The following is a 57,237-nucleotide window of genomic DNA, read 5'->3' as shown; positions in this document are numbered from 1 at the left end:
GCAGCGCACGCACCGGCAAATAGTCAACGCTGGGCACTGCCGCACCCAGGGGAAACACGCCCTCGCGACGGGACTCCACCAGCACCTGCTGAATAATGCTGCTGCGCGTGACCAGTCCTGGACGTTCGACCCGGGCAATATCCGGGGTCGGCGCGGTCAGAGCCGGGGTCTGGTGCACGTAGTAACCCGATTGGGGACGCGCGCGGATCAGTCCCTGATCTTCCAGATTGGCGTAGGCCTGGAGCACCGTGGCGTGGCTGACATTGAGCTGCGAGCTCATCTTGCGCACCGACGGTACGCGCTCCCCCGGCTGGTAGACACCACGGCGAATATCCTCAGCCAGTTGCTGAGCGATACGTTGATAGAGCAAGAGATTGGTCATGGCGCAGCACTCGATTTCACGGCGTTTTATTCTTGTGTGAAACAATACCGGCACAGTTTAGAAGTGTACTGGGACAGTTTCTACAATAGTCGAGGACACAGGCCAGTGAAAAGTAGAACTGTCGGGTTTTTGCGACACCCTCAGACATAAAAAAACCCAACGCTTGCGAGGCGTCGGGCTTTTCAGGGGCAAAGGGATCAGTGTTTCAGCGAGCAGCGCCGAGCTGGCCCTTGTCGTCGGAGAAGACGATTTCCACCCGACGGTTCTGCGCCCGGCCCCGCTCGGAGGCATTGGCTTCCACTGGGTACTCGTCACCATAGCCCTGGACATGGACACGCTTTTCGTCGATTCCCAGGTCCACCAGCACATCGGCCACCGCCTGGGCACGATCGCGAGACAGCTGCAGGTTGCTCTGACGCTCCCCGGTGTTATCGGTGTAGCCCTCGATGCGTACCACGCGCTTAGGGTTCAGCTGGAGGAACTGCACCACCTTGAGCACCGTGCGGTTCGCCGAACTCTTCAACTCAGCTTCACCGGTGTCGAACAGCACGTCTCCCAGCGTCATCACCAGACCACGATCGGTCTGGGTGGTGGCCAGGCTGATGATCTGCTCTTCGAGCCATTTGCCCTGCTGCTGCACGCTCAGCAACTTGGCCTCACGCAGGGCCAGTTGCAGACGTTGACGCTCCAGCTCGAGCTTGGCCGCACGCTCCTGATTCAGCGCCTGTTCGGTGTGCTCACGGGCGATTTCGCTGTAACGACGGCTCAGGTAGGCATAGTGCTCCACGTCGCCGCCGCTGCCCCAGTAGGTCGACAGACGATCGGCGCGAGCCAGGGACTCACCCGCACGTATCACGTCCTTGGGCGCGATACGCAGCACATTGGAGTCTTCCTTGACCTTCTGGAAGTCGTTGCCGGCTTGCTGCAAGGCTTCCTCACTGTGCTGGCCGGCGCAGCCATAGAGACCGGCGCAGGCCAACAGCACAGCGCCGCCGAAGATACGGATAGAGAGGCTCATTGGGCGTCTCCCAACTGCTTGCGCAGGCGCGTAATGCGGGTATTGAGCACATTCACCTGCTCCTGGCTTTTCTGAGTCAGGACCTTGGCTTCTGCCAGACGCGCATCCAGCTCGGCCTGCTCGGCGCGCATCCGCGCCTTCTTGTACGACTCATCCTGCATATTGCCCTGGGCACGGGCGAACTTGTCTTCGGCCAGTTTCAACTCAGGCATGTCCTCGGCCGAAGCCCCCACGGCCTTGGCTTGTTCCAGGGCCTGGGCAGTAAGGCGCATCTGCTCGTTGGGCGCCGGATCGGTTGCACAACCCGCCAAGGCCAACAGGGCCAGGGCAGCGAAAAGAGGTCGAATAGTCACACGTGATTCCTACGGTTTTGGGCTGCTGACGGGTTGCTGCAACTGGGCCTTCCAGCGCTCCAGATTGCGCTGCAGCAAGGCCTCCGTCAGACCGGACGCGGGCAATTCTGTCATCTTTTTTGCCAACTGTCCGCGCAACCATGGATCATTGCAGGCGGAGTTGTGGGACAAGGCCAGGAACAGCCCCGGTTTGTCGACAGGCTGGGGAAAGGACACCAGATCCGCCGCCATCCCCAAGGACTGGGCCATGGCCATGCCCGCGTAACGCGGCGCCAGAACATAGTCCACTTCCCCCAGGAGCAAGGTCTGGAAGACTTGGGTCAGATTCGGCAAACGCTTGAGTTGCAGATGCTCCTTGGCCATGGCCTGAAAGGGCTGGGTCAGCCTGGCCTTTTCCGATACCGCGCCGGGATGACCGACAAGATCCAACGGCTGGGCATAACTCAGGGTGGAGTCCTTGCGGGTCCACACCAGGTAGTCGTTCTGCACCAGGGCCGGGTGGATGTAGTCCAGGGACTCCAGTTCGTTCAAGGTCAGGGGCGCGTCGGCTAGCAGATCCATGCGCCCACTGCGCACTTCATCCAGGGCCTCGGAACGTTTGCCGGCGTACAGCAACTCGATCTTGAGTCCCAACTCTCCCGCCACTTGCTGTAACAGATCGGCGCTGGCCCCTATCAGGTGCTTGGGGTTCTGCGGATCGCGCCACAGGTAGGGCGGTGCGTCCGGGCTGCCGGTGACCACCAGGCGTTCGCACTTGCCCGCAGCCATCGACAGCGATGGCAACAACGCCAGACCCAACAGCGCTGACCAGCCACTCATGCGGCGCAGATCCATGGCGAAATTCTCCCCAACAAAAAACAGACAAAAAAAAGCCCGGCCAAAGGGCCGGGCTCTTTATAAGTGAAGCCGCCGGATTAGACCAGCTTCTCCAACTCAGGTACGGCTTCGAACAAGTCCGCCACCAGACCGTAGTCGGCCACCTGGAAGATCGGAGCTTCTTCGTCCTTGTTGATCGCAACGATCACCTTGGAATCCTTCATGCCTGCCAGGTGCTGGATCGCGCCGGAGATACCGACGGCGATGTACAGCTGTGGCGCGACGATCTTGCCGGTCTGGCCGACCTGCATGTCGTTGGGCACGAAGCCTGCGTCCACGGCTGCGCGGGAGGCGCCGACCGCTGCGCCAAGCTTGTCGGCCAGGGCGTACAGGTGCTTGAAGTTGTCACCGTTCTGCATGCCACGGCCGCCGGAAACGACGATCTTGGCAGCGGTCAGTTCAGGACGATCGGACTTGGCCAGCTCTTCGCCAACGAAGCTCGACTTGCCGGCATCGTGAGCGGCGCCAACGGCTTCAACCGCAGCCGAACCACCTTCAGCAGCAACGGCGTCGAAGCCGGTAGCCCGCACGGTGATGACCTTCACGGCAGCCGAGGACTGCACGGTAGCGATGGCGTTACCGGCATAGATCGGGCGCTTGAAGGTGTCAGCGCTTTCTACCGAGATGATCTCGGAGATCTGGTCAACATCCAGCTGAGCGGCAACCCGCGGCAGGATGTTCTTACCGTTGGAGGTAGCGGCAGCCAGGATGTGGCTGTAGCCAGCACCCAGCTCGGCCACCAGCGGCGCAACGTTTTCCGGCAGTTGGTGAGCGTAGGCGGCATTGTCTGCCACCAGCACTTTGGCCACGCCAGCGATTTTTGCAGCGGCTTCAGCCACAGCGCCAACGCCCTGGCCGGCGACCAGTACATGGACGTCACCACCGATTTTGGCGGCGGCGGCAACGGTGTTCAGGGTGGCCGGAGCCAGCGCCTTGTTATCGTGTTCGGCGATTACCAAGATAGTCATGATCAGATTACCTTCGCTTCGTTTTTCAGTTTCTCGACCAGTTCAGCCACCGACTTGACCTTGATACCTGCGCTGCGTGCAGCCGGCGCTTCGACTTTCAGGGTCTTGTTGGTGGAGGCGGTGGAAACGCCCAAAGCATCAGGAGTCAGCGTTTCAAGCGGCTTCTTCTTGGCTTTCATGATGTTTGGCAGAGACGCATAGCGCGGCTCGTTCAGACGCAGGTCGGTGGTGACGATGGCTGGCAGGTTCAGCGCAACGGTCTGCAGGCCGCCGTCGATTTCGCGAGTGACGTTGACCTTGTCGCCGGACACTTCGACCTTGGAGGCGAAGGTGCCTTGAGCGTAACCGCTCAGGGCCGCCAGCATCTGGCCGGTCTGGTTGTTGTCGCTATCGATGGCCTGTTTGCCCAGGATCACCAGCTGTGGCTGTTCCTTGTCGACCACAGCCTTGAGCAGCTTGGCCACAGCCAGGGAGTTCAACTCTTCAGCGGACTCGACGAGGATTGCGCGATCGGCACCCAGTGCCAGGGCGGTACGCAGTTGCTCTTGAGCAGTAGCAGGACCGATGGAGACGACGACGATTTCAGTCGCTACACCTTTCTCTTTCAGGCGTACGGCTTCTTCCACTGCGATTTCGCAGAAAGGGTTCATCGACATCTTGACGTTGGCGAGGTCGACGCCGGAGTTGTCCGCTTTGACGCGAACCTTGACGTTATAGTCGACCACTCGTTTGACAGCTACAAGAACCTTCATGGATTCCTCGTTACTCTCCGGTGAAAAGAAAGTCGCCTAGGCGAGAACCTGGCGGTTGATGCTCATCGGCACAAGGGCACCTCCAAAAACGCTGGCGCATATCAGGTTGACCTTGCTCACGGGGTGATGACCGTTCGTCAGTGGTGACCGACGAGTCATTCATTATCGCGGCGTGTAAACTGCGCACTTTCAAGCTGCGCGGTGCGTCACCTTTATTGCCTTTGCCCTGTCTTTAGAGGTGCTCTTGAAACCAACAGTCAGCCTACGGCGAGCGCAAAACCGACCGTATCTTGACCGGAACGCCTTTTCCGGTCAATACGGCAAAATAGCCGTTTATAAGCCGCGCTTCTTTGATTTATCTGGGCTGCGGCAAATTCAAACAAACGTTTGTATTGGACGCTGAGAGTGGTGTAGATATAATGCGCCGCCCAGAGAGAAAGGTCGGCCATCCTCCCCTTCTCCCCCCATTTGTAATGGGAGAAAGCGCGGATGCAACGCCAAACCTCCAATTAGAAAAAACCGTTGAGCCTTGAGTAGGAGATAGCCTAGTGGAACGCGAATACATGGAATTCGACGTGGTCATCGTCGGTGCCGGCCCCGCAGGCTTGTCCGCCGCTTGCCGCCTTAAGCAGAAGGCCGCTGAAGCCGGTAAGGAAATCAGCGTCTGCGTGGTTGAAAAAGGCTCCGAAGTCGGTGCTCACATCCTTTCCGGTGCCGTGTTCGAGCCTCGGGCCCTGAATGAACTGTTCCCGGACTGGAAGGAACTGGGCGCCCCGCTCAACACCCCGGTCACCCGTGACGACATTTATGTCCTGCGTAGCGGCGACACTTCCACCAAGGTTCCAGACTTCTTTGTGCCCAAGACCATGCACAACGAAGGCAACTACATCATTTCCCTGGGCAACCTGTGCCGCTGGCTGGCCCAGCAGGCCGAGAACCTGGGCGTGGAAATCTACCCGGGCTTCGCCGCCCAGGAAGCCCTGATCGACGAAAACGGCGTGGTCCGCGGGATCATCACCGGTGACCTGGGTGTCGACCGTGAAGGACAGCCGAAAGATGGCCTCTACACCCCAGGCATGGAACTGCGCGGCAAGTACACCCTGTTCGCCGAAGGCTGCCGCGGCCATATCGGCAAGCAACTGATCAAGCGCTTCAACCTGGACACCGACGCCGACGCCCAGCACTACGGCATCGGCCTCAAGGAAATCTGGGAAATCGATCCGGCCAAGCACCAACCGGGCCTGGTGGTCCACACCGCCGGCTGGCCGCTGGACATCATGAGCAACGAGAACACCGGCGGTTCCTTCCTCTATCACCTGGAAAACAACCAGGTCGTGGTGGGCCTGATCGTCGACCTGTCCTATGCCAACACCTACCTGTCGCCGTTCGACGAATTCCAGCGCCTCAAGCATCACCCGGTGCTCAAGCAGTACCTGGAAGGCGGCAAACGCATCAGCTACGGCGCCCGTGCACTGGCCAAGGGCGGTATCAATTCGCTGCCGAAGATGGTCTTCAAGGGCGGCGCGCTGATCGGCTGCGACCTGGGCACCATGAACGTGGCCAAGATCAAGGGCAGCCACACCGCCATGAAGTCCGGCATGCTCGCCGCCGATGCCGTGGCCGACTCGCTGTTCGCCGGTTCCGAAGGGGCTGACGAGCTGAAGAGCTACGTCGACTCCTTCAAATCCAGCTGGCTGTATGAAGAGCTGTTCGCCAGCCGCAACTTCGGCCCGGCCATGCACAAGTTCGGTCCGATCATCGGCGCCGGCTTCAACTGGATGGATCAGAACATCTTCGGCGGCAAGCTGCCCTTCACCCTGCATGACACCAAGCCGGACTACGCCAGCCTGAAGCTGGCCAAGGACTGCGCGAAGATCGACTACCCCAAACCCGACGGCAAACTCAGCTTCGACAAACTGAGCTCGGTGTTCATCTCCGGTACCAACCATGAAGAAGAGCAGCCTTGCCACCTCAAGCTGACCGACCCGAGCATCCCTCTGGGCCGCAACCTGCCGCTGTACGACGAGCCTGCTCAGCGTTACTGCCCGGCCGGCGTGTATGAAGTGATCACCCAGGAAGACGGCGAGAAGCGCTTCCAGATCAACGCCCAGAACTGCGTGCACTGCAAGACCTGCGATATCAAGGACCCGGCCCAGAACATCACCTGGGTCACTCCGGAAGGTGCCGGCGGCCCGACTTACCCGAACATGTAAGTCGCCGCGGTACACAAGAGGCCCCCTTTATGGGGGCCTTTTTCATGCCCGGGATTTGCTGGCACAGTCTCCGGTAGAAACCGACTTGTCGGCGAAGAACCCCTCAAGCCTTGTAGCGGCCCAAAGGCGTCGTCGCTGGCAAGCCAGCGCCTACGAACAGCATCTACAGAGCAACGGCCCGCTCATCCCCGGGATTACGCTCAAAGTAGCGCTTGTACTCGCGACTGAATTGCGAGGTGCTCTGGTAACCCACCCGATGCGCTACCTGGGCCACACCCAGCCCTTCTCCCACCAGCAACTGCTGGGCCTTGAGCAACCGCAGGCGCTTGAGGTACTGCACTGGCGACAGCAGGGTGCTGCGCTTGAAATGCTCGTGGAAGGTCGACGTGCTCATGTTGGCGCAGCGGGCCAGCGTCTCGACGTTCAACGGCTCGGTGTAATGCTCGTGCAGATGATTGAGCGAAGCCGCGACCCGCGCGAACTGCCCCTGCTGCTCCACCAGTGCCCGCAGCGCATCGGCCTGAGGCCCGCGCAGGGCAGCAAAGAGCAGCTCGCGCACCCTGGACGCCCCCATGACCTTGCACTCCAGAGGATCGTGCAGGCAACGCAGCAGGCGCTCCACGCAACCACGCATGACGTCGTCGAGCACCGCCGAGGTCATCGATTCCAGGGTTTGCGCCGAAGCCGCCCGGCCTTCGGCGATCCCCATGGCCAGCACCAGCTCGCTCAGGACTGCCCGGTCGATGGCAATGGAAATCCCCAGCAGCGGTGCATCGGGCAAGGCGAAGGTTTCGCACTCGAAGGGCACCGACAAGGCCTGGATCAGGTAGTGCCCGGCGCCGTATTCCAGGGTCCGCGTGCCCAGGTAGGCCAGTTTGCTGCCCTGGACAATGATCATCAGGCTCGGTTCATAGATCTGTGGACCTCGCGCCACATCACAGCTGGCCCGCAGCACCTGGACCCCAGGCAAGGCGGTGGCAACAAAACCATCTCGGCTGGCAAGGGGCTGGATCAGCGAAACCAGGGTGGCATTGGCGTCAAGGTGACGGGTCAGCAGCATGCAGAAAACTTCACGAAAAAAGGGATGAAAACATCATCGCAGGTCTGCTGGCCAATGCCGCGCAAAAACCGCCAATACCGGAGGAATAGGCATGACATGCCGAGGAATCGCCATGGCCGCCCTCAGGCTCGACGCCGAGAATGCACCGCCTCACTTGTCAGCGCTTTTGCGAGGTTCTTCATGTACACCGCCATCGGTTATGCCGCTCAATCGGCCACCACTCCCCTCGCCCCCATGAGCTTCCAGCGCCGCAGCCCACGCGCGGACGACGTCGCCATCGAGATCCTCTACTGTGGCGTCTGCCACTCCGACATCCACCAGGCCCGCAACGAATGGGGCATCGCCGTGTACCCGCTGATGCCGGGCCACGAGATCGTCGGCAAGGTCACCGCCGTCGGCGCCAACGTCAGCAAGCACAAGGTCGGCGACTTGGTGGGCGTCGGCTGCATGGTGGACTCCTGTCGCCATTGCGAAGCCTGTGCTGCGAACCTGGAACAGTACTGCCTGGAAGGTCCGACCATGACCTACGCCACCCCGGATCGGGTCGATGGCAGCAACACCATGGGCGGCTACTCCGACAGCATCGTGGTCAGCGAGCACTTTGTCGTGCGCATCCCGGAGAAACTCGACCTGGCCAGCGCAGCACCGATTCTCTGTGCCGGCATCACCACCTACTCGCCCCTCAAGCACTATGGCGTCAAGGCTGGCGACAAGGTGGGGATTCTCGGCATGGGCGGCCTGGGCCACATGGGCATCAAGTTCGCCAAGGCCCTGGGGGCCGAAGTGACCCTGTTCACCCGCTCGGCGAGCAAGGCCGAAGAAGCCCGCCGCCAAGGCGCGGACCATGTGATCGTATCCACCGATGCGGCACAGATGCAGTCGGTAGCCGGGCATTTCGACTTCCTCCTGGACACCATCCCAGTGCCCCACGACCTCAATCCCTACCTCGACACCCTGCGCTTTGACGGCGTGCACATCCTGGTGGGCCTGATCGAGCCGGTGGACCCGGCACTGCACGCCGGCAAGCTGGTGATGAGCCGTCGCGTACTGGCCGGATCGCTGATCGGCGGCATTGCCGAGACCCAGGAGGTGCTGGATTTCTGCGCCGAGCACGGCATCACCTGCGACATCGAGATGCTGGATATTCGCCAGATCAACCAGGCCTATGAGCGCATGATCAAAGGGGATGTGAAGTATCGCTTCGTGATCGACATGGCGACCTTGAAGCTCTGAATCTCGATGCCATGACGGCCCGGCTTGTCACTAGGAGGCGCTCCACGCAATACGCCTTCGCCGACAAGCCGGCTCCGGCACGGGCCAGCTGGCGCCAGCCCATGGGGGCTGTCGTCAGCCCCGGGCGAACGCCCGCAACACTTCGCCGTCCATGCGGTACTTGACCCACTCCTCCTGAGGCTGGGCGCCCAGGGACTTGTAGAACTGGATCGCCGGTTCATTCCACTCCAGCACACTCCATTCGAAGCGTCCGCAATCGTTGTCACAGGCGATCTGTGCCAGATGCCGCAACAGTTGCTTGCCCGCCCCGCCACCGCGTTGTTCCGGGGTGATGTAGAGATCCTCCAGGTACAGACAGTTGCTGCCCAGCCAGGTGGAATAACTGAAGAAAAACACCGCAAAGCCAATTGGCACGCCGTCACGCAGACAGATCAGGCCGTGGGCCGTAGCCCCCTCACTGAACAAGCTGCGCTCGATATCGGCGACGCCGGCAATCACTTCGTGACGAGCCCGCTCGTAGTCGGCGAGCTCAGTGATGAAAGCAAGAATCTGTGGGGCATCGCTGGGCAGTGCAGGACGGATTACGACGGTCATCGACGGTTCTCTAGGCGGAATCAGGTGGCCATATTAGAACGACAGCCGAAATACATGCACGGCCATTTACGCGCAAAGCTGATTCCGCGGCTCGCGGCTTACTCCGCTGTCGACTAACCCTGAGGCCTGCAGGATCAGAACAAACAGCGCAGAAGGCCATGCTAGAAAGCCCTCCACGACTACAAGCATAAGAGAGGAGTTTTCATGTCCGTGCGGGCTATGCAGGAATCCAGGGGGCCGGGGCCATTGTTCGGGTTGTTCTGTCTGGGCAGCTATCTGTTGTCACTGTCTTACGGATCGACCTTTCTCCTGTCCTTGCTGATCAGCAGCCGCGGCGGCAATGAGCACGACGCCGGCAGCGTGATTTCGGCAGCGATGCTCAGCACCTTCGTCGCGGTGATCGGTTCCGGGCACCTATCGGACTGGCTTGGCGCCGCACGTTCGGTGGCGCTGTTCGGCTGCCTGCTGGCCCTAGCCAGCCTGGGCTTTGCCCTGACCCCCGGGTTCGGCCACGCCCTGCTGCTCTTCGGCCTGACCCTGGGCCTGGGCTGGGGAGTGTTCTACACCCTGGGGCCAATCATAGTGGCGATGCTGGTGGAGCCCACGCAACGGGCCCGTTACTTCGCCCTGCTGTCGGGCAGCATGATGACCGGCATAGGTTCCGGGCCGCTGCTGGGTCGCCTGGCCAGCGCCCTGGGCTATCCCGTGACCAGCGCTTTTTTCATTGCAGCGGCGGCCAGCCTGGTGGGGGTGCTGATCTTTTGGCGGCTGGGCGCCCGCTTGAGTCGCGAACCCAATCATCTGGGGGCTTCGGCGGCCCGGATCACCAGGAGCGGTGCGGCACGCGTACTGTCTTCCAGGGCCCTGTGGCCAATCCTGATGGTGGGCCTGGGTGGCTGTGTGTTCGGCGGGCTGTCGAGTTTCCAGACCAGCTACGGTGTATCCCGAGGCGTGGACTACTCGCTGTTCTTCCTCGGGTTCATGAGCGCCGCCATCGCCAGCCGGATGCTGATCGCCGGCATCGTGGTCAAGCGTGACCCCTATCGCGCATCCTGCCTGCTATCGGGGCTGATGGTGGTGTCGATCCTGCTGTTCCTGTTTGTCGTCGACAGCAGCACCAGCTACCTGCTGGCCGCAGTGATACTAGGCGTTGGCTATGGCCTGACGTATTCAGTGATCAACGGCCTGGCCGCCAACGAAGCACCTGCCGGCAGCACCTCGCAGGCACTGCTGTTGTTCAGCCTGTCCTATTTTGTCGGGGTATTCGGCTTTCCCTGGCTGGCCGGGCGGATCATCGTCGAGGCCGGCATGCAGGCGCTGCTGTTCACCGTACTGGCAATTGCTCTGCTGAACTGGCTGATCAGCCTCGGCCGCCTGGGCTGGCGCCGAGCGTTCCAACTGCGTATCGCCCACAACCCTTAGCGCCGTTCGTCGATCATCCGGCACCAACCCCACGCCAGGGCAGACCAATATCAGGTAACGACTCTAACAATGGAGGCGACACCATGATCAAGGTCCAACTCTCAGCCCTGGCCCTGGCCGGACTGTTGTCCAGCGCCGCCCTGGCGGGCACCACAGGCCCCACCAATCCGGTAGAAGGCCCGCAATCCCCTGCCCCCCAGAGCACACCGAAGATCAACATCAACCCGCCGGCCATGGACGAAGGCTCGCTGCCGCCGGCCACCGGCACCGACCCTAGAATCCAGGGCAACGACAACGGCCGCCAGGGCGGCGCCGGCACCCTGGATGCCACGACTCCGGACAATGGCAAGACCGGTAGCGGATCGAAAACCACCACCGGTGGCTCAGGCTCAGAGGGCAGCAGCCAGTAACACCCGGCGCCGGCTCAATCCAGCTAGTGCTGCGCAAGGCTGGTGACGGTCCATCAGGCCCGCAACATTGCGTCCACTTCCGCGCTGCACGGTGCGGTGGCCGGGCCACGGCGGGTCACCGCGATGGCCGCCGCCGCATTGGCCCGACGAGCCGCTGCCTGCGGCTCATGACCCGCAGCAAGCGCGGCGACAAAGACACCGGCATGGGCATCGCCGGCACCATTGCTGTCCACTGCCTCGACCTTGAACCCCGGCACCAGCACAGCACGCCCCTCTTGATTGATCCAGCAACCTCGGGGACCGTCACGCAGTACCAACATGGCCTTGGACGACAACCTTGAGCCCAGCCGCTGCAAGGCTTCGACCATTTCCGAGCTGGCACTCAAGCGCAGGGCCTCGACCCGGTTACTGCTCCAGATGTCGATACGTGGCAACAAAGCCGCCATCAAGGGAGAATCCAACGAGCCCACCAGCGGCCCCGGATCGAACATCAGGGGCACCGAGGCTGGCAACGCCAGCACCCAGTCGACCAGGGCCTTGGCCTTGCTCGCCTGCAGCAGGCTGTAGCCACTGACGTAGAGGTAATCCCCCGCTCTCACCTCGACCTGCGCCAAGTCTTCGACCGTCAGTTCGCCCTCGGCACCTATATGGGAAATGAAAGTGCGTTCGGCAGAGGCTTCGGTCAAGGCCACGCATAGACCCGTGTCGGCCCCAAGACTGGGTTCCAGGCTCATCTGGATGCCTTCGGCCTGCATCGCCTGCCGCGCCAGATCACCAAAACGCCCCTGGCCGTGACGACCGAGATAGACCACCGGCAGGCCATTGCGCGCGGCCGCCGCCATGACATTGAAACCGCCACCCGCCTCGAAACTGGCCGACTGCGCCAGCACATCGCCGCCAGACTCCGGCAGGCGATCAACGGCCATCACCAGATCGACGATCACCTGGCCACTGTGGAGCAATCTAGGCATTGGCATTCTCGACAAAAGCCCGACGCCGGTCACGGGCGCCGCCCAGCACGCCATAGACGCCGCCGGCCACCAGGAAGGTGACGATCCAGCCCAGGCCGTTATGCCCCAGCCAGGAATCGGCCAATGGTCCCGTGAACCAGACGTCCTCGACCGTGGTGCCAATGCTGGTGAAACAGAAGCCCAGGACGATGGCCAGCACCCAGGCACCAAAGGCCCGCCATTCGATGCCGCCCTGATACCAGTAGGCGCTGCTCGGGCCCACATTCAATAAATCATCGGCGCTGTAGTAGTGGCGATGGATCAAGTCCACCACGAAGATTCCCACCCAGGCCGTGATCGGCACCGCCAGCAGGGAAATGAAGCTGATGAAGGGGCCGTAGAAACTGTCAGCGATCAACATGAAGTAGATCGACCCCATGAAGATCGCCACGATGTCCACCAGTACTGCGTAGACCCGCTTGACCTTGAGGCCCAGGGTCAGCGCCGTGAGACCGGCGGAATACACCGACAGGTTATTGGACAACAGCAGACCGCCGAAGGCAGCGATCAGGTAAGGCACGGCCATCCAGGTTGGCAGCATGTCGCGGATCGCAATGATCGGGTCCACCGCTGAGGCCAGATGATCGTTACCGACCGACAGCAAGCCTCCCAGGGTGATCAGCAGCACCAGCGGAATACCGGCACCGAAGGCCGCCGAGGCCACCAGGCGTCCGGCGGTGACCGAACGTTGCTGATAACGGGACATGTCCGCCCCAGAGCTGGCCCAGCCGATCCCGGTGCCTGCGGCCATGGTGCCGACGCCGATGATCATCGCGCTCATGGGCGCGGGGGAGGCATTGAACACTGCGGTCCAGTCGATGGTGGCACAGAGAAAGCCGCCCACCAGGACGTTCAGCGCGCCGAATCCGTAGGTGGCCCACTTCTGGATCACCAGCAACGTGGCGTGGCCCAGACCGGACACACTCAGCGTCATGAGCACAAAGATAGCGATGAACAGCAGGGTCAACAGTGGCGCGTCCTTGGCCGAGGCCGGGGTGTGGAACAGGATCGAACTCAAGGACAGGAGAACAAAGGCTGCGGTGGTGGTATTGACCGTTTCCCAACCGACTCGCGACAGCATGGACACCAGGGTCGGGCCGATATTGCCGCGCACACCGAAAATGGCCCGAGACAGGGTCAGGCTCGGCGCCCGGCCACGACGGCCGGCCACGGATATCAGCCCGACCACGGCGAACGATCCCACCGAGCCCAGGACCGCCACCAGCAGCACCTGCCAGATCGACAGGCCGCGAAACGCCACCAGGGTCGCCCCCAGGGGCAACCCGAGGATGCTGATATTGGCCGCAAACCAGACCCAGAACAGCTGCAAAGGATGACCGTTGCACTCCGCTTCCGGGACCGGCTCGATGCCACGGGTTTCCAGTTGTCCGACACCTGGCCCGGCGGTCGATGAACTCATGAATAAGGCTCCTGTTGCCATTGTTGTGATTTTTGGCAATTTCGGAAGTCGCTGAACATCCCGGCATTCCTGGCCGTGTTTTTTAGCTTTCCATAGCCATAGGTGTTCTCAGAGCAAGCTGGCTCAGCGCAGAGCCAGCAGCTCTTGTACCAGCGGCTGCAGATCCAGTTCATTGACCTGCTGCACCCGGTCGATCAAATCCCTGGGCCACGCCTCGAGCCCAAGGCAGGCGCCGAGCATGGCCCCGAGAATCGCGGCGATAGTGTCGGTATCGCCCCCCAGGCTGGCAGCCATGCACAAGGCCTCGAAGGCTTCCAGATGACCAAGCGCCACTTGCCCGGCCAGGGCAAAGCTCGTTACCACCGACTCTTGGGACGCCACCGAGGTCCCCACCAGCTCATAGAGCATCCGGGCAAACCCCTGCTTGTCGCCATCCACGCTCAGAGTGGCAGCCCACTCCAGGCGCGCGGCAATACTGGCACCGGCGACCCAGTAACCTTGCGCCTGTGCCTGCCAGGCAACCTGCCTCCCAAGGGGCAAAGCGTCCGCCAGGCAAGCGCCATTGACACCTGCGGACACGACTGCCGCCACCGCTGCCGCACTGGCAATGCCCAGGCTGGTGTTGTGGGTGACCTGGCAGGCCTGGACCACCGCCTGGATAAAACGATCGGAGTGGGCAACATCGCTGGCGATGCCCACTGGCGTGATACGCATCGCGGCGCCATTGGTGGTGCCGTAGCGGCCGGCCTCTTCCACCGAGTGACCGGCGAGGATCAGTTCAATCGCGTGTTTGGTGGAAGGCCCGAGCAGGTCCTGGGAGCCTTTGGCCTGCATCGCGGCCTCCCATTCAATCAGGCTGCTGGCCAGCGCGGTCGGAGCGATACGGCCTTGGCCCTGGACCAGCAGGCGGCCCACCAGGATCGCCTGTTCGGTGTCGTCGGTAATGGAGCCGGCAGGCATGTTCGCCGCGATCGGCTGATCCGGGCCGGCATCTTCCAGGGTACCGATAGCGCCGAAGCGCTGCTGGATCTGTTCACGACTCAGGGACTGGGTCGGCATGCCCAGGGCGTCGCCCAAGGCCAATCCATAAAAAGCGCCAAGCGCCCGCCGGAGCTGGCTCACCCTGACTCTCCAAATTGCAGGTGCAGGCGAAAATGCTGCGGGTCCAACAGGCTCTCCACCTGCTCCATGAAGCGTCCCTGGCGGTCATAGGTAGTGCGCAGGGCCTTGAGGAACACTTCTCCGGGAGCACGGCCCAGCAGCTCGGCGTCTTCGGCATTCAAGGGTTCGGCGCCGATCCACTGATCGCCACGCTCGCCGATATAGCCGTAGGCGGCCAGGGTAATGGTCAGGGAATCATCGATCAGGCCAACCCGGGGCAGGCCTTCAAGTTCGCCGGATGCAGGGATCAGGGAGCGCTCAAGAGACAGCACCCGCCCCTCGGTGCTGCGGCGACGGCGGTCCAGGGCAATGAATTGGTCAGTGCCCAGGCGGTGCTTGAGCTCGGGACGGCAGATCGCCTCCAGGCGCAACACCTCGGTATTGACCAGCGCTCCACTGTCGGCCAGCGCCTGGGCCCAACCGTGATGCTGGTCCAGGGCCACGCCATCGAAGGTGACAATGGAGCCGACGCCGCTCTGTGTGGCGATGTAGTTGCGACGCTTGAGCTCGGCCAGGGCCTCACGCAAGGTGCCGCGACTGACACCGAACTCTTCGGCCAACTGATGCTCCCCCGGAAGCTGGAAGCCGTCTTCCATGAGACCGCTTTCAATGCGCCGGATCAGCTCGTCGACCACTCTTGTTTTCTTATCGAATCGGACATGTTTGATCATGTCCGGTTGATACATGAAAGATCGGATCAAGAGCAAGAAATATCTTCTTACACCGGCTGGAAACGTCCGTCTAAGGCTCAAGACCTATGGGAAAAAACGTTCCGCCGCTCCACACTCCCAGCCAGTTCTGGCCTTCAAGGGTGCGCGTCTGCGCCAGTTCCACCAGTTGGTAGAAGACGTTGCGATGGATCAGCGCCTCAAGATTGTGTCGAACCAGGATATAGGGCGCAGGCTCCTGGGTCTGAGGATCGATCACCACGCGCAGGGGATGCTCAGCGCCGGCAACCACCTGTTCATCGACATGGGTGGTGAAGCGCAACACCTGGTTTTCGCCCTGCCCTTCGACCTCCAGGGTCACGGCAACGAAAGGTGCGTCATCAACCTTGATCCCCACTTTCTCAACCGGAGTGATGAGAAAGTACTGGTCGCCATCGCGGCGGATGATCGTGGAGAACAGCTTGACCATGGGCTTGCGGCCGATGGGTGTGCCCAGGTAATACCAGGTACCGTCACGAGCGATGCGCATGTCGATATCGCCGCAGAAATCGGGATTCCACAAGTGGACCGGCGGCAGGCCCTTCTCAGCCTTGGGAATCTGCGCCAACAGGTCGTTGGCCTTGCCTGGACCACTCATACCGCTCTCCTCAATCAATCAGTCACTCAAGCCCAGCAAACCGCGCGCGTATTGCTGCAAGGGCGGGCCGAGCAGATCCTGGGGCTTGTTGTCGTGGAACGTCAGTAAACCGCCACGACTGCGAATACGTGCCGAATCGATCAGATACTGGGTACTGGTTTCGATCAGCATGATCTGGATGGTACTGGTATCGACCCCCAGGCGGTCCACGGCTTCCTGATCCAGCCACTCATCGGAGTTGCCGATGCGGTCATCCGCCTTGGCAAAACGGGCGTAAAGAAGATAGTGCGCGCCTAGCTCCCGGGCTTCGGCCATGGCTTCGTTGAGGCCTTCGGCTGCTCGGGCGCGACGCACCATGGGGAAATATTCGATAAAGCCGTTGAAGGCTTCCTCCGCCACCACGTTGGGCCGCGGGTACGCGCTGCCTGGAGGAGCGAAAGGCCCCTGGGCGATGAAAATGAACGAATCCGGCTGAATGCGGAATGAGCTGGTACGGCGGGTATCACTGTGGTCGAGCACCCCGGCGTCACTCAGGTGATAACGCACCCCTTCGCCCATATCACTGACATTCATGCAGCCGCCAAGTGCCAAAAAGGCCAGCAGCAAAACCAGGCTACGCATCCTACCCTCCAAAATCCGGTGACGGAAAACCGGCGAATGGCCACGGGATGCAGCTTCCGCGCCAGCTACGCGATTGAAGGAAACTCACGGAAAATCAGCATCAGCCACCGATGATCTTCATCACCGTGGCTCCGCCGGAGAAGGCCACATCCTGCTTGTCTCCCAAGGCCTTGACCAACAGGCGCTGCAGGGCCGGCAAAGCTTGATGGCGCGGCTTGTCCAGCAGATCGCCAACATAGTGACGATTGCTCGAAGACAGGCAGCCGTGCAACCAGCCAGTGGAAGACAGTCGCAGGCGCGAGCAAGTCCGGCAGAACGGCACACTCTCGTTGGCAATCACTCCGAAATGGCCAAGCCCGGGAATCTCGTAGCGTACGGCCGTGGCATCCAGTGGCGCGTCGGCCTGCAGGTAGTCGTAGCGCTGGCCGATCAGGTCCAGCAACTGCTGCAGGCTGACAAACTGCTGCAGGAAAGCATTGCCGTCGCTAGCCAGGTGGCCCATGCGCATCAACTCGATGAAACGCAATTCATAGCCCTGCTGCAGACAGTAATCGAGCAACGGCATGACCTGGTCCAGGTTCTGTCCGCGCAACGGCACCATGTTGACCTTGATCTTCAACCCCGCGGCACGGGCTTGCTGCATGCCATCGAGCACAGTGGCCAGATCCCCGCCGCGGGCGATGCTGCGAAAGGCCTTGGCATCCAGAGTGTCGAGAGAAACGTTGATTCGACGGATCCCTGCTTCCAGCAACAATGGCAGCTTGCGCGCCAGCAACTGACCGTTGGTGGTCAGACTGATGTCTTCCAGATCCATCCGCCCCACCGCCTCCATGAAAGCTTCCAGCTTGGGGCTGACCAGGGGCTCACCGCCGGTGATGCGCAAGCGCTCGATGCCAGCCGCTTCGATCAGATACGCCACGCCCCGGGCCATCGCCTGGGCCGACAACTCATCCTGGGCAGCCACCAGCCGCTTGCCGTTGGGCACGCAGTAGGTACAGGCGTAGTTGCAGGCAGACGTCAGGCTGATCCGCAAGTTGCGAAAGCGCCTGCCTTGACGATCAACGATCATGGATGACTCCGGCGTAAGAAGGGAGAACCGGCAAAACCTGACTCAAAAATCAGGTTTTAGCAAGTCCCATGCCTGAGTATATTCCTCGGACACCGCGCCATACAGTTACCCGATGGCGCAATACAACGGGCGAATGCCTCAGCTGTTGGAAGTGTCGGGGTCGCGCTTGCGCTTGTTGCCCATGCGCACGCCGATGTCCATCAGGAACTGGAAGAAACCTTCCTGATCCTCGAGCACATTGCTCCAGAATGGCGAGTGATAGAGCGCCACGGCACCGTGCACCAGCGCCCAGGAAGCGCAGTAGTGGAAGTAAGGCGGCACGTCTTCCAGCTTGCCTTCGCTGATGCGGCCCTTGATCAGCAGGGTCAGGCGCTCGAAGTTGGAAGCACGGATCTTGTGCAGTTCCTCGACCATCTCCGGCACCTGATTGCCCTTGACCACCTTCTCTTCCAGGCGGTCGAACAACCGGTAGCGCTGCGGATCGCGCATGCGGAACTCGAAGTAGGCCCGAGACAGAGCCTCCTTGTCCTTGTCGACATCGGCAGAGTGCAGCAACTCGTTCAGATCCCGCTCATAGTCGAGCATCAGGCGCAGGTAGATCTCCGCCTTGGACTTGAAATGCTTGTAGATGGTCCCTTTGCCGATACCCACGGCATCCGCAATCATCTCGACGGTGACGCTGTCTTCACCTTGTTCGAGGAACAGCTTGAGCGCGGTATCGAGAATTTCTTGCTCACGGCGACGAAACTCACGGACCTTACGAGGTTCTTTTTGCATAAGAAAAGGTCTGTTCGGGGTCAAAATCGAAGCCGCGTATTATGCCTAACTTGCGCCAAAATGCACGGATCATCCGTCGTTGCCACTGTTTCTGACGTAAAAGCCCTCGAGACGAAAAGACACAGATGAGTCGCAAACGTCCGGAAAATCCAGTGAATACGGGCCCGGCAAGCGGTTCAAATAGAAAACATCGACAGCTGTAAAGCCTCGTATCAGACCGTAAAGTCTCGATTTTTCTGTAATCGGGTCTCGATACCGGCCTCAGCCCCACACTCGACGAAAATACCGCAATGAGTCGCAATTGCTTCACTGCTTCGCAGGAGTGTCGCCTTTATCAGCATCAGGAAATATTACCGATGAGCCTCGAAAGCTCCATCCAGGACAGGTGAAAGGTCTGAATGTATCGATACCATTGATGGGGATCAGGCTTCCCGGGAAACTAAACTGCAACAGCTTGTGTGTTTACCGAAGGGGGAAAATCGTCGAATTTGTGCAAAATTTGCGAAAACAGACTGATTTTTTGGGATTTTCAACGAAATAAGCCCCAAAACACCGAAAATGAGAACTCAACCGAAGCGCTCGTATTCCAAATTTGTTTAAAAAACGAGCAGGAGCAACTGGACTGAATGCAATAGTGATCAATACTTGAACTGTCGGCGGGACATCTCCCCCAAGTGAAACGCCGATCAAGGTACCGAAGGACCGCGTGCCTTAGTTTTACTCCTAATGGTCTTAACCCGGATTCACCCCCCAGAACCCGGGTTTTTTTTGCCTGAAATTTGCTCTTCCATACATCGGAGACTCAGGCCTCACCCTTGACTCGCGCCAGGGGAAACAGACGTTTGAAGTTGGCTGTGGTCTGTTCGGCAAAGGCGTCATAGGCTTCGCCCCGCAACATCGCCAGGAACTCCGCCACTTCACGTACGTACTGCGGCAGGTTGGGCTTGCCGCGATAGGGGATAGGCGCCAGATAAGGTGAATCGGTTTCCACCAACAAGCGATCGGCAGGCACCTGCCGCGCCACATCGCGCAAAGCGTCGGCATTGCGGAAGGTGACAATGCCCGACAGAGAAATATAGAACCCCAGGTCCAGAGCTGCCTTGGCCATGTCCCAGTCCTCGGTAAAGCAATGCAACACGCCGGCATTGGGCAATGCAGCTTCACGCAACAGCGCCAGCGTATCGGCCCGGGCACCGCGGGTATGCACGACCACCGGCTTGCCAGTCTGCTGCGCGGCCTGCAGGTGCAAACGGAAGGACTCCTGCTGCAACTCGGCCGCTTCCGGCTCGTAGTGATAGTCCAGTCCGGTTTCGCCGATAGCCACCACTCGCGGATGGTTCAATTCATCCAGCAACCAGTCCAGCGCCGGAGCCGCCCCCGGCTGCACATCCAGCGGATGCACCCCCACCGAACAATCGACGTCGTCATAACGCTCGGCCAGCGCTTTGACGTCCGCCGCGTTGTCGGCACTGACGCCAATGCACAGAAAATGCCCGACACCGCGCTGACGGGCGGCATCGAGCGCGGCATCCAGTGAGCCGTCGTGGGCGGCAAGGTCGAGACGATCAAGGTGGCAATGGGAATCTACGAGCATAAGAGACTGCAACTACATCCGATAAATGAAAGGGCCGGACTGCACAGTCCGGCCGGATACAGGCTTGATTCTAGACGCTGCCTGTCAGCGCTGGGTAGGCAACGCCGACCATTGCACCAACAGCGCTTCCAGCAGCAACACGCGATTGAGGTTGGCCTTGCTCAGAACCTTTTGCCGCTGGGCCAGGATCCAGTCCTGGATCGCCAGCACCTTGTCCTGGCCGGACTTTTGCGCCAGGTACTGCAGCACCTTGCGCATGTCCTGCAACCCCAGTCCGTCTTCGTCCTGGGTCAGTTGGTAGCGCAGGATCAGGTTCGACCAGTCACAGAACCAATCGAACAGCAGCAACAAGGGGATGGCATTCCAGGCCTCGGCCAACTGGGTTGGCGACTGTTGCTGCTTGAGCAACTTCTTCACCCCCTCCACCACCAACGCCCGCTGCTCACGCACCCCTTGGGCCTGCAAGCCGACGGCAGCCAGCGGCGATCCCGCCGCGAGAGTCAGCAGCTCCAACCGCTCCTCCTCGGTGCATTCAGGCAAGGCCTGGGACAGCCACTGCTGACTCATTGCCGCGCTGGGCAATGGGCACGCCTGCTGCACACAACGGCTCTTGATGGTGGGCAACAGCCGGCTGGGCTGATGGCTCACCAGCAACAGCACGGTGTCGCCTGAAGGCTCCTCAAGGCTTTTCAACAGGGCGTTGGAGGCGTTGATGTTCATCGACTCCACAGGCTCGATCAGCACCACCTTGCGTCCGCCCAGCTGCGCAGTCTGGACCACGAAACTCACCAGCTCGCGAACCTGGTCGACCTTGATCGCCTTGTCCGCTTCTTCGGGTTCCAGCACGTAATTGTCTGGATGACTACCCGCCTGCAACAACAGACAAGACTTGCACTGACCGCAGGCATCCAGCCCGTCGGGGCGCTGGCACAACAGGCGCGCCATCAGGCGCTCAGCCAGGGCCCGCTTGCCAATTCCCGCCGGGCCGTGCAGCAGGTAGGCGTGAGCATGCTGCGCGCGCCCCGCCAACTGTTGCCAGAGGCCGTCCTGCCAGGGAAAGACCTCAGCCACGGGCGCGCTCCAGCAATTGTGGCAGCAAGGCATCCAGGGACTGCTGGACCTGCGCCAGTGGCTGCGCCGCATCCACCAGGAAATAACGCTGCGGAGCAGCTTCAGCACGCTTCAGGTAAGCCTCACGCACCTTCTGGAAAAACGCCTGGCCTTCCTGCTCGAAGCGATCCAGCCGGCCACGGGCACTGGCCCGGGCCAGGCCAACGTCCACCGGCAGGTCAAACACCAGGGTCAGGTCCGGGCGCAGCTGGCCCTGGACGAAATCCTCAAGGGCAGCGATGCGCGCAAGACTCAGGCCACGACCAGCCCCCTGATAGGCGTAGGTCGAGTCTTGTTCTGGAATATTATAAAAGGTAAACACAATGATATACTTTGTACCAGAGAGAAATGTAAACCCCAAAAACCCCAGAAAACCGGTGCATCCGAGGAGTCTCTACATGAAAAAAATCCTAGGACTTGCTGCCAAAGCGCGCTCCGGGAAGGACACAGCCGCCTCGATCCTGCTGGCTCACCCTGGGGTGGCCGCCTACGCCCTGGCTGATCCGTTGAAGCGTGGTTGCCAAGCCCTGTTCGTCCTGACAGACGCTGAGACTTGGGATGATACCGTAAAGGAGACCCGACTGGATGCTTGGGGTCAGTCCCCTCGTGAGTTCTTCCAACGGGTGGGCACTGAATGGATGCGTGACCATGATCCTTTGCATTGGCTCAAGCGTGCCGATCTGGAGATCAATGGTATGGCAGGCCACCCTGACACCTCTCCATCCCCGCATGCCCGGAACCCAATCAGCGCGACCGATCCTGACGCGCCTTTCATCAAAGCCGTCAGTGCCATCTTCGCCCTGCCCGACCGTTCATGGGATGCTGATCTTCGTGAGACCCCTGATGAGTACTGGAAGATCTCGCCAGCAGAAATGCTTCAGACCCTGAAAGCCATGACTTACCGGGACTTTCCTGACTTTGACGCTCAACGCACCCAGCACATTCAGGACAGCGTAAAGAAACAAGACATTCTAAACAAAAAAAGCACCCAAACTTCCAATAACAAAACCACATTCAAAGCCCCAATCTTCGATGCCACTAACAAAGAAGTCATCATCATTAAAGATATTCGCTTTGAAAACGAAGCTCATTTCATCCGCACGCTAAACGGTGAAATCTGGCACATCATCCGTGACAACGTCGAGTCCGTCAAAACACACTCATCCGAAGCTGGAATCAAAGTCAATCCAGAGGACACCATCATTTATAACAATGGCACTTTGGAAAATTACACTTCGGCACTCGAACAAGCCTGGGCCACTCTTCAGACCAAGCTAACCGCCGAAAAACAGAGAGATGGGATTTTGGAAACAAACGGCAAAGCAGCCGACACCGATACTCGCATATAAAATAAAAACAAGAATAAAGCCAAAACAACCGCGAGCCCATTAACCGAGGTTTTTCCACCGTGTCTATTTTTGAAGTTCCTACTGTAGGGACACACGACCTTGCACCCACAACTGACTCACTGCCTATTGAGTGCACATATCAGTCGCACCCCTTCTATGATAAAAAAAGACCCATTTGCCTGGCGTTAAATCTCGTTTTTATTAAGTACGCCGCTACTCACCGGAGACTATCTGGCTACGCCCTGCGCCAGTCGGTGATTCTTTTTTTTGATTTTGCACTGGAACACAATAGCCGCAACCCAGATGCACTCAAGCTCGTGCACCTGACCGACCTCACTGCTGAGGTCTTCATGAACTTTCACAACTACCTTCTCAAAAACAATGAGAAGGGCATCAATGCTACAAAGCTAAAGTCGGCGATCAAGTACGTTGGCAAGCTTACAGATGTCTTACCCAACCTGATGTTGCCACCGGTTCCTCGACCTCCTAAGAAGGTGAACCAGCCATTTACTGACGGTGCGTATAATGACCTGGTGAGTGCCTTGAAAGCCCACGCAGACGTTATGTACAAGAAGCTGGAGTTCCGAGAAGTTGTGCACTCTGCACAGCCTTACGAATACCAGCAGATCCTTGACACTCACACCCCCCAGTACACCAAGGCCAATATTTTCAAATGGGCCCAGGATAAGCTTGAGCGCAAACAGAAGCTCACTAGCAGCAACCTGTACTTCAAGCTCAAGCATTCAACCGACCCTGAGCTGAAGGCATTGTTGGATACACCTAATACTCTGGCCGCCTTCAAAAAGGTGTTCGAGGCGCGCGAAGAGTGTTTTCGGTTTGCCAGGCCCGTCAACCCATTTGACGAGAATAGCCTGTGGCATTGGAATCCTGACGACGCCAGGTCGCTTAAGACTTTGCTGGAAAACGGTTATCCATTCGAGATCTCACTAGACGAGATCGCCCACCATTTCACCGCAAAGAAGCTTGTATCTCTCCAAGATTGCGAAGACATCATCCAACTGATGCTATTTAGGTGGAACAGGTGCGGCTTGTCGAAACTTGTCCGCTACCCTGTGAAGCCCTGGGATGACCTGCTGGCCATGTATTACCCGAGCATGATGGACATGGCGTGCATTCTCGTCTTCATCATGCTGCAAAGTAATTGGAACAAGGAAACCGTGCTCGCGGTGGACAAGGAAAACTGTGAGCATCCTCTGACCGGCGCCATGTCGGAAGCACAGGTTCTGCTCCAGTCTGAAAAGAACCGCTCGCAAGGGTTGGACAAACCCTACTACGCGCCCAAGGACATTGTGGCGGTCAGCAGCAAAACTGATCGTTACTCCAGCTACAACTTGATCCAGCTTGCTAGCGCCCTGTCGGAGCCATTGCTGCCCTATGACTATGACTCCATTCCCAAAGGTCAGGAAAACCTGATCTATAACAAGCTCTTTCTATGCATGCGCTACTACTCAGTATGGGTCGGTCGGGGTGGTAGACACACCTCCGCGACCAATAGCAAAGCGTTCCAGCGGGGCATCAAGGATTTCCTCATTGCGTACCCAATTTACGAAAACGGCGACCGACTGACGAGTGCGAAGCAGCTGACCAAACGCTTACGCCCCACGTGGTCGCTGTTCCAACGCAAAGTCAAAGGCGCAGGTTTGGGTCTGCTGGCAATGCAGATGGGGCATCAGAACACCACCACCACTGACGTCCACTACGACAGCTCCGGGGCCGCCGTTCAGGAGCGCATGCAACGCCTGCGCTCCGAGCTTGAGGAGATTATGGAGTTGTTCCTCCAAGGACGGTGGGAGGGCATGCTGGGCGCGAAAAAACCGGAATTGCCTGTTCAGCTTCCTCTGAAAATTTTCCACATCCCAGGCATGGAGAAATCGCTTTGGGGGTGTGACAACCAGCGTCAACCCACCTGGCCGGGTGCGGATGTCGAGGTCAAGCCTGGTGACCGCTGCTACTCGATTCGAAACTGCATGTTTTGCAAGCGAGTCAACCTGTACGAGGACTCCCTTCCATATCTGATCGAACGACGAATTCACGTCACCGAACTCATTGATGAGCGTCCGGAGAATGACTCTGAATTCAGCGACACGCTGGACTCCGAACTGTCGACCCTGAACTACGTGCTGGACAACTGGGATGAGCAGGACAAGGTCGTGGAGGCGGCTCGCTATCAGCGCTCCATGCAACGCAAGGGCATCCCATTACTCCCTCGCGACCTGACATTTCTGCAGCTGATTTTTGAAGATGAGGACATGGAATGAACACCGATAATAAGAAGCCTCTGCAAGCCCCCTCCTCGGCGTCCGCTAGCTCGACCGAGCAACCCATTTCTCCCGAGGTTACCCAGGGGATGACTAGCACACTGGCGCCGGCTGTGGCGAAGTCCTCTCAACCGTCGAGCAGCACTCAAGAAACCGTCCTGGATGCACCTGACAGCAAGCCATCAAAGGCCAGAAAAAAAACTAAAGCGAAAGCAAGCAAAGCCAACGGGGCTGATGACGATTCCGAGGACGCTGACGATAGCGATGATGCAGATTCCGACGACGACCTGGATGACCTAGAGGATGAGCTACAAAGCGAGTTCAACAGCGACCTGGAAGAAGTAGCCGAGGCAGAACTCGCCGCTCTGATGGCTGAGACTGGCGGCACCTTGGTTCAGCGTTTGAGCACCTTGAAGATCAAGCTTGAGGAATTCCCTGATGGCGCATTCCCCATCTCGGAGCACTCGATGTACTGCGACGATACCTGGGTGTTGTTCGTCAACCGCTACGGCACGCCGAAAAAGGTTCTTTTCACAGGACTTACGCCGCCCCTGATCGCCCTGAAGAAAGCCCTGATCTACTACGTGATCCCTGAGTTCGCGCCGTTCGGGACGATCCGCAGCTACAGCACCACGACGTGGCAAGCGAGCCTGTTCTTCCTGCTAGAACGTTACATCTTCAAAAACAATTTCCTCGATGGTGATGCCGAGTCGATCAAATTGATCAACGCACGTCTCCTCAACGGCGCGTTGAACGAAGCTAAAAATACTGCTTCCAGCATGCGCCACTACCTGTCGCTGTTTTATCTGATCCGGCTTTGGGGCTCACTCAGCTCGCAGGGACTGATGCCGGACGGGTTGGCACTTATGGTCGACATGCGTTCGGTTGACACCACAGAGCGGCAGAAAGATCTGATGCAGTTTTCTGGGTCGATGGGCACTTGGAAGCCGTTTTCCGAGGAAGAACTGGGCACGTTGGTCACGCACGCTCTTTTCTGGACGAGACAAGCTCTGCCAAGGCTTTTGAATCTCGTTGACTACGTCAAAGAGAACAAAATCGACGAACAGAAGAAGTCCGCGATCACTCGATATAAAGAGGATCCAGAGATTGAGGAACAATTCAATATCGTTGTAGAAGGACAGACCATCGTAGCTGCTAGTAAGAATAAATATTCTTACCAATACGAAGGCGTACCTTCGACCTTTAAATCCTACGTTTACAACTGGATCAACTCTTACTCCGCTGCCATCGACAACGTCCGCAACGCGATCTACATACTCTTGGCGCTCGTCACCGGACTACGCGTGAGCGAGATGCAAGCGTTACGCTTCGAAGACGTTACGAAGGATGGTGAGGGCAACTACACCTTGCGGGTGACTCGATTCAAGACCAGTGAGGATCCCAACTTTCACGGAGATGTTGACTATCTTCCGCTGCCTAAATATTTGGGCGATCGGATTGAGGACTTGAAGAAGCTACGCAGCGTTTACACCATGATCGGCCAGGGGTATCTCTTCCAGTCCTGCAAAGGCCGCCGCGTGATCAATAAGCCTACCGGTCACATGCTGCACCAGGTGACCCGCGAGCTCGAAGAGGCCACGGGTATCGACCGGATCCACACCCACCGGTTCCGGAAGACCATCGCCCAGATCCTGATCAACAGGAGCGAACGTAACATCGACATCATTCGGCACCTGTTCGGACACAAAAGCTATTCGATGACGCTCCAGTACATTGGTCGTAACCCCTACCTCGTCCGCAGCGTCGCCCAAGCGATTGAGCAGAACTACACGGCGGAGTTCACGGAACTGATCCATGCGGTCACAACCAGTGCTTCTTCGGGCCCGAGCGCTGACCGCCTGCTCGAACGTGTGCGTGCACGTCCCGAGGCGTTCCAAGGCGCACGACTGCAGGTCACCATCTTTATATACATCTCCAATCTGCTTTCGTCAGGAGAGCCGCTGTTCATCCACCGAACGGCTGTGGGTAGCTATTGCCTGAGTACTGAGACTTACTCGACTCCTAACCTGCCCCCATGCCTGGCAGCACGCCAGGGAGATGTTGTGGATGCTCTTCCTGATCCGACCTGGTGTGACGTTTCGTGCGAGCACGCAGTGGTGGTGGAGAAGGCTCGCGTAGCGATGGAGGACAACGTCAGGTTCTATGCCAACATGCTTGAAAATGCCTCCGACACCCTCAGTGAGCGTGCCAAGAAGATGCTGCGAGACAAGATCGCCGGCAACACTGCGCATCTGGAGCGGCTCCATAAAGGGCCTGAGTTGATTCCTGCCGTGCAGGTGCAAGCATGACTACTATCGATACACGTGCCCGGTTGATTGAGCTGATCAAGGAACACCAGCTTGAGCATGGCCTTACAAAGCTGGCTATCCATGAGCTTTCGACCCGCGCAGGCATAAGCCGCCAGTCATTCAACCGTTTTTATAGCGACCTTAAGCCCTACAGTCTTGGGGCTTCGATTCTCGATCTGCTGAACGAGGACAGCGATTCAGCCTTGGCCTTCCTTGAAAAACGCGACCGGGAGGTCGCGACGCTTCAAGAGGAGATAAAGCGGCTCAAAGCCCAGCATAAAAAGGATCTGGAGCAAGCATCGAACAAGCACATCACGTCGCTGATGAACAACGACATCATTGCCTTCAATGCCATGGAAGTGAATTCGCTGCTGACGACCCAAAGCCTTCATAACGAGTCGCTGAAAGGCAAACTCCGGCAGATGGAGCTCGGTCACACCAAGCTGCAGATGGAAGTTGCCGCCTCTGCCTTGCCCGGGAAAGCGCAAGGAGCAGGGACAGGCCTCACCAAGGATGCCAAGAATTTTCTGACCCTAGCTCTCAACTTGGAGAAGGCGTGCACCGCCTATCACAAGGACAAGAATTTCGATCATTTTGAGGATGCCAAGGAGGCAGAAATCAAGAAGATCATAGAGACGCTGAACCGCTTCCCAGCCCCCAGCCAGATCGAGCTGCATATCTTCCAGGAAAGGTATATCTCAACGTTCCAGACTTTCTCCGACAGGCTTCCTGCTCAGGAAGGGAAGCTGACAGTGGTGACGCAGTTACCCTGGTACAGCCAAGAGGACTTGGGGGTTTTCCTCAGTGACCTCAAGCCTGTACACCGGATCACCATTCACGTGCCTTTCAGTAGCTCAGAAGCGATCGTTGCTGCCAAACGGAAATTCGGCTTCAGGGGCATACCTGAAGAGGAGTTTCTGGACGCTTCGAAAGCCAAGATGCCTCAGATCACCTGGGGTTTCGATGAGGTACGGGTCTTTCGAGTAAGGCAGGGAGACTGATGCTGACCATCGACAAAAAACTCATCTCGTACACGAGTGCCCTTCTGGAAATGCCAGTGGAGCACTACGTTCTGATTGCCCACACGAAGCCCAAGGCACTGCTGCTCAGCGTTCCGAACCTGTATCTGTACGAGCAGTCCCGAAGCTCCGAGCAGACGTCTAGACGCTATGCAGGTGTCATAGCGATGTTCTACAAGTTCCTGTCTACGCGCCCGAAATACCACTCCCTAAGCCCCGGGGACTACCATGCCGTCACCACCAATCTGGAAATCCAGCTGTGGCAGTTGGATCGGCAAAGCGAGCGGGTCAGACAGGACAGAGACAGTCCAACAACCGCAACGACGTTCGAGGACGCCAAGATCGTACAGGCGTTTTTCGCTTGGGTCGTGAAATCTGGCTTCACGACGAATGTCAAAATTCACTTGGAGACCTGGGTAGCTAACTTCAAGCAGGACAGGATGCTCAACTACGTCAAGCGCAAGGCCGGCGTCAGGATTTCCGCAGATCCTATCCGTGTCTTGGATAGGCGTGCCCACCAGAAACGGCCAAAGTCGCTGATCACCAACAAGGACATCAAGACGCTGCTCAAAACCTATCCGGACAGGGTGTACGCCGTGCTGTTCAACTTCGCCTTGGCGACCGCGATTCGCCCGATGGAACTGTGCCAGTTACCTTACCTTGGCAAGGGAAAAAACCGACATCTGCTTCCCTACTCAGAGCTTCCGAAAGATCAAGGGACTTTTGAATGCGAAATCCTTGGGAAGGGGAAGAAGCTGCGGACAATCAAGATTCCGGCCTACGCGCTCAAGGATCTCTTCGACACCTACACGTCCACCGAGTACCCCGCCCGCAAGAAAAAATACAAGGAGAAGTTTGGGAAGCCTTGCCCCCCATCAATCCTTTTCTTGAATGCTGAGGGCGTACCTGTCGATGAGGACATGATCACGAATGCGACGAACTACGCGTGCAAGATAGCCCACGAGAAAGACCCAACGTTCCGCAAGAGCAACAATTTTTATCAGTCCCGCCACTGGTGGCCGACGGTAATGATGGCGCAACACCATGGCAACAAATTGCTGACCCCTGCTGCCGATGTTATCGACGCTGCGTTCGTGCAGGTGCTGACTAACCAGATGGGGCACTCCGATCCCATCACCACCTACAAGCACTACCTGGATCTGGCTCGCTCGCTGGTAATGGCCAAAGGCGGCCACGTGAATGAGATCATCACTGAGGACTTCAACATCAACGCGCAGCTGGAAGTCTTCGGATAATCAAGGAGAGGATTTAGTCGCCTAGCACCTGCATCAAAGCAGCAGGTGCCAAGCAACCCAGGGAGGCAAGCTTACAGAAGCTAGAGCGCCTTCGAGCGGCAGCACATTCGATCCCTAGCATCAACCATCCCCATTAGGTCAAAGCCCTAGATCGCCTGCAAACCTCATATCTAATGCCCTTGGCAGCTTGTCATCCAGCATCCGGTCGAACAACGCCACGGTCATCCGATCCCATCCATGACCTTCGCCTCGATGCGGCGAACGGCCCGTCTCAGGATCCAGCATTGCCCAATGATGATCACCCTTCGCCAGACGTGCACTGGCCTCACGCTTCACGGCGGCACAGGCAGCGGCTACAGACGGATAGTCCATATCGGGATCGGGATCTCGGAGTCGATCAAAAGAGCCCATCAGCTCTTGCGTCAATCTGCCGAACGAATAGTCACTGGACTGCACCAACTCGTCGAAAATCTGCGCAAGCTGCTCAGCCGTGTAAAGCTCACATGCAAGATCCCAGGTTCGCAGATTTGACTGGAGATCACGATCACTGAAAGCCATCAACGCAGTCAGAACGTTGTCTGTCTGCAGTCGTCGGATAAACCTTTTACAGTGGATCGCCTCGCTCGGGGCCTTCTTGGTTCTACCCTGTCGAGGAGTTTCCTGTTCCAGAGGCGCATCGGTCGCATCTGCCCTGCCAGGGTGTTGAGCAGCTTGCATTGCGTGTTCGTCAGACTTCATACCCTTCCTTCGTGGCAAGCCAGCGCAGCGTTCAGCCATTGAGTCGACCCGATGGCCAACTTGAAGCCCCATACTAAGCGGCCAGCAGTAAAACATCACTGGACGCAGCCATCCCTGCTGCAACCAGCCCCCTCGAAACGAGAGTTCTGGGATGGACAGTGGCCTCGGTAGCGCAACACAACCTCATGCTTGCAGGCCCTCCCTCGATCAGTACACTGATGGCTCATAGCCAGACACCCAGGCGCTAGAGCTGTCCGTGAGATCAGGAGTGCAACCGTATCGACTACCACGAAGTCGAGCGCAAGGCGGCCACGTGGTACTCGACATGAGATTGGATCTGATCCGACTTTGAGATGAGGGGTTTGTATGGGCATCAAAATGGATCACGCCTTCGACCAGAACGGCGATCGATGGGAAGCAGACGCGTATACCAAGGGTACGGGTGCCGAACCCCTGCAATGCAAATGCGGCACCCCAGTCGCCCACAATCCCCCGTACACGCGGGAGATGTATGACAAACCAGTCTTCGTCCAAGGCTATTTCCGTCTGTATCCTAACGGTGCCCACGCCGTGAACTGTCGCTTCGGGGTTGACGAGGAAATAGAGGAAATTGCGAGCACGTCCGAGGATCTGATCGAAAGCATCCAGCACAATCGATACCGCATGCGGCTGGTGATGATCAAAGAAGCCTTGGAAACAGGTGGCCGTAACTTCGCTGACGATGGAGGCACCCGGGCCACAGCGGGTCGGACTTACACCCACAACCCAAACCTTCTTCCAGCCTACATCAACTCCGCCAAGCGAGCCCTGAAGCTTCGCGCGCTCTGTGACAATGACCAGGACATCGAACAGCATCTGGAGCTGGTGTTTGAAGGCAATGTGAAGGTTGCTTGGAATCAGTTCTATTTCGAGACTGAGCGCCACGCAGAGGCGTATTACGCAGTGTCGCACAACGCCGTTCAACACCCCATTGCGATCCAGGGCTCAGTGAGCAGCATCAGGACTGAAATCAGGGGTGACAAGACCAAGAACGTTATCAATCTGCAAATGAACAAATTCCGAGTCGATCCGAATGATTCGGAAAATGGCATTGGCCTAGAGGTGAGTATTTGGGCCAGGGATCCAGCGTGGCTCAAGGGCATCGAGAAAGACAGTAAAGTCTTAGTCTTGGGCATGTGGAAGCCCTCCACTAGCGCACCCGAGAAAGCCCCGAGGGACGGACGCTTCAAAACCTTCACCAAACGCAGATTGTCGTTGACCTTAGTTCTGAAAGCCCAGGTGTCGAAAATCGACAGGTAACTTGTTAATGGTACGTATCGCGCTGCCCTGGGCGAGGCGCGCATTCAGTGCCAGCCTTTGAGCCGAGCGCTTCATGAAGCTCTGCACCACTGCCGTCGGCCAAGACCACAGCCAAGGCCGCCTGACTGAAGACCGTCCAGCAAGCAAACAGCAACGAACAAAAGGGACTCGCGCGATGCAGCCATTGAAGGATCAAGAAAGAACACAGCTTTGGCTCAGCCAGTTCGACAACAGGCCTTCCGATCGAGCCCTGGCAGAAAAACTCGTCGACTCCGTGAACTACTGCCCCCTTAGCGACTTCAAGAATAGCCTCGTGAGGCTAATCAAAAATGAGCTCCCGCTAAAGCAAACTTCAGCTTTATTCATCGAGCGCGAAATACAGAAAACCCAATTAAAGCTCCCACCGCCCATCTACAAAGAACAAAAGACGCTTAATACCAGGTCTAAAAAGAAGCATCTTCGGGCGTATGGCGCAGCGATGCATGTCGTCCAATCACTAACTTTCAAAACACAGGATGTAGGAAGTGAAGGCCTAGTAGCCTCGATAGCGAATACGCTCTGCCGATCCAACCCGACTCGTTTCTTTCTACAGCCTGCTGCGGACAATGTCAGAGATTCCAAGATCAGAAACTTCGTTATTCTGAGCGACTTCATTGGCAGTGGAGATCGTGCTACAAGGATGCTTGATTCCATGTGGAATGTTGCATCAATTAGAAGCTGGAACGCAGGAAAATTTATCAAGTTTTGGGTTCTGGCTTATAGCGGAACTCTACAAGGTATTGAAAAGGTTCGTGACCACAGACTTTCACCCCAAGTCCGCGTAGTGACTGAGTGCCCAACCCTCTTCAACAGCTTTGGTGACGACCTGGCCGACATGATCGAGCTGTGCCAAGAGTATGGTGCGTTTAGCGAAGAGCCCTTAGGCTGGGAAAGCACAGCAGCACTATTAACCTTCGAGCACGGTGCGCCGAACAACATGCCGGCCATTTTCGTTAAGGACAAAACCAGGGGTTCAAAAAAGTGGGCTCCACTTTTCCCCAATCGCGTCACTGAAAATCTCTGGCAGTCTTCACAAATCAACATGGGCAACATCATCAGCAACGCACTGAACGAGTTAAACCTCCCAGAGTTCTCAACGTCTCCCCGTTTCAAGAGATACACCGATCAGAACAAGTCAGCGATGATCATCCTGCTCGCCCATTCGCAGGGAAAGAGAAGACTTGCAGAGTTGCGCAGGGTACTTCCGCTTTCAATCGACTCGCTCATCAGCGCAAGAGATCGCGCCATCCGCAGAGGCTGGCTCACCAACACGGGAGCACTGACACTAGCGGGCCATAAAGCCATCCGCTTCCTCCGACGCCAGGGAAAGCAGTTTTTTGTGGCCCCGGATCTGTTCGCTCCGTATTATCCGTTGCAACTGAGGGCTCCGCAGTAGCGGAATCTAGTATCCCGCGCGGTGCGCGGGGCGTTTTTGGGAGCAAATTATGCTTACCGTCGGACGATCTCACGCCTACTGGAGGTTGGCAACCTTCGTGGTGTTCGCTATCGAAGGCTGGCGCCAGAAGGCCGCCATCCGCCAGGGCGGAATTTAAAGGTAGATGAACCGCTGGAGCCCTCAGCCCTATTTAGTAGCAGGCCGCAAAGCTAGCGTGCCTGAGGACACACTTCAAAATGCTGTGAAGACGGCAAAGCAGATGAAGCCTGGCTGTCCACCCATTTTCACCCTGAATCACCTCGCACACCTGACAGGCGTTCCCTACCCGTTTCTACATCGAACGGTCAGTCGAACTTACAGGACAGAGGCGTACAAGCTCTTCCAACTCAGAAAGCCGAACGTGGGCCATAGCGCGGATCGCTTCAGGTGGATATGCGCCCCCAGTGAAGACTTGCTCCGGGTGCAGCGGTGGATAAACACCCACATTCTGTCCAAGGTCGAACCTCACGAAGCCAGCTATGCCTATGACAATCGTCATGGGGTGCTGGAAGCAGCCGACCTTCATTGTGAGGCTGAATGGCTGATCAAACTCGACCTCACGAACTTCTTCGAGTCGATCCTAGAGCCACGGGTTTATGAGCTTTTCCGGTCATTCGGATACCAACCATTGGTGTCATTCGAACTAGCCAGACTCTGCACCCGCGTGCGAGCACGTGGCAACCCGGATCAAAGATTCAGTAAGAAAACCCTACCCGCAGGACTCCCCTATTCTGGCGACCCCAGAATTGGTCACCTACCCCAGGGTGCAGCAACGTCCCCGAGGATTGCCAACTTGGTGATGCAGTCCTTGGATGAGACCCTGCAGGACTTCGCATTAGAGAATGATCTCGTGTACTCGCGGTATGCCGACGACCTGGTTTTCTCATCAAAAAATGCATTTGACCGGTCAAAGGCAATCCAGCACATCAAGTCGATCAACGGATGCTTGATTGAGGAAGGGTTCTGGCTCAATGATGCCAAGACGAAAATCGTACCGCCAGGGGCCAGAAAGGTCGTGCTGGGGCTTCTGGTCGACGGCGATAAGCCCAGACTTACAAAGTCCTACAAGAAGTACGTGAGCGATCACCTCTACTACCTGTCTCACCCCACTATCGACCCGATGACGCATGTTAAGCATCGGGGATTTCAATCGCTTCAGGGGCTGATCAACCATGTCAGTGGAAAGATCGCCTATGGTTTCAGCATCGAGCAGGATTGGGCCAAGAAGCAGGGCGATCAGCTCAAAGCTATCTGTAGAGCGCTAGAGGCTGACCACGTTGTATTCCCCTAGGCATCGCCCTAAACAGGCATCTCAGGAGTGGTTATAAACCTATTTTTTGATGTGTACACCTACGAGGCTTACAGATCAAAAAATAGGTTTACTAGCCAATATTTCCAAGGCTAAACACAGCTTCCCGACCTAGTAAGGTGAGACGGGAACACACCCATGAAAACTAAGCTTTAGCTTAGTTTTTTGCGGAAGTCAGGGCGGCGGGTCTTAAAATCGAAGACATAGCTTAGTTTTTCTGCCATGGATTCGTGCCTGGGCGGCCACAACCAATCACCGACGACGCGCGCGCCTTATCGGTGTCTATCGGCTTAAACATCAACGCCCCACGCTCGAACCTGATCTTTCAAACCCTCGCGGTGCACCTGGTTTTCGGCATGTCCCAAGTAATTCGTACCCACCAGTTGGTTGAACTCTGGACGTATGCCTGGCGTGATCGATGGCCGCGCCTGCTTGAGCCCGATGTGGATTTCAATGGTGCGGTACGCCAAGTCAGCACTTTCTTCCCAGTCTTTGTCCTTAGGGAAAAGATCGGGCACATCTGCAAATGGCTCAAGAATGACCTTCTTCAGCGCGTCCACCGTCATCCGCTGATGCATTTTCCCCAGGTGGCGGTAGAAAAACGAGGTTACGCCGACACCGCAGATCTGCACACGCTCATTGGGCGATGGGTAGGTCGGAGTCAACCCCGCAGGAACGAAGACGCGCTCGTAAACCTGGCGCAACGCCTCGCCATAGGCCGGCAGCAGAGCATCCGCTCCTTCAGCATCAAAGGCTGGAGTGCGCAGCCGATTGATAATGGGACGCAGGTTCGGGCATCTTGCTACTGCAGTAAACACAATCCTGGTGCCAAACAAGTCAGCCCAAATCTCGATGGCTTTGCTGTCCAGGTCATCGGTGTCCACATGCTTAGTATGGGCGTTTGCCCAATGTGCCAATTCATGGCCGGCGATGATCAAGCAGTAGAACAAGTCCGCGTGGCTGCTCACGACGCTATCTGCAAAGCGGTAGGAAAATCTCAGGGTCGGATGACCCGCAACCGGTAGGATCATGGCGAGCACTGATGGATCGCCATCGAAGTCACATCGCACATCGGGCTGGTGGTTGACGTGGTGCATCCACTTGAAGTCCGCGATGAACGCTTCAATGACATCCTTATTAGTGATCGACACCAGGCACCTCCATATTTTGGGGGGCCAATCATCGCTTGAACACACGTCTACCGCCAGCTAAGCGCTGGCCATGTTCGCCTCGAATGAGCCTGGCCAAACTTCCAGGAAAGACTGCGTAACCTTGAGTTCAGCGGATCGCAGGATCTCGATTGTATTTTTGCCCATCGAAACTGAACACGTCGTGAGGCCTGATACGGTCGCCGGTGTCACAAAGCGTCGTGTAGAACGCGTCGACCGGATCCAGCAACCGGAGGTCTTCCTCGCCATTGATGCCTTCTCGAATCACCTCAATGTCGTAGAAGCCATCCGAGCGCGGGATGCTGTGTAACGTGCTTTCCCAGCCCTTGCCGTCCAAACTCTGAAAAACAATGAGTTCGAGCACCTTTTGGAATCTGTCGCCCATTAGGACGTGCAGTGACTTGCGACCGACTGACAGACCTTGGTTCGTGCTGCCATCCTGTTGAATCACACCAAACTTTGCTCTTGAGACAGGGATAATCGAAATTTCAGGCGGCTCACCCCATCCGCCCCCTTGGAATACGCCAATGTCTTCGTTGACGAGTGACCAGCCTGCATTTTTCTTGTGGTACTCGAAAAAGCTGATATACGGGGCACAGGCATGGTATTCGTGGCCGACAGTTTTCGTACTGTAGGCTAGGACAATGCCGTCTTTGTCGGGGTAATGGAGATTGTACTCACCCGCAAAGTAATGCCCATAAGGTTTATCTAAGTCGGGTACGAGCGATCCCCAGTCGGTCTCATTGAGGAGTCTTTCGGCCATCTGCTGGGCCGCCAGCACATTCCACTTTCCCGGGATATCCACCACCTCCGTAGGCGCAGGAACTGGGGCATGGTAGTGATTAGTCAGTGTCACCTGGCTGTGTATCGCATTAACCAAGGTGCTGTTTTCGCCTGCGGTTTGATTTACTGCCGGGTTTGAGGTGTTAACTGAGGTTGGATTTTTTTTCCTCCACGGACGCTTCACAAGAAACACGATAAAGCTGCCAACAGCTGTAGCAATCGTGGCGGCGGCTCCCACGTTCTGCACATTAAAAATATCCATATCACTCGACATGACTGATCCATAAAGAGAGTTCACCAGCGTTGCCACTCAAGGTGCGGCGTGCCTGATTGATTGAGGCGCGTAGGATGCTCTACCCCGCCAGGTCAAATCAATCGCTCGTCGACGTCGCGGGATGAGTTGATGCCATATGCGGGTAGCCGAGAGCAAGCATAAGGTCACTCCGAGGTGGCGCTTGCGCAGTGAAACATGCGCAACGCCAGAGGCTGTGAATTTCAAGCCTACAGGGCTGCCGAGGATCAGAGTCATTCCGTGCTGAGCGGCAAGTGATCGCCCAATTGAAGTGAATTTAGCGTAGTGGGCTATATCCGATCAAAAAAGTAGGCACAACGCTACGGGGCCAGCACTCTGCTGACCCTGAAGCGACGTGCTTGAGTGTTGCGCTCGAAGCCTTGGCGAGTGCTCCCTGCTTGGTAGGAATCGACAGATATCGCGGTCAGGCTCGCCGTCGAAGAAGCGGATCGACCGGCGAGCACGTGACTGGCATCATTCGCCAACAGGATCGGTGTCGCCGCCTGGAGTGATTGCCTTATCGCCCAGCTTGATGAGTTTGAAATCCACGTTGTGGGTGGACTCGCGGTAGGTCGATTCGCTGTCGTCGAAGGACGCCGCAACGATGCTCTGAAGGTCTTTGGCAGCTGCGAGCTTCATGAACAGGGCTTGCTGGCTTTTAGTCGCCATAGAGTGCTGCCCAGGTTCATCCAGAAGAAGAAAACCTGGATGGTTACCGTTCACCGTTGGGTGCGAAGAGGTTTCGTACAAGGTGAAGATGTAACTCCATATCAGGCGGACAAAGTCGCTTGCGCTCGATTCTTGGGCGATGTTGCTGCTGTCTCGTGACGAGCGCTCCTCGGAGGCTTGTTTAATCTCGCTGAAATCTTTTTGGTAAATCTCTCTGAGCTCGATCTTGGCCAGTTCTGGCAAGAGATTGTCTGTGTTGAAGATGATGTCTTTGACAGGTGCGCTGTGGTAGTCGAATGCGCCTACGTTGGATCTGAACAGCTTCGCAAACAGATCGTATTTCTTCTGGTCTATCTCGGAGTAATGTTCTTTGGGCAAGTCGGCACGGGCTTTCTGGTTTAGATCGACCTCAATGGCAAGGGCTTCCAGCTTTTCCAGGCGCTCTCGGTTGCGCTGGGTAAACATTGAAGTCTCCTCGATGTCCATCTCCATTTGTAGCTGCTGACGTAGATTGGCCTTCGAGACTGTGGAGGTCGTCGTGATGTCGGATCTCAGTGCGCGCAGCCTAGATTTGGATTCGGAGATGCGGCGTGTCAGATCCTCACTTGTGACGGTGGTTTCTCTCATGGACAGGGCGATGGAGGCACTGTCGCGCTCCAACATTCGGATCTGTGACTGCAGGTAGTCAATGTTGGTCTTGATGTCCATATGGGGCGTGTGTTCATGTAGGTCAGTCAGAGAGTGACCTACATCCTGCTGGCACGCCGGGCAGACATCCTTGGCAATACTCAGATCCAACGATGCGCCGAAGTTGATGAGCTTTTGCGCAGCTTTGTTTTTAATGAGTTCGTCTTGTGCCTGCTTCAGGTGAACAGTGTTAGCGCTGCGTGAGGCCCGGTGCAGGGTGAGTTCGCCCAGAGTCGCCTCATACGCTGCGGTCAATCTCAGCAGCCTTTCGGTCTCCGCCTCAATCTGCTTGAGCGTGGCTTCAGGAGTTGCATCCTTCCATTTCGTTTCTTCTTGCTGAAGTCTCAGCAGAGCTTGGAATTGGCTGTTTTTGTACTCATCCAAGCTCACTGGGCCCTGAGCCGTACGCTTGAGGTAGCTCACTTCACTGGCGTGGAACACTGCCGTTGGCGCCGTGGGTAGACTCAAGACTTGGATCGAGTTCTTCAGCGCATCATTTGAAAGCGCCTTGGTTATGTCAAGCCAGGCAGTGTTGAGCTGGACGGACTCATGGTCAAGCCTCGCGCGTTTCGCATCCAACTCGAATACGTTGGTGCCGACGAGGTAATCCACAATTTTGATACGGGCGTCACGGACGCCAAAATAGGGCAGGTTGGCAATGTAATCAGTCCACCCTCGTTTCTGCTCAATGGCCAGCGCAGCAAAGACGTACTGCAGGTAGAGCTTTGTCTGTGTGCCACTCTTGTGCGGTACTTGAGGCAGGTCAAGGCCGAGAAAGTTTTCGAGGTAGGTGTAGTACCCTTCCTCGATCTGTGCGCTGCCGCCGTCGTGTAAGTAGCGGTAGAGCGGTTCGGCTTGTTCGCCTTTGGTCAGCACCGCGCACTCTTGGATTTCGACAAGTCGCGGGTCAACCTTTTCTTCCCTGATTTTGCGAGTCACAGTAATGGTTTTACCGTTCGACTCAAGCTCCATCATGACGAGGGAGCGGGTGATGAAGCACTTTCTCCCGCCATACTCAACATAGTCTTTCAAGACGTAGGTCAGGGCTTTGTCGTTCTGAGCACCGAGCAGCTGCTCCATGCCCAGTGCATAGAGGATGCTATGGACAATGGTACTTTTACCGGCTGAGTTACGCCCGCGAATGATGTTCAGGTTGCGCTTGAAATAAGTCAGAAAGCCAAACGGGCCTTCGTTGGTGTCAATTGATATTTTGATCGATTTGATGAACACGGTTATTCCCATTCCTTGGATACGGTCTTAACCATATCTTCCGTAATTTTCTTGCCGATTTTGAGCAGCGCTGTTTTTTCCTCAATCATCACGCTCTTGTCGTCCATGATCGTTTTCACAAGCTGTTTGCCTTTGATAGACAGTTCAAAGCCCGTGGTAGTAGGTTCGATCAGTTGATCGCTGTAAGCGAGGTTGAGCGCCATGGAAAGGGCTGGGTCGAATCCCCAGACCGGTAGCGTGATCTGTCCGAGGTCGGCGGCAAGCTTCATCGTCTCGACACGGGGTGGCGTTTTTATCGCCCAGTTCATGAGGTGCAGTTTTACCAAGCTACATTTGTCGCCACGCCCGGTCAGGTGCATGATCAAAAGGGCTTGGCATATCTTGTAGATAGGCCGCAGTTCCGTCAGTACTGGGCTGGGCCGTGAGGTGAATCTGAGCGTGGCCATTAGTAGAAGTCCACTTGGCAGACGGCCAGCCAGCGAGCCATTGTCCTTCGGATGATCTCGTCGGCTGTGGTTGCATCTATGCTCAAAAGCTCATCGCCGACCAAGCGTTCCTGCAACTTGGATTTGACCTTCTCAACCAGCTGATCAGGGTCGCCAGTGATCGTGAATTTCCACTCTTCAATGTTGTTCTCAAAGCCATGTAAGGCCCTGGCCAGCTGGAAATACGTTTGAGGGTGAGAGTCATACAGGTTCTGGAAGTAGCTGTCATGATCCAGGAATGACTTCTTCGTGACCTTCAATAAACCCTCAGCCGCCAATGCGCCTCTATCAGCCATGCGCAGGTTGGTCTTGCGTTCCAAATTATCGTCGTACTCGGTGTTGCCTTCGTTGACTTTGGGTATTTCATGCAGGTCTTGGCCCAACGAAATGGGCAAGCCCTCGAATTTCTTTTGCTGATTGATCTCTTGCATGTAATAACCGGCATCATGCACGTAAACAGTGAAATCCTCATGAAGGTGGGGCAGTTTCCACTTTCGGACTTCGGTCTGTTTTTCTACTGCGTGCGACAGGATCTTGTTATGGATAACGTCAGGGGTTATCAGGTACCAGCTCTTGATCCGCGTTCCACCTAGAATGGTGGACAGGCTCTTCTCGTTGTCTTTTAGCTTCTTGAGATCTTGGCTCATTTTGTCCCGCTGCTTCTCATAGAGCTCTTTACGCTCATAATGGAAGTCGGGGCAATAGCATTGGAACGCGAGGCCTGTACTTCGGGTAAAACCTTCAATACCGAAGTCACCCGGCGTAGCAGGTACATGTTGATACCCTTCAGCGCCGTACTTTGCCTTTAAGACGAGCTGCATCAACAATTCCCAACTGGTTCCGTTAAATGCGCCCACTGATGTATTAATCAAAGCTTACCTGCCCCGCTGCATCAGGTTAATCCATTCCCGACCTGTCACCCAAACTGCGTCAGCCGTGTTGGAGTAAAAAGGCCGTATCGGGCGACGCTAGCAAAATGCCGCTATCTGGTCTAGTTATCGCGTGGGAGGGTGGAGTGCAGAACCAACTGTTCAGCACACAGAAGGCCGGCACTCACCGCGCCGACCTCAATGTTTCAGCCAACTGCCGCAAGGATCAACTGGCGAGCCGAGTCGAGCTTCTTGAGGTAGTCCCTCAGCGGCTTCGAGTCCAGATAGGTTCCCGTCAAGATTGAACGCACACGGTCAACCGCTGAGACCATAGCCTCGATACCCGAATACCTCTGAAGTCCGTCAGCACCGTAGTAGATATCGACATCGACATCGTCACGATCCTCCAACCGGTACTCGGCGAACATCCAGTTCTCAAGCTCAGACTGTATCTCGTCAAGCCTCGCGTGAGCCTCCAGTGGCATGGTTGAGGTATAGAGACGCTTGAGCGTGAGCCCCATCTCCTTGTGGTTCTCCATACTCATTTGCTGTGCTGGGCGCCAGCGCGATGCATACCCTTCCTTCCAACTGTACTCGACAGCATTTTTACTGAAGCCGTAGGTGGTACCTGGGCGTGGCTTGCGTTTTTTACCATCACGCTCACGAGCGGGACTCACGAATTGGCCGTTGTAGGGCTGGGAGCTGAAGGCCCAAGAAGCGATGCCGGCACGATTTTGCTCTGCCAGCCGCTCAACGGTCGCAACTGTTGTGCGGAGCAGCTCCGAGTCTTTGGCTACAAAGTACGGTACAGCATGGCCCGGGTAATACAGCCCTTCCCACTCCGGTTTGGCCCAATGCAGGCCGCAGGAGCGCACCCATGCATCGCGCACCTGAGTTTCGCTCTGCCTAGCCACATGATCGTAGGGCTCATCCAGCATTATCCAATCCCCACTCCCATCGTAGATCCACCGCGACACGTGATCACAATGAGGGAGTTGCTCGGCCCTTTCCATGGCTTTGCGATGAGCTTTTGTCGTGGCTGGCCGAAGCCGAGCCGCTTCCAAGAACTGCAACGCCAATGCCGCGCGAATCAGCAACTCTTTCGCCCGCGCCTGGCTGTCAGCATTGCTACGCATTTCAACGTGGTCGGAATATTCGAAGAAGAAACCCTGCAGGTTCTGGGCAAACTCACACTGATACCTGCTCAGGAATGCTGCCAACGGCCTGGGCAATTTCAGTTCGAGAATTTCGAGGCCCGATGACGGCCTGGCAGTTGAGTCGCGCCAGTAAGCAGACAGGAAAATGCTGTGCAAACGATGCGCACGCTGATCGCGTTGAAGCACTTTCTGAGCATGTTGAAAGCTTTCGAAACCAGAAAGCCTGGCGGAAGCATCAAGAGCCGCACGATGGGGAAGGTTGTGATCACGGCCAAGGGATTTGGCCTTACGCTTAATGCCGGGAAGGGTAGACGCACGTACGTCGAGGGTGGTGCTCATGTTTTTTCTCCGCCCTACCGCAACGCCACCCGCCTACGCTGCATTGGGGCCTCGAAAAAAGGGGCCTTCAGCAAAGAGCTCCAACAGGTAGTACCGTTTCCAGCTTTCATGACGGGTGAGATGCGCCTACCCAGCGCAACACAAATTTATCAAGCGATCTTCCATAGCGCAAGCCACCCAGCCCCGCCTTCGGCGGACAGCATCAAACCGAGCTCCGTGGGGATTTACCTGGCCATTAGCACCCGTCATGATGATCCGAAAGGGCTTCCGACAAGCCCTAAGAGGTTACGGATAACGGGATATTTCATGGCTGAGCAGTTCCACTACCCCCACGATATCTTTGAGCTCCTGGTGGAGACCATTCCCCGCCTGGTCAAGTCCAAAAAGGACGTCTTCCTTTTCTTTGAAGGCGCGGGTGTAGCTGAAGCTGACTGGAGTGAGGCTCGTGCCACCCTCGCCAAGGCCCCTCAGTCCATCAACAAATTCGAGATTGCCCGTGACGTGCTGACCCGCCTAAATCGACGTGGTGACAGCGGACTTGCGGCTCGGCGCGAAATCATCAAACGAGTGACCCAGTTCGAAAGTTTTGAATCCTGCTGGGAGAACGAAAGGCTCAAAGCCAAAGGGTTGGTGGCAAGCGTCCGGGAAGCAGTCAACGCAAAGGACGCGTTCACCCGGATGAGGCAAGAGCGTGATTTCGAGCGTGAACAGACTCAAGCACGTCATCGCGAGGAGCAACAGCAGGCGGTCAAAAAACGCAACGAAATCGAAGACATCAAGTCCAGGCTGTTCGGCCTGTTTTCGATGGGGGATAGACCGCAGGAGCGCGGAAAGCTCCTTGAGAGCGTCCTCAATGATCTGTTTCGAGCCTATGGCATCCACGTCAGAGAAAACTTCGTTCGCAAGCCGTTGGATGGTGCCACCGTATTGGAGCAGATCGACGGGGTAATCGAATTGGGTGGCAAGATCCATTTGGTGGAGATGAAGTGGCTGAAGGATCCTGTGGGCGTGTCGGACTTCGGGCCCCATCTTGTGAGAGTGATGGGCCGAGCTGATGCCTCTGGCATCTTCATTTCCAACAGTGAATTCACCCAACCCGCCATAACGCAATGCGCGGAGTTTCTGAACCTCAGAACGACGTTCCTGTGTTCACTGGAGGAGATCGTCATGCTCCTGCAGCGCCAAGGTGATCTGGTGGATTTTTTAAAGACAAAGTCTCAGGCCGCGATCATCAATAAGCAGCCTTTCCTGAAGATCCTCAATTGACCCCCACTCCACGCGGCCAGTCGCCCCAGAGACCTTAATGAACGTCAGAACCCTTTACATCATCGGCAATGGTTTCGACCTACACCATGGAATGCCAACCCGCTACCTGGACTTTAAAAACCACCTGCTGGAGGTTGATCGGGAGACGTATGACTGGGTGGATACGTATGTGCCAGCCGAGGGAAACTGGGCAAATCTCGAACAAGCCCTTGCTGATCTGGACACCGACAACATTGTCTCCGACATGGAGTGCTTCCTGAGCTCGTACTCGTCTGACAACTGGAGTGATTCCGGCCACCATGATTTCCAGTACGAAGTAAATCGAGTCGCCACAGGGCTCTCGCACACTTTGCAGCAACAATTTGCAGATTGGGTGAGGTCTATCGCAATTCCTGATCGCTCCGAGGTCTTGGACGCTCTCGCTAACCTGGAAACCAACGCCACATTTTTAACCTTCAATTACACCAGCACCTTGCCCCACCTCTACGATGTCCCAGCAGAGAACATTCTGCATATCCATGGTGAGGCCTTAGACGCAAGCTCAGTCATTGTCTTGGGGCACGGGCGAGATGAGAAGAACCGGACATCGCTCTACAACAGAGTCGACCATGAATCAGCAGACCACCGCCTAGTGGAGGCCTATTCGACTCTGGACGACTATTTCAGCAGCACCTTCAAGCCCAGCGGAAAGATCATTCAAGACAACTCGAGCTTTTTCGAGCGTCTTGGTGATACCGAGAAGGTCATTGTATTCGGACACTCGATGTCCGATGTGGACGGCGCCTACTTTTCCAAGCTGCTTGAAATCCTTGGCGACACTCCCACGACCTGGACGTTTATTCTTCCCCCCGATAAGGATGGCCAGAGGGATCTTCAGTCCAATGTTGGGAAGCTGGGCTTGATGCCTGACCGGATCACCTTCAAGAAATGGAATCAGTTGTAGGGTAGCCGTCCGGGCAAGTCACCATTCATCAATTCTTACGACTAGTGCCGGTACCCATCCCTGGCGCGTACTCCTGAAGGAATCGGCATGCTGATCCAACTCGACTTGAACATGAATGACGCGCAGGCGCTTTTACGTCACTGCACCGACTATCAGCCAGATTCTGGAGATTTCCGGGAAAACGTGCGGCTGAGGGAAGCCCTAGAAACACTCACAGCTGCGCTCGGCGATGCGATAAGCACAAACCATGGAAGCATCGATTCGTCAGAAACGATTGATCCACAGTTGTTGGATGCTGCCCTGAGGCTGTTCGACGACAAAGAAAGAGCCATCGAGTGGCTATCGAGCCCGTTGCGCGCATTGGGTCAGAAAAGCCCGAAGGATGTTCCTATCGAGAAGGCCCTGACGCTGATTGGGCGTATAGAGCATGGCTTCGGCGCCTAAGCAGTATAGTTTCAACGCCAAACTTGCATAAAAAGGTCGTTCGAAATCACTCTGCAGTCTTCGGAAAAGCCCAGCCGTACCGAGACCATAAAGCCCGCTGACGTGGCTGTATAAAGCGCCATACACTTTGCAGTGCAAACACCACGTTCTCAGCTGATTTTGTCGACACGCAGCAGACTAGAAAGCGACCAACCCCCTCTCGTCTGTGCCACCTCATCGCGATAGCAGATACTGACAGAACTCGGCCTGGTTGATGCCAGTGCCCCACCTCGCTCCTTTTGCAAAGGTCGCCTCGCTAGGGGTGCCACCAGCGACGCGGGCAAGATCTCGCAGCACGTCGACCCCGAAGTCTTGGACGTCGCTGTCTTTGCTGGCCTGTACCCGCTTCTGGAAGGTCACGGCGTCAGGGGTCGCCAGATCAAGCGTACGCAACCCATCGCACGGTACCGAGTTCAGCGTGACCTTGAGGCCAAACTGACGCTCAAACATGTGGATGTGCCCAAAGCAGACCGCAAAAATCCGGTCATCCACTGGCAGAAACAACACGCCACCTGCGCCGCTAGCAATAAGGTTGTCCGGCTGTGTACCTGCACCTGCTTGCTCTTCTACGAAGGAAATCCAGCCTGGCCTGCTAGTGAAGATCTGGCCGACCAATAACTCCGCTCCTTCGATCCCTGGCCAGGCGCTTCGCGTCAGTCGATTAAGACGCGCTCCTGATAAGTACTCCTCCTTGAGGGCCTCGTCGGCTGCGCACTCACTACGCAGTAGCCGTACGGAAAGCGTCCTGACTTTTTCCAGCTTGGGCAAGGCAGCACTCCCTAAATCATCCTGGTGATATGAGCTCGGTTTCGCTTTTGAGTTGAGGCCTGAGTCTGGGCCGCCAGCTTGGCCCACGTATGGGCTACAGCTTAGGCGCAGGCACAAGCGAAGCCGGCAAAGGGCCGGCATGACTATGGGTCAGAAAGCGTATTTTTTCCAGGATGACTGAACGGGTCGAGAAGACATCTGCGAGGGGGCGATGGGCAGAACGGCAGCGTGGGTCTTGAGTAGGGATCAGGCTGTCGCGCTGTTTGAAGGTTTCTTGACGCCGCGGCGCGCTATCAGTTGTGGAAATATTTGGGGGCTGATGGTGTAGATGCCAACGCTAACGAGTGACTGTGTAATGCCTTTCGGGCGCGGGAGCGTGAGGAGCTTTCGGTTGGTTGAGGTAGAAAAATCAGAGGCATTCTTGGAAGGATTGAAGCTGTGCTGGGTTGAAATACAAGCAAGTTTGCGAGGCGAATCAGCTGTCAGAGCTTGGACAAGCCCTCAAAGCAGCTCCATTTCCTACTCGAAAGAGCAGGTCTGAAATAGTAGGCCTACTATTTCTGCAGGCCTAATGGGTCAAGGGGTGCGCTGGAAATAGTAGTTCCGTTGGGGTTCCTGCTGATAGATGATGCTCTCTCCGGCGTCACCACTGCACCTCGTGTTGGCGAGGCTGCAGACAACTGGCGAGATGAAGCACTGCGTTATGTGAAAGGTGAAGGCGTCACCAACCAGGGACGAGTTCGGAGTGACAACATCGCGTCCCGGGAGCATCAGGGGCTACTGTTGCGCTCGAAAGCCGAGGATATGCTTTTCATTGCCCTGACGCGTGCCCAACTGGCAGTAGCACCACTTCCTGTCTTCGTCCGGATTGGAAAGTTTTATACCGCTTGGAACCTGACTTCGTTGTCGTATACAAGGGGCTCACTTTCATCATCGAGGTCGACGGCGATACCTATCATCGCAAGTCCCCCGCCGAGGCCGACAAGCGCTTGGTTCCACTGACCTGGGAAGGCGTGGAAGTACGCAGGATTCGCGCAGCAGATCTGTCCAGCGATTCAGCCGCCGACGACGTCGTGAAGGATCTTATCGATCTCATGTCAAAGAGAAAGGCGGCTCGGTAAGCCACTGTCCAAACCATTCCTTCGCACTGTCATGGCTGAGTTCATAGCGCTCGCGCAAAATTTTCACCACCAAGGACTGCCGAGACGCATGCGGAACGAAACGCTAGACGCAGGATCAGAGTTTTCACTTTGCGCTTTACCGCAAAAGGCTACGTAAGCGTTCGTAGGGCGATTTAACGACGCGTTCATCACGTCTGATAACGTCGAAATCATCGTTGCTCAACGCATTTTTTGATTGCTTTCGTCGTTCAAGAGGTGTGAAAATCAAAGTAAGGCTAATGACAGCCGGGCTTAGAAGCCTAATTTTAAGTGAGGAAATTTTATGAAACTGCGCCTTGAATTGATTGTTAAAGAAATTGATTTGGGACTGTTCTGATCTAAACCCTTCCTAGAAAGGCATCTAAGCGCCAACCCATCGGGTGGCGCTTTTTTTTCGGTACCAGAAATGCTTACCACGTTTGCCAACACCAACAAGATCGTCCTCCGCACCCTCTACATCCTTGGTTTCATCCTTCTCGCCGTCCCGCTCAGTGCAGCGTTTTGGCATTTGCATATGAAAGAAGGCCAGACCCTCGACAATTTCAATCCATCTGCCTACCTGATGCCACTCCTGGCCTACCTCAGCATCGGCCTGGCCAGCGTGACGATTGGCATCACACGCAAAACCGCCAGCGAGAAAAACGCCCTGGAGTTCGCGAAAGAATGGGGAGCGCTGCGTGAGCACGTTCAGGTGCTCTACATGATCCGCCAGCAGATGCTTCTGCCCAATCGTCAACTCGATCGTCGCAAGGCCACCGCCTATATGGAGTCGCTTTACGACAAAACCAAAGCTTCTGCGGCTGCGGGGGCTGCACCTGAGCCCAAGCCAGGCGAAGACGGAAAGAAGGCCGACAACGCCGAAGAGAAAGCTGCCGAAAAACCAGCTGATAAGTCGGCTGACGACTCCGCCAAGAAAAGCACCGCAGATACGACACCTTCCCCTGATGCCATCAAAAAGGCTGCAGGCGATATCCTGAATGCCATGGAAAGCTGTGCCAACGCCGTGCGCTACGGGATCTACGACGAGGACTTCATCTACAACATCTACGGTAGCCACTTCATTGAGTTCTACGAGCTTACGTATGGACTGATCAAGGCGCGCCAATTCCACCAAGCAAGGCTTTGGGTGAATTTCGAATGGCTGGCAGTGAAGTGGACACTGCGCCGGAACATCACCGGTGTGATCTCGAAAGAGTCTGTCGACACCTCGTACATCATCAATCAGTCCCTCAAGGCACTGAAAGAGCACAACAAGACCCGGCCATGCATCAGGCAGCTGCGCAAGTTCGAAGCAAAACTTGAGCGACGCAAATTCCCGAAGTGACGCATTCCAGGCTGACCATGATCTGAGCAACGCAGCACGCGTGGCTCAGGCCAGCTCAGGCATTCAGAATGTCACACCGATAGCCATTCGGTACTCGCCGTTACCGTACTGCGCAAGCCTCGCTTCCACATGGACATCCCGGCATGCTGCGATTGACCTCAGCACGATCATTTCACTTTTTAGGGAGAACGTTAGCTTGCACGTCGAATGCGATCTGAATCAGAACGACCTGGAAGCCCTTCGAAGATACTGTGAGTCGTTTAAGCCAGCCACAGTGACGTTCGCGAGGATCATCGCTTAACAGACGCCCTAGAGACCTTGCTGGAGGCGTTGAATGCTGCCAATGCAGCACGATGACCTTCGACTCACACATCGCGACCGCAATATTAAATGCGCCGATAGTGGCCAGTGCACAGGCAGCAGATTCAGGACAAGAAGATTGCTGCGGCAAACACTAGACTTTATTCCATCATTCACCCCTGCAAGCGCGGGGCAAACTCATCCGTCCAGTGGCGCGAAAATTATGGAGCTCAGGATAACGGCAATCACTGGCTGCTGACGGCCTTATGCCTCCATTAACCTAGAGAGGCTGGGTTTTGGTGATGATGCGATTTTGCATCAGGCTGCTGATTTCGCTTGGCCGTCATGCTGCATTCGAGATCACCCGCAATGAATCGCTCTGGTTTTCCAGACACATCGCAGGTCTCTAGCAGAGGCCCAAAGCACCTGCTGCAGCCATTCGCTATCGATCGATAGGCGCCGAAAGATTAGAAAGAGGGGCCCCTGTGATCGCCCCCCTATCAAGCGGCGGGTAATTCGACTTGCTTAGAACGAGAAGCTCGCCGCGTAATCACGCGCCGCAGGGCCGCAGACGACTAACATTTCTTCATGGATATCTTCGGGCAATACCCGGTAATCGTCCAGCGTACTGTTGTGATGGTCTTTGACGATTTTTTTGATGTGAGCAGTAAGGGCATTTCGGATTTCGCCCTCCATCTCTTCTTGGGTCAGCTTCGTGCCGTAGTCAAAGATTGTCGCGTGCCATTGACTGTCCACCAGATGGAAGCTCAGGACGCTACGCTTTTTATGCTGACTTTCCCGGAAATAGCCGGCACTGGTGACGCGGTGAAAATATGCCGAATCAATTCGGAAATGCTCGTTCCGATCACCAGCGGATTCCGAGCCAATCCAGAACTCAGGAATCTCAAACACAAGGCGCTGAAGCACCTCCTCAGAGACCCCGAGCAACGGCGTAACCCGAATCTGGAGGCGGCCAACGCGCTCCCAGAAATAGCGGCTACGCTCCGCGTACCATTTGAACGAGCAGTTCACGCCCACTAGAGCTTCCGAGGGCTCTTTGAAACGGGACACGTTGAAGGCGTGATTCCAGTTTTGATACCCACCGGCCTTTGCTGCCAGGTTGAGGCCTTCCATGTACTTCACCCCCCGTTCTTTGGAGAGCTGTCTTGCGTGTTTCTTGATGTCTTGCAGGTTTTTTGCGGGTTGATTTTCTTTGCTCATGGCTATTGTCCTAAGCCCGGCAGAGGGGTGCTGTTCGCGATCACCCCCAAGGTGCCAGGCGGATAGCTAGGCAATTTAGGTGTATCAACATGCATTGGCTAAGGCGAACACGAGGTAGATGTCTTACCTGGCAATAACAATACCTGACATCTCCCAGGCTTGGGAATAGGCCCCTCATGTGCATTTCTGACAGCCGAAAGGGCACCGCCTTAGACACCTTTGCGACGAACTACTTAACCGGTTTGAGCTACTGCAAATCGGCTCAAATGTCCCATTTGGTGGTGGTAGCATCCGAGCACCGACGCCAGCACGGACGACTGCGCATGCCTCGCACCCAGCAAAACCTCAATACGCTGAGAGAAGCCTTCAGTCAGATACTTGGCAATCAAAACGGTGTGCAACTCCAGCCGCTAGTCGATGCTCTGCGCGAAACCGTACTGACGCACGGCGGCGTCCACGCCGACGAAACTCCGGTACAAATGCTGATGCACGGTGCGAAGAAAACTTATCATGCTTACGTCTGGGCCTATGCCACCAGCCAGCTCTCCAAACTTGCTGCGGTCGTTTATGACTTCAGTCCGAGTCGTGCTACAGGGCCGTCGTGAACCTGGTACGCGGGCGTTACTGATGACATGGCGTAGAAGCACGACTTGATGCAGCGCTACTCGCAATCAGCCCGATCTGGGTAGCGCTGGAAAGCCTCTAAAGCGGGATTAGACGCTCGAGCCCACTGGCATCATCGTTGAAGAAACTCCTGACGCATCCCATCTGCATGCATCAACTCAACATGGAGGTTCTGCCGCCCGACCACTACAGCCAGCAGCGGGCGCCGATCAGTACGGCCCTTGGCCAGAATCTCCCATTCATCCAGGTCAATCTGTGAAGGGCTTGGCACCTCTTGCGGGTGGGTGTGCCACTCTCCGATGTATCTAACCAAACCATTGGTCTCCTGCCAGCGCCTGTCCGCCAAACTCTTGTGACCATGGATCATTCGCTCGAAGAAATAGCGCAACCGGCGATCCTGGCGAGTCGGCTCGCTGGCCTCCAAGACTTCGAGATGTTTTCCGCGTACATGCCCAAGAAGAATGCCTCCGGCCTCCGTTCCATCATCGCTCTGAATATGGCGCTCGAAAATCTCCAAGGCACTTTGGCTGAAGTATACAAACTGCTCATCTCCTGGCCTTCGCCAGGTAGTCATGAACCGCAAGCTGGACACCCTGGTCGCTTGAGGATGGTGCAGTCTGCAGTCACAGACTCGTAGACTCTGCTCAGCACCCGGGTGGACAAGCCGGGCCAGGGGGTACCGCCGACCCACGCCATGGCAGCATCGAAGCCCAGGGCAGCAGCCTGCATGGATACCGATGCGGAGAACGGAACGTAAGGCCCCTCGCAACCCTGCCCAGCAAAGAGCGGTTCGACGCCACCTTCAACCGCGTGGAAGTCGCCCCGACTCTCGTAGTCACAAAGACAGCGATAGCAGCCTTCTGAGGCGTGATTACCGATGTACGATCGGACGGCGATGCCTGCGCCTTCGATCCACACATGTAGCAGCGGACTTATTTGTGAATGATGAGCAGCAAGCCACTGACCCAATGACTGTTCGCCGCTGGCATCGATCAGCAAGTCGAAACCCTCCAGGTTGACCTCCCTGGCATCGTGGGTGATCGCCCGCACATTCGAGCCCGGCATAGCGCGTTTGATCTCGTCTGCCATGGAGGTGGCCTTGAGTAGGAAGCTCTTGTCTATGCCCAACCGGTGTCGACCCAGATTTCCCGGTTCGAGCCTTTGGTTGTCGACCAGCATGAGCTCGCCACCCAGCGAGCCTGCCCCGGCCTTGGCCAGCATCTCCGCAAGATACCCGCCAATCGTTCCGCAGCCCACCATTGCGATGCGTTTTCCGGCGAGCGTGGTTTGGCCGGGAATGTTGCGCTGAATAACATAGGCGTCATCGATGCGAACCATGTACAGCCGGCAAATGTTTAAGTCATAGATAGGCAAGCGCTGATCACGAGACGATCCGCGACGATTTTTCTGCAGGTCGAACACCGCAAATCCGTATGGCATTGAAGGGGAATCGATGACAACGATCGCGAAATCCGCTCCTTTGCGATAGGCCTTGACGATACGTGCTTCAATCTTGCGCCGACAGGCGTCATCAAGATGCCCTTGCCAATCCAGCAATTGCCTGACGGTCTTCGGTGGCCAAACATCTGGCGCGGGCCTTGGCACTGCTTTCGTCGTCACCCAATCCACAACGACATCCATGTCCCGGTGGTTACCAGGTCGATGTTTAAGCTTGGCTAATGTGCGTTTTGGATCATCGCTGATCGCGTAGGCCTCCCCAATTTTTAGAAGAGTCCCTTCGCCGGTTTGATGCGAGCTCACATCCACATACAAGGGTTCGCCGGGCCAAAAAGCAAAAAACTCTTCAGCCAGATCGTCCACCCGCTCACCCGCCATGATCTGATCCAACACGCGAGCTGCCTGTTCGAAGGCCGCCAGTGTCTGGCCAATGGGGTCGAAAATATCCACCACAGCTGTCGCTTCTGCGATGTAGCACAACAAGCCATTCGTCCCCACGTGTGGGGCGATCGGACGCAAGCGCTCCGGTATCGGGCTCAATTGCACAAGAGGGAAGGTCTGAAAGGATCGGTCGATCAACGCCAGGCACGGTACGTCGCCGAAACGCGTAGTGAGTACGCCTTCAACGAGCAATGTGGAAGCGCCTAGCTGTTCCACGCATCGCTCAAACCCTAGAGGCTTCAGCGATGCGAGGAGTTCAGGGATCACGCTCATCGCGTTACCCCGCTTTTGTACGCTTGACGATTTCAGACGGGCCACGCTCAGGAGGAGTCGCGGCCATTACTGCCGGCATCGCCTGCGCGGGCTGGTCAGAGATAAGATCGGGACGATTAGGGAAGCGATCACCCAACATGGCGCACATCCACTGGCACGCCATATCTTTCTTGGCGCTGTCTGCAGTCGACGCCTCCAGATGTACCCTAAAGGTTTCAAATTTCCCAGCTGCCTCGGTGACGCCCTCCTCACCCAGTGCATCAGTCAGATAGACCTTAGAATCGATCGGACTCTTCACTCCGTTGCGCAAGGCATCTGGCAGGCCTTTTACAACGTGGAGCAGCGCTAGGTCATCCCTCTTGTATTGGAACTCAAAGAGCGGGCAAGCTGCGGCCATCAGCAAAATTGAGCTAGGCCCCCCCTTGTCCCACTGTTTGTCACGAAACGCTTTAATGTAGCGGATCACCCGACGCAACTGCTCCTCTTTGTCCGAGATTTCCAGCTCGAACCACTCCTTCATTTTCAACGGGTCAGAAATGATCCATTTGTCCTCGCAGGCGAGAAGAATCTTGTCCGAAGGTAGTTTCTTCCAGCAGTCCTGCTCCGAGTTGGTCGCAAGAGCTTTGATCGCCGTGTAATTGCGCGCCTCCATGCTGTCTACGATTTTCAGATACTGATCATCCGGGATGGCGTAGAGCGGAAGATCAATATGGGCAAAAGTCGAGATTTCGATGCGCAAGCAGGTTGCTTTGGAAGAAAGCTCCCAGCCTTTTTCATCGCACAGCGGCTTCAGGACATCCGATACCGCAGCCCGGAAATCTTTGATGGCCATGGTGGGTCGGTTCTCCTCCGTCACAATGCTCATCGGCAAGTAAACGCCGTCATCGACATCGGACTGCTGAGGAGGGGTTTGGCATGGACGGTTGAGTGTTTTGTAGGCCCAGGAGCCCTGAATGAAGAACTTAGGATTGCACTCTTTGCCTTCATAGCCCCGGTCGCGAAGGGCTCTCGGGAGCTTCCTACGCAATGCATCGCGCACATCTGCTCTGGCCGAGTTAATGCTCTGCCTCTCGGAGTCGCCGAGATCCAGTTCCTTCAAAAAAGTAGTGTGTTCATTGGAGCTGTAGAGCAGCGGGCTCAGGTTTGGCATGTGATGCCACTCCTTTATCGATTAGGGCCTTCATGGTCACAAGCCTCATGCAGGCTTGCAGGGCGCCCGGCGTCCAGCTGACGTCACACCAAGCAAAAAAAATCCCCGCCCCACGGCCCGCCTGACCTCACGCGGTCGTCGATCCTTCACGCAGTACAGCGAAGCGGTCGCAGCTTGGATAGCATGATGGCAAAACACAACATGTAGTGCAATACAAAATAAAAGCACAACATATAGTATCATTGCACGTTGCCACCATCATCCTTCTGGATAACTTCATTGCCCCCTGCCACTTCGATCGGAGCGCGCTCGAACGAGATGTAGCCGGCGGTATTGAGCCCATGGTTCCAGTTACGATCTGTAAAATACACCCCCTCCATCGAGAGCTTTCCATCCTCGTCCCGCACCTGAACACGAGCAGCCCCGTTATGCCGACTACAGTCGGAAATCTTCGGATTGCTGGTCAGGTTCTCGTAGATGTAATCGAGTTCAATCGTGCCGTGTTGACAGTCACGCTGAACAGCTACGCAGACGGTGCTGGACTTCGAATAGCGGTCATTCGCCTCGAACTGCATGCGCACGCGGAAAAAACGAGAGAAAATTTTAACCTTGCCCTGCATGGTTATCTTGTCTTCAACTTCCAGGTTTCCCCTCAAGCGCTCAATAGCGCCCCAGTTCGATTGAAGTGTCACATCCCACGCACCATCGATTGGCGGGAAATACGTCCTCACAATGGGCAGTTTGCAAATCCAAGGGAAGATGAAGGTCTCACCCAGAATCAGGAAGGTAAAACCAGCCAGGCTCGAAGCACTGGACAGCGCCTTCAGAAGGTCAACCGGCTGGTCTAAAAGTTTGATGATTTCGCCATGATTTATGAGGGCAAAGATCGCAAGGGTAACAACCAGGAAAGCGAGGGCTGTGTTCTTGATTCCTATCACTTGATACATGAGTGTTCCTTTCAGGGAAGGCATCCGGCCAGACGCTAACTTGACATAGCGTCGAACGATCAAGAGCAACCCTACACCGGCACGACCTAGGATGCAGGACATTCTGAGGCTGTGCTCGGAATCACCTATGCTAACCGTCAAATACTTAAGTTAGGGCGAAGGATCCGGTTCCATAGGCCCTGGTTTTTTCTGTGCTTGCAGATCATTTTTGAAGACACTGGCAAAGGATGCAAAGCGTGTATTAGCAGTTGTGAAATGACAACCAGTGACGTTGGAGTTGTCCAACACCACTCGCTGCAGATTTGCATGGCAAAAGCTGCTGTTGGACAAGTCGGACGCCATCATCATCGCGCCTTCCAGAACACAGTGATCAAAAACAGCTTCATGAGCATAAATCTGCAGCAGATCTGCCTTTGGCATGAGGCTATGGGAAAAGTTTGCAAAGCTCAGGTCGGAGCGCTGCAAACAAGCCCCAGTGAGTGTGCACCTCTGGAAGGAGGCATGACTCAGATCCATGAAGCACAGGTCGAGCCCTGACAGATCATGGTCATCGAAATTGATACCGCGTAAATCCACCACGTAAGAGTCGGTGATAGTCGGAATCCCACTCCGTGCAAGCGACGACGCTGCAAAATGGTTGGTCGGTGACAACCAGCTATCCCCATGCTGCCGCAGGTCATCCAGCATATCCTCGATAACCGCCCGCCCCTGCGCAGAGTTCCAGCGCATCTGGAGCACCGCGATCTGGGGCGGGGTCAACTCTTGCCCATCTTGTTCTCTTGCCATCTCACGACTCTCAAATTCCCATATCGGCTTTCGACCTGTCCTGCACGCTTGATGAGTTTTGGCGCAATGATGCCAGGGACTGCGCACTCACATTCGCCGAGGTGTGGGCTGTTACCAAACAGGCCACCGGGCAAGGGGACGCGCCCTTCAAGCTCCTTATCCACATCCCAGCAAGCGACGTCGTCAAACTGGTACACCCATCCGCCCTCTCCGGCCCACTCCGTTGCACCTTGGCGCATCTCGCGAGACACCGTGGGAACACTCGTGGTGCCACGAAATGCGCTGTGCTCGTTCCCGCGTACATGTTCAAGAAGATCGCGATCATCACCTTTAGCAGTGAGCCCATCCCTGAAAACCTCATCAGGAGTGAGAGACGTACCGTGATAGGGCTGCCCCAAGTGACTACGTTGGATCTCAGTTCCGCAGGGTAAAATCGCTTTCATCTACAGCATGGCTCCTGTCATTGCTCTGTTGCAAGCACCGCATATACCACTCTTTGATCGCACAGTTTCATCCAGGCTGGGGTGGTGTTCCCTGCCTGAGCAAGCATGAATGACTGCGATGGGAGTCGAAACGGGGTGACATGTATGGAAGGAGTGTAACGTCGGGGCTTGGCTATCCAAAGTATCGTTGGGTGGACACACCTTGCTCTGCTCGATCGTCGATAGCTTCAAGCGGTATTAGGCGCGTTCTTGACTGAAGGGGTGTGCACCGTAGAAATTTTCCAGCCTCATATCGCCTCATCAGGCATTCACAACAGGGCCTGATTGATTCTGACCGAGGCTGTTCTTCATATACCAAGATCCCCTGCAAAAAAGGCATCTCTTAGAGCGCGCGTGTCCTCATGCTCAAAGACGAGCTTACGCATCAAATAGTGCGTGAGGTATGACCGAAGGCGGGATCGGAGCTCGACATACGGTTCTGTGTCCCCCACATCGCTGGCAGGCCAGCGAAGCTTCAAGGCGCGTCTCAAACTTATCAGTGTCTCGCCGCCGAGTGTGGCCTCGTAGAGCCGGGTCAAATCGTCGAAGCCAGAGGTGCGCTTGTAGCCAACCAAGGCCTCACTCAGAATTAAGCTTAGCGAATCCGCGTAGACCTGCGACGCCCTTTCCCACACCAGCTTTTCAACATCACTGTCCAAGCACAAACCTCGCCGCCACCGAACAACTACACCGTGCCCATGATCAGAACACGGCACGACATTTCACAATGTCTGAAATTGAGACCTAAGCATGCACATCGAATTCGACCTAAACCAGAACGACCTGGAAGCTCTCTTACGCCACTGTCAGACCCACAGACCAACTAACGGCGATGCTCGTGAGGATCAACGCTTGCAGGATGCGCTGGAGGCCTTGGAGCAGGCTTTGGTAGCAGCCAATGCTACTCGGTGATCCTAGGATCATCATTACGAGGATCAATGTGTTGATAATCCAGACCCAAGGACACCCCTAGTTACGAGGGAAAATACAGCCCTCCAACTCCAGGGTTGCTGAACGTTGTCTGACATGGGTGCATTTTGAGGCGAAGCTACTCCGCTCAAAAAAATTGGGTTCTGTGTGTTTTTTTGAAGCCAAAAGCAAAAGCAGCGGCCTTACGGCCAAAAAGACGATCTCCCCTACCGGCCCTCGCCTCGCCTATCGGCAAGGCAATTGAAGCCTTAAAAAGCTCTAAGATCAAAAGCGAAAAGGTCGACCGTCACACCGTGTCATATCCAAGCACCATCAGTGGCGTCGGCATCGTAGAAACTCTTTTTGCTCTCAAATATAAAACTCCGTCTCGCTTTAAAAATTTCAAGGGGGTGGGGTGACAAAAAGTCCGTAAAATGAATGGGCATGTCGCAAATGAGTACACTTGTCTGACACTGCCCGCAGAATGCGGTATTTGGGCGCTTTCTGCGAAGGCCAGCAGCCCCCCCATTGAGGCTTCAACATTTATCGCTCAACCGGAGCGATTGTAGTCGATGATCAGGTTAGCGAACTGCATGAGGTTGCTGATCTGCCCCAGGCCTGACCGATCCAAGTGATACCCCT

The 57,237-nt window shown here is 56.4% G+C and carries 53 protein-coding genes and 2 pseudogenes (2 of these 55 running past the window's edge); 18 read left to right on the top strand and 37 right to left on the bottom strand.

The genetic code is table 11. From position 1 onward, the window contains the following. From PQT43_RS23100 to PQT43_RS23070, 7 genes are all read right to left on the bottom strand, one after another. Window positions 1-382, bottom strand: the 5' end (the start) of a protein-coding gene (locus tag PQT43_RS23100; protein ID WP_110652120.1) for an aminotransferase-like domain-containing protein. Its footprint begins 1,058 nt before the window's first position; 382 of the gene's 1,440 nt are visible here — the first part of the coding sequence; the start codon lies at window positions 380-382; the stop codon falls past the left edge of the window. A 205-nt stretch (window positions 383-587) separates the two neighbouring features. Then, window positions 588-1,400, bottom strand: a complete 813-nt coding sequence (locus PQT43_RS23095; protein WP_102863888.1) for an OmpA family protein — start codon at window positions 1,398-1,400, stop codon at window positions 588-590. Further along, window positions 1,397-1,753: a DUF4398 domain-containing protein gene (locus PQT43_RS23090; RefSeq protein WP_102863889.1), complete on the bottom strand. Its 357-nt coding sequence runs from the start codon at window positions 1,751-1,753 to the stop codon at window positions 1,397-1,399. The genes PQT43_RS23095 and PQT43_RS23090 overlap by 4 nt, the downstream gene beginning before the upstream one ends. A 9-nt stretch (window positions 1,754-1,762) precedes the next feature. Continuing rightward, window positions 1,763-2,587 (bottom strand): substrate-binding periplasmic protein, encoded by an 825-nt coding sequence (locus tag PQT43_RS23085; RefSeq protein WP_272754706.1) that lies wholly within the window; start codon window positions 2,585-2,587, stop codon window positions 1,763-1,765. Window positions 2,588-2,667: 80 nt separating this feature from the next. Further along, a complete protein-coding gene (locus tag PQT43_RS23080) occupies window positions 2,668-3,597 on the bottom strand; it encodes an electron transfer flavoprotein subunit alpha/FixB family protein (protein WP_025128724.1) in 930 nt (309 codons plus the stop codon). Window positions 3,598-3,599: 2 nt separating this feature from the next. Beyond that, window positions 3,600-4,349: an electron transfer flavoprotein subunit beta/FixA family protein gene (locus PQT43_RS23075; protein ID WP_015634720.1), complete on the bottom strand. Its 750-nt coding sequence runs from the start codon at window positions 4,347-4,349 to the stop codon at window positions 3,600-3,602. 257 nt (window positions 4,350-4,606) lie between these two features. After that, window positions 4,607-4,798, bottom strand: a complete 192-nt coding sequence (locus PQT43_RS23070) for a hypothetical protein (RefSeq protein ID WP_102863892.1) — start codon at window positions 4,796-4,798, stop codon at window positions 4,607-4,609. 99 nt (window positions 4,799-4,897) lie between these two features. On the opposite strand from PQT43_RS23070, the gene PQT43_RS23065 reads away from it, so the two are divergent. Further along, a complete protein-coding gene (locus PQT43_RS23065; RefSeq protein WP_272754701.1) occupies window positions 4,898-6,562 on the top strand; it encodes an electron transfer flavoprotein-ubiquinone oxidoreductase in 1,665 nt (554 codons plus the stop codon). A gap of 163 nt (window positions 6,563-6,725) precedes the next feature. Here the strand turns inward: PQT43_RS23065 and PQT43_RS23060 are convergent, their stop codons facing one another. Further along, on the bottom strand, window positions 6,726-7,622 hold the full coding sequence (locus tag PQT43_RS23060; protein ID WP_102878943.1) for an AraC family transcriptional regulator: 897 nt from the start codon (window positions 7,620-7,622) through the stop codon (window positions 6,726-6,728). Window positions 7,623-7,802: 180 nt separating this feature from the next. Here PQT43_RS23060 and PQT43_RS23055 point away from each other — a divergent pair, with 180 nt between their 5' ends. Beyond that, window positions 7,803-8,855, top strand: coding sequence for an NAD(P)-dependent alcohol dehydrogenase (locus tag PQT43_RS23055; RefSeq protein WP_102878942.1), 1,053 nt, complete (start codon window positions 7,803-7,805; stop codon window positions 8,853-8,855). Window positions 8,856-8,969: 114 nt separating this feature from the next. On the opposite strand, the gene PQT43_RS23050 is transcribed toward PQT43_RS23055, so the two are convergent. After that, complete coding sequence (locus PQT43_RS23050; protein WP_102863896.1) at window positions 8,970-9,449, bottom strand: GNAT family N-acetyltransferase; 480 nt, start codon at window positions 9,447-9,449, stop codon at window positions 8,970-8,972. Between the two features lie 204 nt (window positions 9,450-9,653). Here PQT43_RS23050 and PQT43_RS23045 point away from each other — a divergent pair, with 204 nt between their 5' ends. Both PQT43_RS23045 and PQT43_RS23040 read left to right on the top strand, forming a co-directional pair. Next, a complete protein-coding gene (locus PQT43_RS23045; protein ID WP_272754698.1) occupies window positions 9,654-10,871 on the top strand; it encodes an MFS transporter in 1,218 nt (405 codons plus the stop codon). Between the two features lie 83 nt (window positions 10,872-10,954). Further along, complete coding sequence (locus tag PQT43_RS23040) at window positions 10,955-11,281, top strand: hypothetical protein (protein ID WP_102863898.1); 327 nt, start codon at window positions 10,955-10,957, stop codon at window positions 11,279-11,281. Between the two features lie 53 nt (window positions 11,282-11,334). Here PQT43_RS23040 and PQT43_RS23035 read toward each other — a convergent pair whose 3' ends face one another. The 11 genes and pseudogenes from PQT43_RS23035 to PQT43_RS22985 form a co-directional block, all read right to left on the bottom strand. After that, entirely contained in the window at window positions 11,335-12,252 is a 918-nt protein-coding gene (locus tag PQT43_RS23035; RefSeq protein ID WP_110595209.1) for a PfkB family carbohydrate kinase, read from the bottom strand. Further along, on the bottom strand, window positions 12,245-13,711 hold the full coding sequence (locus tag PQT43_RS23030; RefSeq protein ID WP_253084478.1) for a purine-cytosine permease family protein: 1,467 nt from the start codon (window positions 13,709-13,711) through the stop codon (window positions 12,245-12,247). Before PQT43_RS23030 ends, PQT43_RS23035 begins: the two co-directional genes overlap by 8 nt. A gap of 123 nt (window positions 13,712-13,834) precedes the next feature. Beyond that, window positions 13,835-14,833, bottom strand: coding sequence for an ADP-ribosylglycohydrolase family protein (locus tag PQT43_RS23025; protein ID WP_213664965.1), 999 nt, complete (start codon window positions 14,831-14,833; stop codon window positions 13,835-13,837). Next, window positions 14,830-15,543 (bottom strand): GntR family transcriptional regulator, encoded by a 714-nt coding sequence (locus PQT43_RS23020; RefSeq protein ID WP_102864106.1) that lies wholly within the window; start codon window positions 15,541-15,543, stop codon window positions 14,830-14,832. Before PQT43_RS23020 ends, PQT43_RS23025 begins: the two co-directional genes overlap by 4 nt. Before the next feature lie 70 nt (window positions 15,544-15,613). Beyond that, window positions 15,614-16,177, bottom strand: a complete 564-nt coding sequence (locus PQT43_RS23015; protein WP_102878938.1) for a DUF1285 domain-containing protein — start codon at window positions 16,175-16,177, stop codon at window positions 15,614-15,616. A gap of 18 nt (window positions 16,178-16,195) precedes the next feature. Next, window positions 16,196-16,798, bottom strand: a complete 603-nt coding sequence (locus tag PQT43_RS23010; RefSeq protein WP_102863903.1) for a DUF4823 domain-containing protein — start codon at window positions 16,796-16,798, stop codon at window positions 16,196-16,198. A 100-nt stretch (window positions 16,799-16,898) separates the two neighbouring features. Beyond that, the gene (locus PQT43_RS23005; protein WP_102878937.1) at window positions 16,899-17,867 is read right to left on the bottom strand and encodes a GTP 3',8-cyclase MoaA; all 969 of its coding nucleotides are present in this window, start codon (window positions 17,865-17,867) and stop codon (window positions 16,899-16,901) included. A gap of 138 nt (window positions 17,868-18,005) precedes the next feature. Beyond that, on the bottom strand, window positions 18,006-18,644 hold the full coding sequence (locus PQT43_RS23000; protein ID WP_011060125.1) for a TetR/AcrR family transcriptional regulator: 639 nt from the start codon (window positions 18,642-18,644) through the stop codon (window positions 18,006-18,008). An 802-nt stretch (window positions 18,645-19,446) separates the two neighbouring features. Beyond that, a complete protein-coding gene (locus tag PQT43_RS22995) occupies window positions 19,447-20,238 on the bottom strand; it encodes a TatD family hydrolase (protein ID WP_102878936.1) in 792 nt (263 codons plus the stop codon). An 84-nt stretch (window positions 20,239-20,322) separates the two neighbouring features. After that, window positions 20,323-21,309 (bottom strand): DNA polymerase III subunit delta', encoded by a 987-nt coding sequence (locus PQT43_RS22990; RefSeq protein WP_102878935.1) that lies wholly within the window; start codon window positions 21,307-21,309, stop codon window positions 20,323-20,325. Further along, window positions 21,302-21,640: pseudogene (locus PQT43_RS22985) on the bottom strand (dTMP kinase); the annotation flags it as partial. The pseudogene PQT43_RS22985 and the gene PQT43_RS22990, both read right to left, overlap by 8 nt. Before the next feature lie 106 nt (window positions 21,641-21,746). Between PQT43_RS22985 and PQT43_RS22980 the strand changes: the two are divergent. Genes PQT43_RS22980 through PQT43_RS22960 form a run of 5 tightly spaced genes read left to right on the top strand, consistent with a single transcriptional unit; the run spans window position 21,747 to window position 29,560 of the window. Further along, window positions 21,747-22,697: a deoxynucleotide monophosphate kinase family protein gene (locus PQT43_RS22980; protein WP_272754693.1), complete on the top strand. Its 951-nt coding sequence runs from the start codon at window positions 21,747-21,749 to the stop codon at window positions 22,695-22,697. A 59-nt stretch (window positions 22,698-22,756) separates the two neighbouring features. Further along, window positions 22,757-24,976 (top strand): hypothetical protein, encoded by a 2,220-nt coding sequence (locus tag PQT43_RS22975; RefSeq protein WP_272754692.1) that lies wholly within the window; start codon window positions 22,757-22,759, stop codon window positions 24,974-24,976. Continuing rightward, a complete protein-coding gene (locus PQT43_RS22970) occupies window positions 24,973-27,285 on the top strand; it encodes a site-specific integrase (protein WP_272754691.1) in 2,313 nt (770 codons plus the stop codon). Before PQT43_RS22975 ends, PQT43_RS22970 begins: the two co-directional genes overlap by 4 nt. Next, complete coding sequence (locus tag PQT43_RS22965) at window positions 27,282-28,286, top strand: hypothetical protein (RefSeq protein ID WP_272754690.1); 1,005 nt, start codon at window positions 27,282-27,284, stop codon at window positions 28,284-28,286. Before PQT43_RS22970 ends, PQT43_RS22965 begins: the two co-directional genes overlap by 4 nt. Beyond that, window positions 28,286-29,560 carry a hypothetical protein gene (locus PQT43_RS22960; RefSeq protein ID WP_272754689.1) on the top strand — a complete coding sequence of 425 codons (1,275 nt, stop codon included), beginning with the start codon at window positions 28,286-28,288 and terminating at the stop codon, window positions 29,558-29,560. The genes PQT43_RS22965 and PQT43_RS22960 overlap by 1 nt, the downstream gene beginning before the upstream one ends. A gap of 138 nt (window positions 29,561-29,698) precedes the next feature. On the opposite strand, the gene PQT43_RS22955 is transcribed toward PQT43_RS22960, so the two are convergent. Then, window positions 29,699-30,298: a hypothetical protein gene (locus PQT43_RS22955; protein WP_272754686.1), complete on the bottom strand. Its 600-nt coding sequence runs from the start codon at window positions 30,296-30,298 to the stop codon at window positions 29,699-29,701. A 366-nt stretch (window positions 30,299-30,664) separates the two neighbouring features. Here PQT43_RS22955 and PQT43_RS22950 point away from each other — a divergent pair, with 366 nt between their 5' ends. The 3 genes from PQT43_RS22950 (at window position 30,665) to PQT43_RS22940 (ending at window position 34,362) form a co-directional block, all read left to right on the top strand. After that, entirely contained in the window at window positions 30,665-31,597 is a 933-nt protein-coding gene (locus tag PQT43_RS22950; protein ID WP_272754685.1) for a hypothetical protein, read from the top strand. Between the two features lie 73 nt (window positions 31,598-31,670). Continuing rightward, the gene (locus tag PQT43_RS22945; protein ID WP_272754684.1) at window positions 31,671-33,032 is read left to right on the top strand and encodes a phosphoribosyltransferase-like protein; all 1,362 of its coding nucleotides are present in this window, start codon (window positions 31,671-31,673) and stop codon (window positions 33,030-33,032) included. Window positions 33,033-33,195: 163 nt separating this feature from the next. Next, the gene (locus PQT43_RS22940) at window positions 33,196-34,362 is read left to right on the top strand and encodes a reverse transcriptase family protein (protein ID WP_272754682.1); all 1,167 of its coding nucleotides are present in this window, start codon (window positions 33,196-33,198) and stop codon (window positions 34,360-34,362) included. Window positions 34,363-34,670: 308 nt separating this feature from the next. Here PQT43_RS22940 and PQT43_RS22935 read toward each other — a convergent pair whose 3' ends face one another. The 6 genes from PQT43_RS22935 to PQT43_RS22910 all read right to left on the bottom strand — a co-directional run bounded on the left by PQT43_RS22935 (window position 34,671) and on the right by PQT43_RS22910 (window position 42,060). Further along, window positions 34,671-35,531, bottom strand: a complete 861-nt coding sequence (locus tag PQT43_RS22935) for a hypothetical protein (RefSeq protein WP_272754681.1) — start codon at window positions 35,529-35,531, stop codon at window positions 34,671-34,673. Between the two features lie 127 nt (window positions 35,532-35,658). Further along, complete coding sequence (locus PQT43_RS22930; protein ID WP_272754680.1) at window positions 35,659-36,606, bottom strand: hypothetical protein; 948 nt, start codon at window positions 36,604-36,606, stop codon at window positions 35,659-35,661. 492 nt (window positions 36,607-37,098) lie between these two features. Continuing rightward, window positions 37,099-39,210 carry an AAA family ATPase gene (locus PQT43_RS22925; protein ID WP_272754679.1) on the bottom strand — a complete coding sequence of 704 codons (2,112 nt, stop codon included), beginning with the start codon at window positions 39,208-39,210 and terminating at the stop codon, window positions 37,099-37,101. A 2-nt stretch (window positions 39,211-39,212) separates the two neighbouring features. Then, on the bottom strand, window positions 39,213-39,656 hold the full coding sequence (locus tag PQT43_RS22920) for a hypothetical protein (RefSeq protein WP_272754678.1): 444 nt from the start codon (window positions 39,654-39,656) through the stop codon (window positions 39,213-39,215). Then, window positions 39,656-40,516 (bottom strand): hypothetical protein, encoded by an 861-nt coding sequence (locus PQT43_RS22915; protein WP_272754677.1) that lies wholly within the window; start codon window positions 40,514-40,516, stop codon window positions 39,656-39,658. The genes PQT43_RS22920 and PQT43_RS22915 overlap by 1 nt, the downstream gene beginning before the upstream one ends. A gap of 254 nt (window positions 40,517-40,770) precedes the next feature. Continuing rightward, window positions 40,771-42,060 (bottom strand): DUF5623 domain-containing protein, encoded by a 1,290-nt coding sequence (locus PQT43_RS22910; protein WP_272754675.1) that lies wholly within the window; start codon window positions 42,058-42,060, stop codon window positions 40,771-40,773. A 306-nt stretch (window positions 42,061-42,366) separates the two neighbouring features. On the opposite strand from PQT43_RS22910, the gene PQT43_RS22905 reads away from it, so the two are divergent. The 3 genes from PQT43_RS22905 (at window position 42,367) to PQT43_RS22895 (ending at window position 44,713) form a co-directional block, all read left to right on the top strand. Beyond that, window positions 42,367-43,326 carry a restriction endonuclease gene (locus PQT43_RS22905; protein ID WP_272754674.1) on the top strand — a complete coding sequence of 320 codons (960 nt, stop codon included), beginning with the start codon at window positions 42,367-42,369 and terminating at the stop codon, window positions 43,324-43,326. A gap of 37 nt (window positions 43,327-43,363) precedes the next feature. Further along, entirely contained in the window at window positions 43,364-44,269 is a 906-nt protein-coding gene (locus PQT43_RS22900) for a bacteriophage abortive infection AbiH family protein (RefSeq protein WP_272754673.1), read from the top strand. Between the two features lie 87 nt (window positions 44,270-44,356). Then, on the top strand, window positions 44,357-44,713 hold the full coding sequence (locus tag PQT43_RS22895; RefSeq protein WP_272754671.1) for an antitoxin Xre/MbcA/ParS toxin-binding domain-containing protein: 357 nt from the start codon (window positions 44,357-44,359) through the stop codon (window positions 44,711-44,713). A gap of 213 nt (window positions 44,714-44,926) precedes the next feature. Here the strand turns inward: PQT43_RS22895 and PQT43_RS22890 are convergent, their stop codons facing one another. Next, a complete protein-coding gene (locus PQT43_RS22890; protein ID WP_272754669.1) occupies window positions 44,927-45,520 on the bottom strand; it encodes a TIGR04141 family sporadically distributed protein in 594 nt (197 codons plus the stop codon). A gap of 887 nt (window positions 45,521-46,407) precedes the next feature. On the opposite strand from PQT43_RS22890, the gene PQT43_RS22885 reads away from it, so the two are divergent. Beyond that, entirely contained in the window at window positions 46,408-46,641 is a 234-nt protein-coding gene (locus PQT43_RS22885; RefSeq protein WP_272754668.1) for a hypothetical protein, read from the top strand. Between the two features lie 445 nt (window positions 46,642-47,086). Further along, complete coding sequence (locus PQT43_RS22880) at window positions 47,087-48,004, top strand: DUF4760 domain-containing protein (RefSeq protein WP_272754667.1); 918 nt, start codon at window positions 47,087-47,089, stop codon at window positions 48,002-48,004. Window positions 48,005-48,829: 825 nt separating this feature from the next. Here the strand turns inward: PQT43_RS22880 and PQT43_RS22875 are convergent. After that, on the bottom strand, window positions 48,830-49,525 hold the full coding sequence (locus tag PQT43_RS22875; RefSeq protein WP_272754665.1) for a hypothetical protein: 696 nt from the start codon (window positions 49,523-49,525) through the stop codon (window positions 48,830-48,832). Between the two features lie 386 nt (window positions 49,526-49,911). Between PQT43_RS22875 and PQT43_RS22870 the strand changes: the two are divergent. Beyond that, window positions 49,912-50,115, top strand: a pseudogene (locus PQT43_RS22870) (IS66 family transposase); the annotation flags it as partial. A 146-nt stretch (window positions 50,116-50,261) separates the two neighbouring features. Here the strand turns inward: PQT43_RS22870 and PQT43_RS22865 are convergent. The 8 genes from PQT43_RS22865 to PQT43_RS22830 all read right to left on the bottom strand — a co-directional run. Beyond that, window positions 50,262-50,723 (bottom strand): Mov34/MPN/PAD-1 family protein, encoded by a 462-nt coding sequence (locus PQT43_RS22865; protein ID WP_336314629.1) that lies wholly within the window; start codon window positions 50,721-50,723, stop codon window positions 50,262-50,264. Then, the gene (locus PQT43_RS22860; RefSeq protein WP_272754663.1) at window positions 50,720-52,321 is read right to left on the bottom strand and encodes a ThiF family adenylyltransferase; all 1,602 of its coding nucleotides are present in this window, start codon (window positions 52,319-52,321) and stop codon (window positions 50,720-50,722) included. The genes PQT43_RS22865 and PQT43_RS22860 overlap by 4 nt, the downstream gene beginning before the upstream one ends. A gap of 4 nt (window positions 52,322-52,325) precedes the next feature. Continuing rightward, window positions 52,326-53,471 carry a CBASS cGAMP synthase gene (locus PQT43_RS22855; RefSeq protein WP_272754661.1) on the bottom strand — a complete coding sequence of 382 codons (1,146 nt, stop codon included), beginning with the start codon at window positions 53,469-53,471 and terminating at the stop codon, window positions 52,326-52,328. Window positions 53,472-53,710: 239 nt separating this feature from the next. Next, window positions 53,711-54,418: a hypothetical protein gene (locus PQT43_RS22850; RefSeq protein ID WP_272754658.1), complete on the bottom strand. Its 708-nt coding sequence runs from the start codon at window positions 54,416-54,418 to the stop codon at window positions 53,711-53,713. 150 nt (window positions 54,419-54,568) lie between these two features. Next, on the bottom strand, window positions 54,569-55,204 hold the full coding sequence (locus PQT43_RS22845; protein WP_272754657.1) for a pentapeptide repeat-containing protein: 636 nt from the start codon (window positions 55,202-55,204) through the stop codon (window positions 54,569-54,571). Further along, window positions 55,174-55,647 carry a scabin-related ADP-ribosyltransferase gene (locus PQT43_RS31520; RefSeq protein ID WP_272754656.1) on the bottom strand — a complete coding sequence of 158 codons (474 nt, stop codon included), beginning with the start codon at window positions 55,645-55,647 and terminating at the stop codon, window positions 55,174-55,176. The genes PQT43_RS22845 and PQT43_RS31520 overlap by 31 nt, the downstream gene beginning before the upstream one ends. 347 nt (window positions 55,648-55,994) lie before the next feature. Continuing rightward, window positions 55,995-56,345, bottom strand: a complete 351-nt coding sequence (locus PQT43_RS22835; RefSeq protein WP_272754655.1) for a hypothetical protein — start codon at window positions 56,343-56,345, stop codon at window positions 55,995-55,997. An 800-nt stretch (window positions 56,346-57,145) separates the two neighbouring features. Further along, window positions 57,146-57,237: the final stretch of an HAD family hydrolase gene (locus PQT43_RS22830; protein ID WP_272754654.1), read on the bottom strand. It continues 547 nt past the right edge of the window; the window shows 92 of its 639 coding nt (coding positions 548-639); its start codon lies off the right edge, out of view — the gene reads right to left on this strand; the stop codon is at window positions 57,146-57,148.

The organism is Pseudomonas sp. BLCC-B112, assembly GCF_028550695.1.
Classification (GTDB): Bacteria; Pseudomonadota; Gammaproteobacteria; order Pseudomonadales; family Pseudomonadaceae; genus Aquipseudomonas; species Aquipseudomonas danubii.
The sequence above is the reverse complement of the archived record's forward strand: the minus strand, read 5'-3'. Positions and strand labels throughout refer to the sequence as shown.

What these genes read in the sequence shown, in the direction of transcription:
- PQT43_RS23095 (WP_102863888.1), bottom strand. Translation starts at nt 1,400, where the DNA reads ATGAGCCTCTCTATCCGTATCTTCGGCGGCGCTGTGCTGTTGGCCTGC.
- PQT43_RS23085 (WP_272754706.1), bottom strand. Translation starts at nt 2,587, where the DNA reads ATGGATCTGCGCCGCATGAGTGGCTGGTCAGCGCTGTTGGGTCTGGCG.
- PQT43_RS23080 (WP_025128724.1), bottom strand. Translation starts at nt 3,597, where the DNA reads ATGACTATCTTGGTAATCGCCGAACACGATAACAAGGCGCTGGCTCCG.
- PQT43_RS23075 (WP_015634720.1), bottom strand. Translation starts at nt 4,349, where the DNA reads ATGAAGGTTCTTGTAGCTGTCAAACGAGTGGTCGACTATAACGTCAAG.
- PQT43_RS23070 (WP_102863892.1), bottom strand. Translation starts at nt 4,798, where the DNA reads ATGGCCGACCTTTCTCTCTGGGCGGCGCATTATATCTACACCACTCTC.
- PQT43_RS23060 (WP_102878943.1), bottom strand. Translation starts at nt 7,622, where the DNA reads ATGCTGCTGACCCGTCACCTTGACGCCAATGCCACCCTGGTTTCGCTG.
- PQT43_RS23055 (WP_102878942.1), top strand. Translation starts at nt 7,803, where the DNA reads ATGTACACCGCCATCGGTTATGCCGCTCAATCGGCCACCACTCCCCTC.
- PQT43_RS23050 (WP_102863896.1), bottom strand. Translation starts at nt 9,449, where the DNA reads ATGACCGTCGTAATCCGTCCTGCACTGCCCAGCGATGCCCCACAGATT.
- PQT43_RS23045 (WP_272754698.1), top strand. Translation starts at nt 9,654, where the DNA reads ATGTCCGTGCGGGCTATGCAGGAATCCAGGGGGCCGGGGCCATTGTTC.
- PQT43_RS23040 (WP_102863898.1), top strand. Translation starts at nt 10,955, where the DNA reads ATGATCAAGGTCCAACTCTCAGCCCTGGCCCTGGCCGGACTGTTGTCC.
- PQT43_RS23035 (WP_110595209.1), bottom strand. Translation starts at nt 12,252, where the DNA reads ATGCCTAGATTGCTCCACAGTGGCCAGGTGATCGTCGATCTGGTGATG.
- PQT43_RS23030 (WP_253084478.1), bottom strand. Translation starts at nt 13,711, where the DNA reads ATGAGTTCATCGACCGCCGGGCCAGGTGTCGGACAACTGGAAACCCGT.
- PQT43_RS23020 (WP_102864106.1), bottom strand. Translation starts at nt 15,543, where the DNA reads ATGATCAAACATGTCCGATTCGATAAGAAAACAAGAGTGGTCGACGAG.
- PQT43_RS23015 (WP_102878938.1), bottom strand. Translation starts at nt 16,177, where the DNA reads ATGAGTGGTCCAGGCAAGGCCAACGACCTGTTGGCGCAGATTCCCAAG.
- PQT43_RS23010 (WP_102863903.1), bottom strand. Translation starts at nt 16,798, where the DNA reads ATGCGTAGCCTGGTTTTGCTGCTGGCCTTTTTGGCACTTGGCGGCTGC.
- PQT43_RS23005 (WP_102878937.1), bottom strand. Translation starts at nt 17,867, where the DNA reads ATGATCGTTGATCGTCAAGGCAGGCGCTTTCGCAACTTGCGGATCAGC.
- PQT43_RS23000 (WP_011060125.1), bottom strand. Translation starts at nt 18,644, where the DNA reads ATGCAAAAAGAACCTCGTAAGGTCCGTGAGTTTCGTCGCCGTGAGCAA.
- PQT43_RS22995 (WP_102878936.1), bottom strand. Translation starts at nt 20,238, where the DNA reads ATGCTCGTAGATTCCCATTGCCACCTTGATCGTCTCGACCTTGCCGCC.
- PQT43_RS22980 (WP_272754693.1), top strand. Translation starts at nt 21,747, where the DNA reads ATGAAAAAAATCCTAGGACTTGCTGCCAAAGCGCGCTCCGGGAAGGAC.
- PQT43_RS22970 (WP_272754691.1), top strand. Translation starts at nt 24,973, where the DNA reads ATGAACACCGATAATAAGAAGCCTCTGCAAGCCCCCTCCTCGGCGTCC.
- PQT43_RS22965 (WP_272754690.1), top strand. Translation starts at nt 27,282, where the DNA reads ATGACTACTATCGATACACGTGCCCGGTTGATTGAGCTGATCAAGGAA.
- PQT43_RS22960 (WP_272754689.1), top strand. Translation starts at nt 28,286, where the DNA reads ATGCTGACCATCGACAAAAAACTCATCTCGTACACGAGTGCCCTTCTG.
- PQT43_RS22955 (WP_272754686.1), bottom strand. Translation starts at nt 30,298, where the DNA reads ATGAAGTCTGACGAACACGCAATGCAAGCTGCTCAACACCCTGGCAGG.
- PQT43_RS22950 (WP_272754685.1), top strand. Translation starts at nt 30,665, where the DNA reads ATGGGCATCAAAATGGATCACGCCTTCGACCAGAACGGCGATCGATGG.
- PQT43_RS22945 (WP_272754684.1), top strand. Translation starts at nt 31,671, where the DNA reads ATGAAGCTCTGCACCACTGCCGTCGGCCAAGACCACAGCCAAGGCCGC.
- PQT43_RS22940 (WP_272754682.1), top strand. Translation starts at nt 33,196, where the DNA reads ATGAACCGCTGGAGCCCTCAGCCCTATTTAGTAGCAGGCCGCAAAGCT.
- PQT43_RS22930 (WP_272754680.1), bottom strand. Translation starts at nt 36,606, where the DNA reads ATGTCGAGTGATATGGATATTTTTAATGTGCAGAACGTGGGAGCCGCC.
- PQT43_RS22920 (WP_272754678.1), bottom strand. Translation starts at nt 39,656, where the DNA reads ATGGCCACGCTCAGATTCACCTCACGGCCCAGCCCAGTACTGACGGAA.
- PQT43_RS22915 (WP_272754677.1), bottom strand. Translation starts at nt 40,516, where the DNA reads ATGCAGCTCGTCTTAAAGGCAAAGTACGGCGCTGAAGGGTATCAACAT.
- PQT43_RS22910 (WP_272754675.1), bottom strand. Translation starts at nt 42,060, where the DNA reads ATGAGCACCACCCTCGACGTACGTGCGTCTACCCTTCCCGGCATTAAG.
- PQT43_RS22905 (WP_272754674.1), top strand. Translation starts at nt 42,367, where the DNA reads ATGGCTGAGCAGTTCCACTACCCCCACGATATCTTTGAGCTCCTGGTG.
- PQT43_RS22900 (WP_272754673.1), top strand. Translation starts at nt 43,364, where the DNA reads ATGAACGTCAGAACCCTTTACATCATCGGCAATGGTTTCGACCTACAC.
- PQT43_RS22895 (WP_272754671.1), top strand. Translation starts at nt 44,357, where the DNA reads ATGCTGATCCAACTCGACTTGAACATGAATGACGCGCAGGCGCTTTTA.
- PQT43_RS22880 (WP_272754667.1), top strand. Translation starts at nt 47,087, where the DNA reads ATGCTTACCACGTTTGCCAACACCAACAAGATCGTCCTCCGCACCCTC.
- PQT43_RS22875 (WP_272754665.1), bottom strand. Translation starts at nt 49,525, where the DNA reads ATGAGCAAAGAAAATCAACCCGCAAAAAACCTGCAAGACATCAAGAAA.
- PQT43_RS22865 (WP_336314629.1), bottom strand. Translation starts at nt 50,723, where the DNA reads ATGACTACCTGGCGAAGGCCAGGAGATGAGCAGTTTGTATACTTCAGC.
- PQT43_RS22860 (WP_272754663.1), bottom strand. Translation starts at nt 52,321, where the DNA reads ATGAGCGTGATCCCTGAACTCCTCGCATCGCTGAAGCCTCTAGGGTTT.
- PQT43_RS22855 (WP_272754661.1), bottom strand. Translation starts at nt 53,471, where the DNA reads ATGCCAAACCTGAGCCCGCTGCTCTACAGCTCCAATGAACACACTACT.
- PQT43_RS22850 (WP_272754658.1), bottom strand. Translation starts at nt 54,418, where the DNA reads ATGTATCAAGTGATAGGAATCAAGAACACAGCCCTCGCTTTCCTGGTT.
- PQT43_RS22845 (WP_272754657.1), bottom strand. Translation starts at nt 55,204, where the DNA reads ATGGCAAGAGAACAAGATGGGCAAGAGTTGACCCCGCCCCAGATCGCG.
- PQT43_RS31520 (WP_272754656.1), bottom strand. Translation starts at nt 55,647, where the DNA reads ATGAAAGCGATTTTACCCTGCGGAACTGAGATCCAACGTAGTCACTTG.